Source organism: Micromonospora sp. NPDC047730, assembly GCF_043204765.1.
Lineage (GTDB): Bacteria > Actinomycetota > Actinomycetes > Mycobacteriales > Micromonosporaceae > Micromonospora.
The window spans coordinates 57672-114713 of the sequence record NZ_JBIDCU010000012.1 but is presented as its reverse complement, the minus strand read 5'-3'; the positions used below and the strand labels follow the sequence as shown (position 1 = coordinate 114713).

54 protein-coding genes and 2 pseudogenes (2 of these 56 running past the window's edge) are annotated in these 57042 nt (G+C 74.6%); 42 read left to right on the top strand and 14 right to left on the bottom strand.

Annotated features, from left to right (window positions below; all coding sequences use genetic code 11):
- The 4 genes from ACGF5G_RS25100 to ACGF5G_RS25085 all read left to right on the top strand — a co-directional run.
- Window positions 1–130: the 3' end of a phosphate acyltransferase PlsX gene (locus ACGF5G_RS25100; protein WP_393266785.1), read on the top strand. 866 nt of this gene lie to the left of the window's left edge; 130 of the gene's 996 nt are visible here — the last part of the coding sequence; its start codon lies off the left edge, out of view; the stop codon is at window positions 128–130.
- Window positions 127–966 carry a ribonuclease III gene (rnc, locus tag ACGF5G_RS25095; protein WP_393266782.1) on the top strand — a complete coding sequence of 280 codons (840 nt, stop codon included), beginning with the start codon at window positions 127–129 and terminating at the stop codon, window positions 964–966. Before ACGF5G_RS25100 ends, rnc begins: the two co-directional genes overlap by 4 nt.
- Window positions 959–1816: a bifunctional DNA-formamidopyrimidine glycosylase/DNA-(apurinic or apyrimidinic site) lyase gene (gene mutM / locus ACGF5G_RS25090; protein ID WP_393266779.1), complete on the top strand. Its 858-nt coding sequence runs from the start codon at window positions 959–961 to the stop codon at window positions 1814–1816. The genes rnc and mutM overlap by 8 nt, the downstream gene beginning before the upstream one ends.
- 220 nt (window positions 1817–2036) lie before the next feature.
- Complete coding sequence (locus ACGF5G_RS25085; RefSeq protein ID WP_393266777.1) at window positions 2037–4253, top strand: MMPL family transporter; 2217 nt, start codon at window positions 2037–2039, stop codon at window positions 4251–4253.
- A 168-nt stretch (window positions 4254–4421) separates the two neighbouring features.
- Here ACGF5G_RS25085 and ACGF5G_RS25080 read toward each other — a convergent pair whose 3' ends face one another.
- Window positions 4422–5264: an endo alpha-1,4 polygalactosaminidase gene (locus ACGF5G_RS25080; RefSeq protein WP_393266774.1), complete on the bottom strand. Its 843-nt coding sequence runs from the start codon at window positions 5262–5264 to the stop codon at window positions 4422–4424.
- Window positions 5265–5372: 108 nt separating this feature from the next.
- Window positions 5373–6683, bottom strand: a complete 1311-nt coding sequence (locus tag ACGF5G_RS25075) for a CAP domain-containing protein (protein WP_393266771.1) — start codon at window positions 6681–6683, stop codon at window positions 5373–5375.
- A gap of 374 nt (window positions 6684–7057) precedes the next feature.
- Here ACGF5G_RS25075 and ACGF5G_RS25070 point away from each other — a divergent pair, with 374 nt between their 5' ends.
- From ACGF5G_RS25070 to ACGF5G_RS25060, 3 genes are all read left to right on the top strand, one after another.
- Window positions 7058–7252 (top strand): hypothetical protein, encoded by a 195-nt coding sequence (locus tag ACGF5G_RS25070; protein WP_091096806.1) that lies wholly within the window; start codon window positions 7058–7060, stop codon window positions 7250–7252.
- 312 nt (window positions 7253–7564) lie between these two features.
- Window positions 7565–11179, top strand: coding sequence for a chromosome segregation protein SMC (gene smc, locus ACGF5G_RS25065; protein ID WP_393266768.1), 3615 nt, complete (start codon window positions 7565–7567; stop codon window positions 11177–11179).
- Complete coding sequence (locus tag ACGF5G_RS25060) at window positions 11179–11802, top strand: HAD family hydrolase (protein WP_393266765.1); 624 nt, start codon at window positions 11179–11181, stop codon at window positions 11800–11802. The genes smc and ACGF5G_RS25060 overlap by 1 nt, the downstream gene beginning before the upstream one ends.
- A gap of 117 nt (window positions 11803–11919) precedes the next feature.
- Here ACGF5G_RS25060 and ACGF5G_RS25055 read toward each other — a convergent pair whose 3' ends face one another.
- The 4 genes from ACGF5G_RS25055 to ACGF5G_RS25040 form a co-directional block, all read right to left on the bottom strand.
- Window positions 11920–12441, bottom strand: a complete 522-nt coding sequence (locus ACGF5G_RS25055; RefSeq protein WP_363703019.1) for a DinB family protein — start codon at window positions 12439–12441, stop codon at window positions 11920–11922.
- A 164-nt stretch (window positions 12442–12605) separates the two neighbouring features.
- Complete coding sequence (locus ACGF5G_RS25050; RefSeq protein ID WP_393266762.1) at window positions 12606–13100, bottom strand: universal stress protein; 495 nt, start codon at window positions 13098–13100, stop codon at window positions 12606–12608.
- A gap of 66 nt (window positions 13101–13166) precedes the next feature.
- Window positions 13167–13607 (bottom strand): MarR family transcriptional regulator, encoded by a 441-nt coding sequence (locus tag ACGF5G_RS25045; protein WP_363703017.1) that lies wholly within the window; start codon window positions 13605–13607, stop codon window positions 13167–13169.
- Window positions 13608–13632: 25 nt separating this feature from the next.
- Entirely contained in the window at window positions 13633–15345 is a 1713-nt protein-coding gene (locus tag ACGF5G_RS25040) for an alkaline phosphatase D family protein (RefSeq protein ID WP_393266759.1), read from the bottom strand.
- A 151-nt stretch (window positions 15346–15496) separates the two neighbouring features.
- Here ACGF5G_RS25040 and ftsY point away from each other — a divergent pair, with 151 nt between their 5' ends.
- From ftsY to ACGF5G_RS24980, 12 genes are all read left to right on the top strand, one after another.
- On the top strand, window positions 15497–16684 hold the full coding sequence (gene ftsY, locus ACGF5G_RS25035) for a signal recognition particle-docking protein FtsY (RefSeq protein WP_393266756.1): 1188 nt from the start codon (window positions 15497–15499) through the stop codon (window positions 16682–16684).
- 7 nt (window positions 16685–16691) lie between these two features.
- Window positions 16692–17555, top strand: a complete 864-nt coding sequence (locus tag ACGF5G_RS25030; protein ID WP_357453396.1) for an aminoglycoside phosphotransferase family protein — start codon at window positions 16692–16694, stop codon at window positions 17553–17555.
- Window positions 17556–17750: 195 nt separating this feature from the next.
- Complete coding sequence (locus ACGF5G_RS25025; protein ID WP_393266753.1) at window positions 17751–19160, top strand: ammonium transporter; 1410 nt, start codon at window positions 17751–17753, stop codon at window positions 19158–19160.
- A gap of 25 nt (window positions 19161–19185) precedes the next feature.
- Window positions 19186–19524 (top strand): P-II family nitrogen regulator, encoded by a 339-nt coding sequence (locus ACGF5G_RS25020; RefSeq protein WP_357453746.1) that lies wholly within the window; start codon window positions 19186–19188, stop codon window positions 19522–19524.
- Between the two features lie 109 nt (window positions 19525–19633).
- Window positions 19634–21907, top strand: coding sequence for a [protein-PII] uridylyltransferase (locus ACGF5G_RS25015; RefSeq protein ID WP_393267018.1), 2274 nt, complete (start codon window positions 19634–19636; stop codon window positions 21905–21907).
- 81 nt (window positions 21908–21988) lie between these two features.
- Window positions 21989–22891 carry an ABC transporter ATP-binding protein gene (locus ACGF5G_RS25010; RefSeq protein WP_393266750.1) on the top strand — a complete coding sequence of 301 codons (903 nt, stop codon included), beginning with the start codon at window positions 21989–21991 and terminating at the stop codon, window positions 22889–22891.
- The gene (locus ACGF5G_RS25005) at window positions 22881–23702 is read left to right on the top strand and encodes an ABC transporter permease (RefSeq protein ID WP_393266748.1); all 822 of its coding nucleotides are present in this window, start codon (window positions 22881–22883) and stop codon (window positions 23700–23702) included. The genes ACGF5G_RS25010 and ACGF5G_RS25005 overlap by 11 nt, the downstream gene beginning before the upstream one ends.
- Window positions 23703–23722: 20 nt before the next feature.
- Complete coding sequence (locus ACGF5G_RS25000) at window positions 23723–24847, top strand: sensor histidine kinase (RefSeq protein ID WP_393266746.1); 1125 nt, start codon at window positions 23723–23725, stop codon at window positions 24845–24847.
- Complete coding sequence (locus tag ACGF5G_RS24995; RefSeq protein WP_393266744.1) at window positions 24844–25500, top strand: response regulator; 657 nt, start codon at window positions 24844–24846, stop codon at window positions 25498–25500. The genes ACGF5G_RS25000 and ACGF5G_RS24995 overlap by 4 nt, the downstream gene beginning before the upstream one ends.
- 126 nt (window positions 25501–25626) lie before the next feature.
- Entirely contained in the window at window positions 25627–27186 is a 1560-nt protein-coding gene (ffh, locus tag ACGF5G_RS24990; RefSeq protein ID WP_357695258.1) for a signal recognition particle protein, read from the top strand.
- Between the two features lie 67 nt (window positions 27187–27253).
- Window positions 27254–27832: a Uma2 family endonuclease gene (locus ACGF5G_RS24985; RefSeq protein ID WP_357695256.1), complete on the top strand. Its 579-nt coding sequence runs from the start codon at window positions 27254–27256 to the stop codon at window positions 27830–27832.
- A 228-nt stretch (window positions 27833–28060) separates the two neighbouring features.
- A complete protein-coding gene (locus tag ACGF5G_RS24980) occupies window positions 28061–29140 on the top strand; it encodes an amidohydrolase family protein (protein WP_393266741.1) in 1080 nt (359 codons plus the stop codon).
- Window positions 29141–29191: 51 nt separating this feature from the next.
- On the opposite strand, the gene ACGF5G_RS24975 is transcribed toward ACGF5G_RS24980, so the two are convergent.
- Window positions 29192–29788 (bottom strand): TetR family transcriptional regulator, encoded by a 597-nt coding sequence (locus ACGF5G_RS24975; protein WP_393266738.1) that lies wholly within the window; start codon window positions 29786–29788, stop codon window positions 29192–29194.
- A 113-nt stretch (window positions 29789–29901) separates the two neighbouring features.
- Here ACGF5G_RS24975 and proS point away from each other — a divergent pair, with 113 nt between their 5' ends.
- The 12 genes and pseudogenes from proS (at window position 29902) to ACGF5G_RS24915 (ending at window position 38206) form a co-directional block, all read left to right on the top strand.
- Complete coding sequence (proS, locus tag ACGF5G_RS24970; RefSeq protein WP_393266736.1) at window positions 29902–31308, top strand: proline--tRNA ligase; 1407 nt, start codon at window positions 29902–29904, stop codon at window positions 31306–31308.
- 112 nt (window positions 31309–31420) lie between these two features.
- Window positions 31421–32068 carry a DUF402 domain-containing protein gene (locus ACGF5G_RS24965; protein WP_393266733.1) on the top strand — a complete coding sequence of 216 codons (648 nt, stop codon included), beginning with the start codon at window positions 31421–31423 and terminating at the stop codon, window positions 32066–32068.
- Window positions 32069–32316: 248 nt separating this feature from the next.
- The gene (rpsP, locus tag ACGF5G_RS24960) at window positions 32317–32784 is read left to right on the top strand and encodes a 30S ribosomal protein S16 (protein WP_393266730.1); all 468 of its coding nucleotides are present in this window, start codon (window positions 32317–32319) and stop codon (window positions 32782–32784) included.
- Window positions 32759–33019, top strand: coding sequence for an RNA-binding protein (locus ACGF5G_RS24955; RefSeq protein WP_172862164.1), 261 nt, complete (start codon window positions 32759–32761; stop codon window positions 33017–33019). Before rpsP ends, ACGF5G_RS24955 begins: the two co-directional genes overlap by 26 nt.
- A 2-nt stretch (window positions 33020–33021) precedes the next feature.
- Window positions 33022–33576, top strand: a complete 555-nt coding sequence (rimM, locus tag ACGF5G_RS24950; protein WP_393267015.1) for a ribosome maturation factor RimM — start codon at window positions 33022–33024, stop codon at window positions 33574–33576.
- 20 nt (window positions 33577–33596) lie between these two features.
- Window positions 33597–34370 carry a tRNA (guanosine(37)-N1)-methyltransferase TrmD gene (trmD, locus tag ACGF5G_RS24945; protein WP_357453369.1) on the top strand — a complete coding sequence of 258 codons (774 nt, stop codon included), beginning with the start codon at window positions 33597–33599 and terminating at the stop codon, window positions 34368–34370.
- 141 nt (window positions 34371–34511) lie between these two features.
- Window positions 34512–34868 carry a 50S ribosomal protein L19 gene (rplS, locus tag ACGF5G_RS24940; protein WP_089001547.1) on the top strand — a complete coding sequence of 119 codons (357 nt, stop codon included), beginning with the start codon at window positions 34512–34514 and terminating at the stop codon, window positions 34866–34868.
- A 185-nt stretch (window positions 34869–35053) separates the two neighbouring features.
- Window positions 35054–35928 (top strand): annotated as a pseudogene (gene lepB / locus ACGF5G_RS24935) (signal peptidase I).
- Window positions 35929–35937: 9 nt separating this feature from the next.
- Window positions 35938–36558 (top strand): signal peptidase I, encoded by a 621-nt coding sequence (gene lepB, locus ACGF5G_RS24930; protein WP_357453366.1) that lies wholly within the window; start codon window positions 35938–35940, stop codon window positions 36556–36558.
- A gap of 48 nt (window positions 36559–36606) precedes the next feature.
- A complete protein-coding gene (locus tag ACGF5G_RS24925; RefSeq protein ID WP_393266728.1) occupies window positions 36607–37080 on the top strand; it encodes an NUDIX hydrolase in 474 nt (157 codons plus the stop codon).
- On the top strand, window positions 37074–37886 hold the full coding sequence (locus ACGF5G_RS24920; RefSeq protein ID WP_393266725.1) for a ribonuclease HII: 813 nt from the start codon (window positions 37074–37076) through the stop codon (window positions 37884–37886). The genes ACGF5G_RS24925 and ACGF5G_RS24920 overlap by 7 nt, the downstream gene beginning before the upstream one ends.
- Entirely contained in the window at window positions 37883–38206 is a 324-nt protein-coding gene (locus ACGF5G_RS24915) for a DUF2469 domain-containing protein (RefSeq protein ID WP_007075222.1), read from the top strand. The genes ACGF5G_RS24920 and ACGF5G_RS24915 overlap by 4 nt, the downstream gene beginning before the upstream one ends.
- Window positions 38207–38324: 118 nt before the next feature.
- On the opposite strand, the gene ACGF5G_RS24910 is transcribed toward ACGF5G_RS24915, so the two are convergent.
- Window positions 38325–38513: a hypothetical protein gene (locus ACGF5G_RS24910; protein WP_393266723.1), complete on the bottom strand. Its 189-nt coding sequence runs from the start codon at window positions 38511–38513 to the stop codon at window positions 38325–38327.
- A 211-nt stretch (window positions 38514–38724) separates the two neighbouring features.
- Between ACGF5G_RS24910 and ACGF5G_RS24905 the strand changes: the two are divergent.
- A pseudogene (locus ACGF5G_RS24905) lies at window positions 38725–39297 on the top strand (murein hydrolase activator EnvC family protein); the annotation flags it as partial.
- 126 nt (window positions 39298–39423) lie between these two features.
- Here ACGF5G_RS24905 and ACGF5G_RS24900 read toward each other — a convergent pair.
- Window positions 39424–40605, bottom strand: coding sequence for an aminotransferase class V-fold PLP-dependent enzyme (locus tag ACGF5G_RS24900; protein WP_393266720.1), 1182 nt, complete (start codon window positions 40603–40605; stop codon window positions 39424–39426).
- Window positions 40606–40697: 92 nt separating this feature from the next.
- Between ACGF5G_RS24900 and ACGF5G_RS24895 the strand changes: the two genes are divergently transcribed.
- Window positions 40698–41288 (top strand): GNAT family N-acetyltransferase, encoded by a 591-nt coding sequence (locus tag ACGF5G_RS24895; protein ID WP_393266717.1) that lies wholly within the window; start codon window positions 40698–40700, stop codon window positions 41286–41288.
- Window positions 41289–41430: 142 nt separating this feature from the next.
- Here ACGF5G_RS24895 and ACGF5G_RS24890 read toward each other — a convergent pair whose 3' ends face one another.
- Complete coding sequence (locus ACGF5G_RS24890) at window positions 41431–42585, bottom strand: tyrosine recombinase XerC (protein WP_393267013.1); 1155 nt, start codon at window positions 42583–42585, stop codon at window positions 41431–41433.
- A gap of 446 nt (window positions 42586–43031) precedes the next feature.
- Here ACGF5G_RS24890 and ACGF5G_RS24885 point away from each other — a divergent pair, with 446 nt between their 5' ends.
- Complete coding sequence (locus tag ACGF5G_RS24885) at window positions 43032–43391, top strand: hypothetical protein (protein WP_393266714.1); 360 nt, start codon at window positions 43032–43034, stop codon at window positions 43389–43391.
- Window positions 43392–43408: 17 nt separating this feature from the next.
- Here ACGF5G_RS24885 and ACGF5G_RS24880 read toward each other — a convergent pair whose 3' ends face one another.
- The 3 genes from ACGF5G_RS24880 to ACGF5G_RS24870 are packed head-to-tail and all read right to left on the bottom strand — an operon-like array spanning window position 43409 to window position 46584.
- Complete coding sequence (locus tag ACGF5G_RS24880) at window positions 43409–44656, bottom strand: DNA-processing protein DprA (RefSeq protein WP_393266711.1); 1248 nt, start codon at window positions 44654–44656, stop codon at window positions 43409–43411.
- Window positions 44653–46173, bottom strand: a complete 1521-nt coding sequence (locus tag ACGF5G_RS24875) for a YifB family Mg chelatase-like AAA ATPase (protein ID WP_393266709.1) — start codon at window positions 46171–46173, stop codon at window positions 44653–44655. Before ACGF5G_RS24875 ends, ACGF5G_RS24880 begins: the two co-directional genes overlap by 4 nt.
- Window positions 46174–46224: 51 nt before the next feature.
- Window positions 46225–46584: a YraN family protein gene (locus tag ACGF5G_RS24870; RefSeq protein WP_350704888.1), complete on the bottom strand. Its 360-nt coding sequence runs from the start codon at window positions 46582–46584 to the stop codon at window positions 46225–46227.
- Window positions 46585–47459: 875 nt separating this feature from the next.
- Here ACGF5G_RS24870 and ACGF5G_RS24865 point away from each other — a divergent pair.
- The 8 genes from ACGF5G_RS24865 (at window position 47460) to ACGF5G_RS24830 (ending at window position 56801) form a co-directional block, all read left to right on the top strand.
- A complete protein-coding gene (locus ACGF5G_RS24865) occupies window positions 47460–48761 on the top strand; it encodes a hypothetical protein (RefSeq protein ID WP_393266706.1) in 1302 nt (433 codons plus the stop codon).
- A 397-nt stretch (window positions 48762–49158) separates the two neighbouring features.
- On the top strand, window positions 49159–50004 hold the full coding sequence (rpsB, locus tag ACGF5G_RS24860) for a 30S ribosomal protein S2 (protein ID WP_350704894.1): 846 nt from the start codon (window positions 49159–49161) through the stop codon (window positions 50002–50004).
- Window positions 50005–50139: 135 nt separating this feature from the next.
- Complete coding sequence (gene tsf, locus ACGF5G_RS24855; protein WP_357695217.1) at window positions 50140–50967, top strand: translation elongation factor Ts; 828 nt, start codon at window positions 50140–50142, stop codon at window positions 50965–50967.
- Window positions 50968–51130: 163 nt separating this feature from the next.
- Window positions 51131–51898: a UMP kinase gene (gene pyrH / locus ACGF5G_RS24850; protein WP_357453337.1), complete on the top strand. Its 768-nt coding sequence runs from the start codon at window positions 51131–51133 to the stop codon at window positions 51896–51898.
- 78 nt (window positions 51899–51976) lie between these two features.
- Window positions 51977–52534, top strand: a complete 558-nt coding sequence (frr, locus tag ACGF5G_RS24845; RefSeq protein WP_091096739.1) for a ribosome recycling factor — start codon at window positions 51977–51979, stop codon at window positions 52532–52534.
- Between the two features lie 307 nt (window positions 52535–52841).
- Entirely contained in the window at window positions 52842–54053 is a 1212-nt protein-coding gene (locus ACGF5G_RS24840) for a phosphatidate cytidylyltransferase (RefSeq protein WP_393266703.1), read from the top strand.
- Window positions 54054–54157: 104 nt separating this feature from the next.
- Window positions 54158–55306, top strand: coding sequence for a 23S rRNA (adenine(2503)-C(2))-methyltransferase RlmN (gene rlmN / locus ACGF5G_RS24835; RefSeq protein WP_357453331.1), 1149 nt, complete (start codon window positions 54158–54160; stop codon window positions 55304–55306).
- A 31-nt stretch (window positions 55307–55337) separates the two neighbouring features.
- Window positions 55338–56801, top strand: a complete 1464-nt coding sequence (locus ACGF5G_RS24830) for a DivIVA domain-containing protein (RefSeq protein WP_393266700.1) — start codon at window positions 55338–55340, stop codon at window positions 56799–56801.
- A gap of 100 nt (window positions 56802–56901) precedes the next feature.
- Here ACGF5G_RS24830 and ACGF5G_RS24825 read toward each other — a convergent pair whose 3' ends face one another.
- Window positions 56902–57042 carry the 3' portion of a DUF2631 domain-containing protein gene (locus tag ACGF5G_RS24825; protein ID WP_393266697.1) on the bottom strand. Its footprint extends 81 nt past the window's final position, so 141 of the gene's 222 nt are visible here — the last part of the coding sequence; its start codon lies off the right edge, out of view — the gene reads right to left on this strand; its stop codon occupies window positions 56902–56904.

Sequence of the window (57042 nt, the reverse complement as noted above, 5' to 3'; positions counted from 1 at the left end):
CGCCCTGGCCGCCCACCTCTGGCGGCGGCGCGCCGCCGACCAGGTCCGCGCGCTGCTCGACGGCACCGAGGCGGGCGACCGCGAGGAATGCACCGACCGCACCACCGACACCGAGGTACCCACATCATGAGCAACGACAAGCGGCGGCGGGCGTCCGTCGGTCACCTGGAAGCCGCGTTCGGCGTCAGCCTGGATCCGGAGCTGCTGGAGCGCGCGCTGACCCACCGCTCGTACGCGTACGAGAACGGCGGCCTGCCCACCAACGAGCGGCTGGAGTTCCTCGGCGACTCGGTGCTCGGCGTGGTGATCACCACCGCGCTGTTCCACAACCACCCCGACCTGCCCGAGGGGCAGCTGGCCAAACTGCGGGCCAGCGTGGTCAACATGCGCGCCCTCGCCGACGTGGCGCGCGGCCTGGGCCCGGACGGGCTCGGCGCCTACCTGCTGCTCGGCAAGGGGGAGGAGACCACCGGCGGCCGGGACAAGGCGAGCATCCTCGCCGACACCCTGGAGGCGCTGCTCGGCGCGATCTACCTCCAGTACGGTCTGGACACCGCGGCGATCGTCATCCACCGGCTGTTCGACCCGCTGATGGCCGAGTCGGCCGGGCGGGGCGCCGCCCTGGACTGGAAGACCAGCCTCCAGGAGCTGACCGCGGCGCTGGGGCTCGGTGTGCCCGAGTACCGCATCGAGGGCACCGGGCCGGACCACCTCAAGACCTTCACCGCCTGGGTGGTGGTCGCCGGCAACCGCTACGGCGGGGCCGACGGGCGGAGCAAGAAGGAGGCCGAGCAGCGGGCCGCTGAGGCGGCCTGGCGCACGCTCACCGAGCAGGCCGAGCAGGCCGAGCAGGCCGAGCGGGCCGAGCAGGAGCGGGCCGAGCGGGAGCGGGCCGAGCAGGAGCGGGCCGAGGCGGCCGCCGAGGCGGCGGGCGCCGAGGTCGAGGCGGGCCTGGGCCGTGCCTGAGCTGCCGGAGGTCGAGACGGTCCGGCAGGGGCTGGCCCGGTGGGTCACCGACCGGCGGATCGCCTCCGTCGAGGTGCACCACCCCCGCGCGGTGCGCCGGCACGCCCCCGGCGGCGGGCACTTCGCCGACGTGCTGGCCGGCCGGACGGTGCGCGACGTGCGCCGGCGGGGCAAGTACCTGTGGCTGCCGCTGGACAGCGGGGACGCCGTCGTCGGGCACCTGGGCATGTCGGGCCAGCTGCTGGTGCAGCCGGCCGACGCGCCCGACGAGACGCACCTGCGCGTCCGGTTCCGCTTCGCCGACGACGGGCCGGAGCTGCGCTTCGTCGACCAGCGCACGTTCGGCGGGCTGTCGGTCTCCGCGGGCGGCGCGGAGCTGCCGGCGGAGATCGCGCACATCGCCCGTGACCCGATGGACCCGGAGTTCTCCGACGCGTCGTTCGCCGCCGCGCTGCGCCGGCGGCGTACGGAGGTCAAGCGCGCCCTGCTGGACCAGACGCTGATCTCCGGGGTGGGCAACATCTACGCCGACGAGGCGCTGTGGCGGGCGAGGCTGCACGGCGCCCGCCCCACCGACGCGCTGACCGGCCCGGCCGCGCTGCGGCTGCTGGGCCACGTCCGGGACGTCCTGGCCGAGGCGATCAAGTCCGGCGGCACCAGCTTCGACGCCCTCTACGTCAACGTCAACGGGGAGAGCGGCTACTTCGACCGGTCGCTGAACGTCTACGGCCGGGAGGGCCTGCCGTGCCACCGCTGCGGCGCGCCCGTGCGTCGGGAGGCGTTCATGAACCGTTCGTCGTACAGTTGCCCGCGCTGTCAGCCCCGCCCCCGGGGGGCCCTTCGGGGATGACCCCGAGGCGTTTCCGGGTCGCCGTCGGCGCGTCGGCCCCGGCCGGTCGGGGATCGCCCTCCCGACACGCCGGTTTCGGCCCGACTCGCCCGGCCGGACCGTCGTTCAGTCCGCGTACAGGTTCCGGGGAAGGGCCGGGGCCGTTCCCTGATGTCCCGGGCCCGTTCCGTCCATAGCGTCAACCCCGTTGACAGGGGTTGACGTGACAGGGGGACCCGGAATGGGGGCAAGACCGGTGACGGTGCGGCTGGCGCGGTGGAGCGCGGAGCATCCGTGGCGGGCCATCGCGCTGTGGGTCGTGTTCGTGGCGGTGTGCTTCGTCGGCGGGAACGCCGCGGGACTCAAGGAGGCGACCGGCGCCGACCAGGCCGTCGGCGAGTCGGGCCGGGCGGGGCTGATCGTGGACGCCGGCGACTTCGCCGACCCGGCGGTGGAGAACGTCCTGATCACGGCGCGCGGCGGCACGCTGGACCCCGTCGCCGCGAAGGCCGCCGCCGCCGACGCGGCGACCGAACTGCGTTCGGTGACCGGAGTCGCCTCGGTGGGGGAGCCGGTGACGGCGCGGGACGGCTCCGCGCTGCTGGTGCCGATCACGATGTCGGGTGACGCGGAGACCGCGTCCGACCGGGTGCAGCCGCTGCGGGACGCCACCGCCCGGGTGCAGGAGGGGCACCCGCAGCTGCGCGTCGAGCAGGTCGGCGGCCCGTCGATCAGCAAGGCGCTGAACGACACGCTCGGCGAGGACTTCAAGCGGGCCGAACTGCTGAGCCTGCCGGTGACCCTGGCCATCCTGATCATCGCGTTCGGGGCGCTGATCGCCGCCGGCGTGCCGGTGCTGCTGGCGCTCTCCTCGGTCGCCGCGGCGATGGGGCTCTCCACCCTCGCCTCGCACCTGGTGCCGGCGACCGACACGACGGCCAGCGTCATCCTGCTGATCGGCATGGCGGTCGGGGTCGACTACTCGCTGTTCTACGTGCGGCGCGAGCGGGAGGAGCGGGCGAAGGGGCGCTCCGGCCTCGACGCGGTGGAGATCGCCGCGGAGACCTCCGGTCACGCCGTCGTGGTCTCCGGCTTCGCCGTGATGATCTCGATGGGCGGGCTGCTGCTCGCCAACGACGCCATCTTCTCCTCCCTCGCGGTGGGCTCGATGCTGGTGGTCGCGGTCGCGGTGATCGGCTCGCTGACTGTGCTGCCGGCGCTGCTGGCCAAGCTCGGCCGCTGGGTCGACCGGCCCCGGGTGCCGCTGCTGTGGCGGCTCACCGCCCCGCGTACCGGGCGGCACGGCGAGGCGAAGCCGAGGTTCTGGCCGGCCGTGCTGAAGCCCGCGCTGCGGGCGCCGGTGGCCACCCTGGTGATCTCGGTCGGGCTGCTGCTCGCCCTGGCCACGCCCGCGCTCGGCATGAAGATGAAGTTTCCCGGCATGGAGGACCTGCCGCGCAGCACGCCGGCCATGCAGGCGTACGACCGGCTCACCGCGGCGTTCCCGAGCAGCGGCACCAGCCACACGGTCGCGGTGCGGGCGCCGGCGGCCGAGGCGGACCGGGTCGCGGCGGCGCTGACCGCGCTGGCCGGCGCGGCGTCGGCCGACCCGCTCTTCGCGCCGACCGAGGCGGACGGCCCGAAGATCGAGGTGTCGGCGGACCGGCGGGTGTCGGTGCTGGAGGTCGCCACCCCGCACGCCAGCCGCACCGACGAGGCGGCCCGCTCCCTGGAGCGGCTGCGCGACGACCTCGTCCCGGCCGCGCTCGGCGCGGTGCCCGGCGTGGAGTACGCGGTCGGCGGGGACATCGCCGACAGCGAGGACTACTCGCAGCACATCCGCGACAAGCTGCCGGTCGTCATCGGCTTCGTGCTGGTACTGACCTTCGTGGTGATGGTGCTGACGTTCCGCTCGGTGGTGATCGCGCTCAGCTCGATCCTGCTCAACCTGCTCTCCGCCGGTGCCGCGTACGGGCTGCTGGTGCTGGTCTTCCAGGGCGACTGGGCCGAGGGCCTGCTCGGCTTCACCTCGATGGGTGCGATCGTCACCTGGCTGCCGCTGTTCCTCTTCGTGGTGCTGTTCGGGCTCTCGATGGACTACCACGTCTTCGTGGTCAGCCGGATCCGCGAGGGCGTCCGGGCCGGCATGTCGAACCGGGACGCGGTGGCGTACGGCATCACCTCGTCGGCTGGCGTGGTGACCAGCGCGGCGATCGTGATGGTCGGGGTCTTCTCGATCTTCGCCACGCTGAGCACGATCGACATGAAGCAGCTCGGCATCGGCCTGGCGGCGGCGATCCTGCTGGACGCCACGATCATCCGCGCGGTGGTGCTGCCGGCGCTGATGACCATGCTCGGCGACGCGAACTGGTGGGCCCCGAAGTTCCTGCGGGGGCGCCCCGCGAAGGCCCCCACGGACCCGCCGGCTCCGACCCCGGAGCTGGTCGGCGCCCGCTGACCCACGCCACACCAGGGGCCGGACCGCACCCGCGGTCCGGCCCCTGCCGTCCGTCCGTCGGTACGCGCGGCGGGTCCTGCCGTCGGGCCGACCTCCGTGCGGGGCGACCGGCCGGGCACGTGGTGTGTGCGGGGCGGCCGGCATGGCCCGGGTGCGTGACGGTCGGCGTCAGAACACCGGGCAGGAGGCCCGCCAGGCACCCAACTCCCGGTCCTTGCGGATCGAGGAGAAGCCGTAGCCCACCGTGGTGACGCAGAAGTCCGTGGTCGAGCCGGTGTACTCGGCGTGGAACACCGGCTTGCCCGCCTCGACGAAGGGCAACAGCTTGGCGCACAGGCCCAGCCGCACGCATTCCTCGTTGACGGCGAAGTCGAAGTCCGGCGCCAGGGCGGCCACCTGGGGCACGTCGTTGACCAGGCCGGGGGAGAGATCCAGGGACCGGGCCAACTCGGCGAGCCGGCGGTTGAACAGCAACTGGTCGTCGAAGCCGAGCGGGAAGCCGGCGCGGTGGGCGTACCCGTCGGCGTCGGCGAGCGCGACCGCGCCGAAGCCCTTGCCCCGGCACAGCCGGAGCCGGTCCGCCAGCACCGGCCGCAGCGAGTCCCACTGCCGTACGTCGAGCCAGCGGCTCTGCGGGCGACGGGCCGCGGCGCCCCACACGGTGGCCGGGAAGCGGCTCGCGTCCGGATCCGTGGGCAGGACCGAGCCGACGTGCACCTGGCAGACCAGCCGGCGGTCGCGGGACCGCAGCTCGGCGGTCTGCGCGGCGGTGGTGGCGACCGGGTCGAGCAGGAAGACGTCGGCGTCGACGGTCGGGTCGAGTACGCCGCTGAGCTGCCACTGCCACCGCCACCGGCCGGCCGACTCCGCCGGCCAGGTGGTCGGGGCGCCGGGCGGGGGGAGCGCGACCCGGCAACCGCCGACCGTGGCCAGCAGCGCGAGGACGACGCAGGCGGACAGGACGCGGCGCGGGCCCCGCCCGACGGCGCGCGTACGCGGCCGGATCCGCATCGGCAAGCTCCCGGGTGCCGGGGCGGCGGGAGTGCCGCCCGGAGCGGGTACGCCGGTCCGGCGTACCTCACCCGGTCAAACGAGCGCGGACCCGGCCACGACTCGCGTTCAGCGCGGCGCGGCGAAGACCTGCGTCCAGTACGGCCCGTTGCTGCTCGCCACGCCGACGCCGATCTCGGTGAAGGCGCAGTTCAGGATGTTGGCCCGGTGACCGGAGCTGTTCATCCAGGCGTCCATCACCGCGGCCGGCGTCTTCTGGTTCCAGGCGACGTTCTCGCCGTACGTGCGCCAGGCGTAGCCGACCCGGTCCAGCCGGTCTCCGGCGTCGCTGCCGTCGCTGCCGGTGTGCGACATGTTCCGGTGGTCCGCCTGGTCCTGGCTGTGCCGCTGGGCGGCGGTCATCAGCTTGTCGTCGATGCTCAGTGCCCCGCAGCCGGCCTTGGCGCGCTCGGCGTTGACCAGGTTCACCACCTCGCGGGCCTGGGCGCTGACCCCGCTGCTCACGGGGGCCTTCGTGCCGCCGCCGGACGGCGCGCTGCTCCGCTCGGTGCGCCGCGAGGGCGCGGTGGAGCGCGAGGGCACCGGCGTGGGCCTGGTGGCCTTCGTGGGCGACGGGGCGGGCCTGGCGGTGGTCGGCGCGGTGCTCGGGGTGGAAGCGGTCAGCGCGTCGCCGGGCGTCCCCGGCAACGCCGGGGCGGCGGCGATCGTGTCGTCGACGGCGGTCGGGTCGGTCTCCGGGCCGTCGCCGCCCAGCGCGACCGCGCCGACGCCGAGGCTCACCACCAGCGTGGCGGCCGCGGCGGCGCCACCGATCAGCACGGGGCGGGGGAAGCGGCGGTGGCGGCGGTGCCGGCCCTCGGCGGGTGTCGTCCCGGCGTCGGTGTCCTGGTGCGTCCCGAGGTCGATCGGGGCGGTCGGGGCGTCGACCGGCCAGCCGCCGGCCGCCCGCTCGCCGGGCGGGGGCGCGTCCGTCCCGTACGGCCCGCCGTCCCGCAGGTCGGCGTCGGCGTGCCAGCGGACGCCCGGCTCGCCCTGCCAGGCGGCAACCGGCTCGGCCTGCCAGGTGGCGGCCGGCGCGGCGGGCCCGGCCGGCCACGTCCCGGTCGGCTCGTCCCGCCAGCGCTCGGTGGGCTCGTCCCGCCAGCGCCCGGTGGGCTCGGCGGCGTCGGCGGGTCCAGCCTGCCAGCGCGCGGCGGGCTCGGCCTGCCGGTGTGCGGCCGGCTCGGCGGGCTCGGCCTGCCAGCGGGCGGTCGGCTGGTCGCGGTGCCACTCGTCGGCGGGTCGGTCCGGGTCGTCCCCGAACAGGTAGGCCGACCTCGGCTCCGGACGGTCGGTCAGCCAGGCCGGCTCCTCGCTGCGCGGCTGCTCGGGGTGCCGGGCGGCGCCGTCCGGGTCGTTCGGGTCGGTCCAGCGGTACACGCCTCTGCCTCCAAGGGGTTTCGGGTGCGGGCGGAGTGACGCTACGTGGGGGGCCTGAGCAGCGGCAACGTGGCTAAGGAAGAGTTAAGGGGGAGTCGGACGGCCGGGTAGGGACTTCCCGGGATCCGGGGCGTAGAGTCAAGGTGTCCGGACAGAGAGTGTCCGCGCCTTGTGGCAGCCCCCCGGCAAGTGGACAGGTCGACGTGGAAATGATCTACGGCCTGCGGGAACTTGACGAAGGAGGGGGTATCGGCTCAATATATAGGTGTCGCCAGTCGCGCCCGGTCATGCCCAGAATCGCCTGGAATGACAGCCGCGTACACATTGGGCGCGCGTTGGCCGGCCTTTCCGGCAGCGCATATCAAGGAGTCATCATGGCCAAGGCCCTGTACGGCCACGTAGGTGCGGCGCCCGATCGGCGTCTGCTCGACGAGGTCACCCGACTGCGTGCCACGGTTCGGGCACTGGAGTTCGAGATCACGCGGTTGCGTGCCGAGAACGATCGGCTCGCGGCGGCTGCGGCGGAGGCGGACGATCTGCTCCGTCTGGCCGAGCCCGCGCTGACCTGAGCTCCGGGATCGAAAAACTGAATCGCACCACGCAAAAAAGCGCGCCGACACTTCTGTGCCGGCGCGCAGCTCTGTCCGCGCCCCTTTTCGCCGGCACCAATTCGCGATCTTGTGTGGATCTGTCGGGGACCGGCGAAAATGGTCCTCCCGACGTCGCCCGGCGTACCCCGGCTGGCCCGCCGCACGGCGCGGCCGGGCGCCCGGCAGGCGGGTCGCGTGCCGGGCGGCCGTCGGTCCCGGGTTAGTCTGCGGGTTCACCCAGGTCCGCGCAGCCGGCGACGGTACGGCGGCCACCGGACGAGGATCGAGAAGGTGTATCTCAAGAGCCTGACGGTGAAGGGCTTCAAGTCCTTCGCCTCCGCGACGACGCTGAAGCTGGAGCCCGGGATCACCTGCGTGGTCGGCCCGAACGGCTCCGGCAAGTCCAACGTCGTCGACGCCATCGCCTGGGTGCTCGGCGAGCAGGGCGCCAAGGCGCTGCGCGGCGGCAAGATGGAGGACGTCATCTTCGCCGGCACCGCCGGCCGGGCCCCGCTGGGCCGGGCCGAGGTGACCCTGACGATCGACAACACCGACGGCGCGCTGCCGATCGAGTACACCGAGGTGTCGATCACCCGCCGGATGTTCCGCTCCGGCGAGAGCGAGTACGAGATCAACGGCGACTCCTGCCGGCTGCTCGACATCCAGGAGCTGCTGTCGGACTCCGGCATCGGCCGGGAGATGCACATCATCGTCGGGCAGGGCCGGCTCGACGGCATGCTGCACGCCAAGCCGGAGGACCGGCGGGCGTTCATCGAGGAGGCTGCCGGCGTCCTCAAGCACCGCAAGCGCAAGGAGAAGGCGCTGCGGAAGCTCGACGCGATGCAGACCAACCTCAACCGGCTCACCGACCTCACCGCCGAGCTGCGCCGCCAGCTCAAGCCGCTGGGCCGGCAGGCCGAGGTGGCCCGGCGCGCCGCCGCCATCCAGGCGAACCTGCGCGACGCCCGGCTGCGGCTGCTCGCCGACGACCTGGCCACCCTGCGCGCCACCCTGGACCGGGAGATCGCCGACGAGACCGCGGTGCGCGAGCGGCGGGAGCAGGTCGAGGCCGAGCACACCGAGGTGCAGTCCCGCCTCGCCGAGCTGGAGGCCGCCCTCGCCGAGGACGCGCCGCTGCTGGCCGCCGCGCAGGACACCTGGTACAAGCTCTCCGCCCTCTCCGAGCGGTTCCGCTCCATCGAGCAGCTCGCCCGGGAACGGCTGCGGCACCTCAGCGCCACGCCGGACGACGAACGCCCCGGCCGCGACCCGGACCAGTTGGAGGCCGAGGCCGAGCGGGTCCGCGAGCAGGAGGAGGAGCTGCGCGCCGCGCTCACCGACGACCAGATCCGGCTCGCCGAGGCGGTGGAGCACCGCCAGGAGCTGGAACGGCAGCTCGCCGCCGCCGAACGCGAGCTGGTCGCCGCCGCGAAGGCGATCGCCGACCGGCGGGAGGGGCTGGCCCGGCTGACCGGTCAGGTCAACTCCGCCCGGGCCCGGACCACCAGCGCGGGCGAGGAGATCGAACGGCTCGCCGCCGCGCACGCCGACGCGCTCGGCCGCGCGGAGCAGGCGCAGGCCGAGCTCGACGCGGTGGCGGAGCAGTCCACCGAGGCGGACCGGGACAACGCCGACCTCGACGCCCGGCACGCCGAGGCGGCCGCCGCCCTGGAGCGGGCGCAGGCCACCGTGCGGTCGCTGACCGACGCCGAGCGGTCGGCGGAGAAGGACGCCGCCACCTGGAAGGCCCGGGAGGAGGCGCTCGCCCTGGGCCTGCGCCGCAAGGACGGGGCGGGGGCGCTGCTGGCCCGCGCCGACGAGGTCCCGGGCCTGCTGGGCAGCCTGGCCGGGCTGCTCACCGTCGCCCCCGGGCAGGAGGCCGCGCTCGCCGCCGCGCTCGGCGGGCTCGCCGACGCGGTCGCGGTCAGCGGCGTCGACGAGGCCGTCGAGGCCATGCGGCTGCTGAAGATCTCCGACGCCGGCCGGGCCGGCCTGCTGGTCGGCAGCCCCGCCGGCCCCGGCATGGACGCCCACCCCGACGCGCTGCGGCCGAAGCTGCCCGACGGCGCCCGCTGGGCGCCCGACCTGGTGGAGTGCGCCCCGCAGCTTCGACCGGCGGTGCACCGGGCGCTGCGCGACGTGGTGCTGGTCGACGACCTCGCCGCCGCGGCCGAGGTGGTCGCCGGCAATCCCGAGTTGCGCGCGGTCACCCCGGACGGCGACGTGGTGGGCGCGTACGCGGCGGCCGGCGGGTCGGCCAAAGCGCCCAGCTTCATCGAGGTGCAGGCGGCGGTCGAGGAGGCCCGGTCGAACCGGCTCGCGGCCGAGCGGACCGGCGCGGAGCTGCGCGAACAGCTCGTCGACGCCCGCGCCGAGGTGGCCGCCGCGAAGGAGACCGTGCAGCACGCCGCCGCCGCCAAGCGGGAGGCGGAGAGCCACCGCAACGCCGCCGCCCGGCGGCTGGCCGAGCTGGGCGGGGCCGCCCGCTCCGCGAAGGCCGAGACCGACCGGCTCGGCGAGTCCCGGGCCCGCGCCGAGGCGGCCCGGGAGCGGGACCTGCTCACCCTGGCCGAGCTGGAGGAACGGCTGCGGCTGGCCGAGGAGACCCCGGTCGACGCGGAACCCTCCACCGAGGACCGCGACCAGCTCGCCGCGATGGTGCCGCAGGCGCGACAGAACGAGATGGAGGTCCGGCTGGCGGTGCGTACGGCCGAGGAGCGGGTCTCCTCGATCGCCGGTCGCGCCGACTCGCTGCGCCGGCAGGCCACCGCCGAGCGGGCCGCGCGGGAACGCGCGGCGGCGCGGCGGGCGGCGCGGACGCGCGGCGCGGGGATCGCCCGGGCCGTGGCGGGCGGCGCCCGCGAGGCCCTCACCCGGCTGGCCACCTCCATCGCCGCGGCGGAGGAGCACCGCGACGCCGTGGCGCGCGAGCGCGCCTCCCGCGAGGCCGAGCTGCAGGAGGTACGCGGCGCGGCCAAGCGGCTCGGCGCGGAGCTGGAGCGGCTGACCAGCCAGGTGCACCGGGACGAGGTGGCCCGCGCCGAGCAGCGGCTGCGCATCGAGCAGCTGGAGGCGAAGGCCGCGGAGGACTTCGGGCTGGACGTGGAGACCCTGGTCGCCGAGTACGGCCCGCACCAGCCCGTCCCGCCCACCCAGGCCGACGTGGCGGCGGCCGAGCGGGACGGCCTGCCGGTGCCCGAGCCGGCGCGCTACGAGCGTCCGGTGCAGGAGAAGCGGGCCGCCAAGGCGGAACGGGAACTGACCCTCCTCGGCAAGGTCAACCCGCTCGCGCTGGAGGAGTTCGCCGCGCTGGAGGAGCGCTACAAGTTCCTCTCGGAGCAACTGGAGGACCTCAAGGCCACCCGCCGCGACCTGCTCACCGTGGTCAAGGACGTCGACGACCGGATCCTGGAGGTCTTCGCCAGCGCGTTCGAGGACACGGCCCGGGAGTTCCAGCAGGTCTTCACCGTGCTCTTCCCCGGCGGCGAGGGCCGGCTCGTGCTCACCGACCCGGAGGACCTGCTCACCACCGGCGTCGAGGTGGAGGCCCGCCCGCCGGGTAAGAAGATCAAGCGGTTGTCGCTGCTCTCCGGCGGCGAGCGGTCGCTGACCGCGGTGGCGATGCTGGTGGCGATCTTCCGCGCCCGGCCCAGCCCGTTCTACATCATGGACGAGGTGGAGGCGGCGCTCGACGACGTCAACCTGGGCCGGCTGATCACGCTGCTGGCCCAGTTGCGGGAGAAGAGCCAGCTCATCGTCATCACGCACCAGAAGCGGACGATGGAGGTCGCCGACGCCCTGTACGGCGTGACCATGCGCAACGGGGTGACCCAGGTGATCAGCCAACGGCTCAACCGGGCCGACGGGGACGACGAGCGGCGCGGCCGCGGCGAGGAGAACGAGTAGTGGGTCGGGAACGCGCCACGGCGCTCCTGGTGGACTTCGACGGCGTCCTGCGACGCTGGGACCCGGCGGTGGCCGCCGGCGTGGAGCGGGAGTACGGCCTCTCCGAGGGCGTACTCACCGAGATCGCCATGCAGTGGGGGCGGCTCCAGCCGGTGCTGACCGGCCAGGTCAGCCACGCCGACTGGATGACCAGCGTCGCCGACGCGCTGGCCGGGCCGGCCGGCGGGCCGGAGCGCGCCCGGGCCGCGGTCGAGCAGTGGCAGCGCTACCGGGGCGAGGTGGACACCGAGGTGCTCGACTTCGTCCGCGGGGTGCGCGCCGGCGGCCTCCCGGTCGGCCTCGCCACCAACGCCACCGACCTGCTCGACGACGACCTGGCCGCGCTCGGCCTGGTCGGCGAGTTCGACGCGGTGGTCAACTCGTACCGGCTCGGGGTGAACAAGCCGGCCAAGGAGTACTTCCAGGCCGCCTGCCGGGCGGTGGCCACCCCGCCGGACCGGGTGCTCTTCGTCGACGACGAGGACTGGTCGGTGCGCGGTGCCCGGGCCGCCGGGCTGTCGGCGCTCCGCTGGACCGGCCGCCCCGAGGACCTGCGCTACCTGCGGGCGGCGCTGGCGTACTGAGGCCTGCCCCGGCTGGCCCGCTCGGCCGTGGTGCGGGGGCTGCCGGGCCGGCGGCGTGGGGCTCCCCGGTGCCGGTGGGCGGCGCCGGCGGGCCTGGCGCGGCGCCGCCCGGGGCGGTCAGTCGCCGGTGACGCCGTCGATGCGTTCGCGGATCAGGTCGGCGTGGCCGTTGTGCCGGGCGTACTCCTCGATCATGTGCACGTAGACCCAGCGCAGGTTGAACGTCCGGCGCTTCGGGCCGACCTCGGTGAAGGTGTCGTCGAGCGAGCGGCCCGCCGCGGCGGCCCGGGCCAGCTCCACCTCCCGGTGGAACGTGGCGAGGTCGGCCTCCGCGTCGGCGGTGCTGACGTCGTGGTCGGCGTCCGGGTTGTCGGGGGTGAAGTAGGGGTAGTCGACGCGCTCGCCGGCGAAGTTCTCCCGGAACCACCAGGCCTCCACCTCGGCCAGGTGCCGGACCAGCCCGAGCAGGGTCAGCCCGGAGGGCTCGACGCTCGGCGTCCGCAACTGCTCGGCGGTCAGCCCGGCGCACTTGAGCAGCAGCGTCTGCCGGTGGTAGTCCAGCCAGCCTTCCAGGATGGTGCGTTCGTCGCCGACGTACGGCTCGGGGGTCCGGGTGATCTCCGGTGCTCTCCAGGTCATGCCGGCCATCCTCGCCGGCCCGACCGACAACCCGCGACCGCATATCCGCCGTGACCCGTCCCGGCGTCAGGACGTGTCCGGGCTCCGCGGCGCGCCGCCGCACCGCGACGTGTCCGGGCTCCGCCGCGCCGCGACGTGTCCGGGCTCCGCCGCGCCGCGACGTGTCAGGGCACCACGACGACCGGCCAGCGGCCGGCCCGGACGAGGCGGGTGGCGACCGAGCCGACCAGCCGGTGCCCGGCCTGCTCGGAGCAGCCGACGACCACCAGGTCCGCCCGGAACTCGTCGGCCGCCGCGCGCAGTTCGGCGTACGCGTCCCCGCGCCGGCGCAGGAAGGTGACCGGCAGGCCGAGTTCCTCGGCGCCGCGCCGGCACTCCCGGCGCAGCTCGGCCGTCAGCTCGTCGTGGCAGCGCTGCACCTCCCCGGCGTCCAGGCCCGGCACGAGCGTGGTCAGCCCGGGTGCGGGGCTGACGTGGACCACCACCAGGGCAGAGCCCTGCCGGCGGGCCAGCCCGGCCGCGTACCAGCCGGCGCGCTCCGAGGTGCGGGTGCCGTCCACGCCGACCAGCACGACCCTCGGCCCGTCCGTGCCGCGCTCGTAGGGCCCGGGCCGGGTGCGCGGGCCGTACTCCTCCCGTTCCGGCGCGTCCGTGCTCATGCCAGCTCCGTCCTCTCCGGTTGCCCTAGGCAACAACTGGGCCGGGCGCAGCCCTATTCCGGCGGCCTAGAAGTACTCCTCGTTGAAGCGGCGCAGCAGCCGGGCGAAGTCCCCGACGTCCGCCGCCGACCAGGTGCCCAGGGTCTGCCGGAAGCGTTCGAGCCGGCCGCCCTGCGCCGCGTCGAACCGGCGCTGCCCCTCCTCGGTCAGGCTGAGCCGCGCGGCGCGCCGGTCGGCCGGGTCCGGGTCGCGCCGGACCAGGCCCAGGCCCTCCAGCCCGTGGATCTGCCGGCTCAGCGTCCCCTTGCCGACGCCGAGCCGGGCGGCCAGGTCGGTGAGCCGGACCGAGCCGCACCGGCGCAGCCACAGCAGCAGCCCGTACGCGTCGGGCTCCAGGCCGGGGTGCACCTCCCGGGCGAGTTCCGAGGAGACGGCCCGCCCCCGGCGCAGCAGGGCGGTCAGCTCGTGCTCCACCGCCCGCATCGCCTCCGGCAGGTGCTCGTCCACGGTGGTCAGGGTACGGCGGGCGGTCTCAGGCGCCTGGAGCCAGCCGCTGCCGCATCACCTCGCGCAGGTGGCCGTCGCTGGTGGTGCCCTCGATGGTCACCTCGGCCGCCCGCCCGGTGTGCACCAGCGTGGCGACCGCGTTGCCGAAGTAGGGGCCGGCCAGCCGCTTCCAGCGGAACGGCGGGCGGCGTACCCCGGCCGAGCGGGCGAGCGCCCGGGCGGCTCCGGCCGGCCCGGACGACCAGCCCAGCCGCATCAGCGGGCGCATCCCGGCGGGCACCTGGTTGTGGATGGGCGAGCAGGTGAGCTGGTGCACCGGGGTGACCACGCTCCGGTCGTCGAACCGGGCCCGCGCCACGTACGAGTGGTGCACGTCACCGGAGAGCACGCTGATCGACGCCGGCGGCGCGTACGCCGGGCCGGCCCCGACCCGGTCGCCGGGCTCGCCGGGGGTGCCGCTGCCGATCCGGGCGAACAGCGCGCCGAGCGCGTCGAACGAGCGGCGGAACGCGGCCCAGTGCTCCAGGTCCAGCCCCCGGCGCAGCCTCTCCGACAGGCGCCCGAGCCAGCGCCGCCGCGAGTCGGCGAGCTTCTCGTTCCACGCCTCCACGTGGTGGATGCCCGGCGGCAGCAGCCAGGGCAGCGAGGCGCCCACCACGAGGTGGTCGTAGACGCCGTGGGCCCGGTCGAGGAACCACGACCACTCGCCCGGGGGCAGCATCGCCCGCCGGCCGGGCTCCAGCACCCGGCTGCACCGGTTGTCCAGCATCACCAGCCGGGTCCGGCCCAGGTCCAGCGCGTAGCTCCACTGGTACTGCACGGCCCGCCACCGCTCGGTGTCGTGGGCGAGGTCGGCCTCGGTGTCGACCCGCTGGCCGAACTCGCGCAGCACGCCGGTGGCGTCCTCCGCCGCGCTGACCTTCGCGAAGACCGGGTCGGCGGCGATCTCGTCGGGGGAGAGGTTGCCCAGGTGCTGGTAGACCCAGTAGGAGGCGAGGCCGCTGGTGATCCGCTCCGCCCACCAGGGCTGGTCGCGCATGTCCGCCCGCCAGGCGGCCGAGGTGTTCCAGTCGTCGATGATCTCGTGGTCGTCGAAGATCATCACGCTCGGCACGGTGGAGAGCAGCCAGCGGATCTCCGGGTCACGCCAGGACTCCAGGTAGAGCTTGGTGTACTCGTCGAAGCTGACCACCTGGTCGCTGGGCGCGCCCCTGGGCCGCCGGCGGCGCCGCTTCAGCAGCCGCCGCACCGTGGGGGAGGTCACGTCCGCGTAGACCTGGTCACCGAGGAGCACCAGCAGATCGGGCAGGCCGGCCGGGTCGGGGTCGGCCATCAGCCGCCGGGCGTACGCGTCGAGCGCGTCCGGGGGCAGCCGGCGGGTGGTGGCGTGCTGGGTGGTCTCCCGGCACGATCCGAAGATCAACCGGACCGGCTGGTCGAGGTCGTCGGCCGCCCGGGTGCGGATGACGCTGGGCGGGAACCCGCTCCTCGGCACCGGCCAGGCGACCTCGTCGTCGATCAGCACCTCGTAGCTGGTGGCGCTGTCGGGCGTGAGCCCCTCCACCACGACGAGCGCGTAGTGGTGGTCGTACGCGGAGAAGGTGGGCGCGGTGCCGCGGGCGCCGTCGGCCGTGCGGACGGTGACCACGGCGGGCGCGCTGGTCTCGACCCAGACGGTGGCCCGCGTGTCGACCACCCGCCGCAGCAACGGGCCGATGAGCAGGTGTGCCGCGGGCATGGTCGACCTCCAGGTAAGCGGACTTCACTTTTACTACCCGGCCGGCGGTCGCACCACTGCTGGCTGTGACCGAGCCTACCGCCGGCTCCCGGACGGGCCCGCCGGGAGCGGTGGCTGGGACAGCATCGCCGGCATCTGACAGGATTCCGGCATGACCGAATACCTCCTCATCGCACTCGCCCTGCTCGGCGTGCTGATCCTTGGCGGCATCGGGCTGGTCGTGCCGCGGCTGCGCCGGCGCCCGGAGCCGCCGCTGCCCGAGACGGAGGTCGAGACCCGGGCCGAGGAGGGTCTCGCCGGCCCGCCGGTGGCGGCGCCGGAGGCCGAAATCTCCACCGGGATCCTGGTGGAACCGCCGGTCGTGGAAGCCCCGGCCCCGGTGCTGGAGGTGCCCGAGCCGACCGCCGGGCGGCTGGTCCGGCTGCGCTCCCGGCTGTCCCGCTCGCAGAACGTTTTCGGCAAGAGCCTGCTCGGCCTGCTCAGCCGCGACCACCTGGACGAGGACACCTGGGAGGAGATCGAGGACAGCCTGATCACCGCCGACGTCGGCATCGACGCCACCCGGGAGATCGTCGACCGGCTGCGCGAGCGCACCCGGGTGCTCGGCACCCGGTCCGGCACCGAGCTGCGCGCCCTGCTCGCCGCCGAGCTGGTCAACGCCCTCGACCCGACGTTGGACCGTTCGCTGCACACCGCGCCCAAGGACGGCGTGCCGGCCGTGCTGCTGGTGGTCGGCGTCAACGGCGCCGGCAAGACCACCACCTGCGGCAAGGTCGCCCGGGTGCTCGTCGCCGACGGCCGGAGCGTGATCCTCGGCGCGGCCGACACCTTCCGTGCCGCCGCCGCCGACCAGCTGGAGACCTGGGCCGGCCGCGTCGGGGCCGAGACCGTGCGTGGTCCGGAGGGGGCCGACCCGGCCAGCGTCGCCTTCGACGCGGTCAAGCGCGGCATCGATACCGGCGTGGACACGGTGCTGATCGACACGGCCGGCCGGCTGCAGAACAAGGTCGGCCTGATGGACGAGCTGGGCAAGGTCAAGCGGGTGGTGGAGAAGCACGGCCCGATCGACGAGACGATCCTGATCCTGGACGCCACCACCGGGCAGAACGGGCTGGAGCAGGCCCGGGTCTTCACCGAGGTGGTCAACGTGACCGGCGTGGTGCTCACCAAGCTCGACGGCACCGCCAAGGGCGGCATCGTGATCGCCGTGCAGCGCAAGCTGGGCATCCCGGTGAAGCTGGTCGGGCTCGGCGAGGGCAAGGACGACCTCGCCCCGTTCGACCCCGCGCAGTTCGTCGACGCGCTGCTCGGTACCGAGCCGCTCGCCCGGGACGCGTAACCTCGCAGTGACGAGCAACGATCGCGCCTACGCCGGATGGCGCGACCCCAGCCACCCGTCGCAGCGCCTCGGGAGACCGTACGTGACTTCGCAGGAGATCCCGCTGCACGGCGGGAACGTCAGCACCGTGGTGCGGGTCGGCGACACGGTCCGGCGCAACGCCGGGCCGTGGACGCCCTCGGTGCACGCCCTGCTGCGCCACCTGGAGTACGTCGGGTTCACCGGCGCCCCCCGCGCGCTCGGCATGGACGAGCGCAACCGGGAGGTCCTGTCGTACCTGGAGGGGGAGTGCGGGGAATACCCGCTGGCCCCGCACTGGGTCACCGACGAGGCCCTGGTGACCGTCGCCACCATGCTGCGGATGTTCCACGACGCCCAGTACGGCTTCGTGCCGCCGCCGGGGGCGGTGTGGCGCTCGTTCGGCCCGCCGCCGCCGGACACCGAGGTGATCTGCCACCACGACGCCGCCCCGCACAACGTCATCTGGCGGCCCGACGGCACCCTCGGGCTGATCGACTTCGACCTCGCCTCGCCCGGCGCCCGGATCTACGACGTGGCGTACGCGGCCTGGACGTGGGTGCCGATCTTCTCCGACCGCGACTCGATCACGCTCGGCTGGAAGCATCCCGACCGGCCGCGCCGGCTGCGCCTCTTCGCGGACGCGTACGGGCTGATCCCGCGGGACCGGCACCGGCTGATCCGGACCATCCGCAAGAGGATCGTGGACCACGTCGAGGGCATCCGCCGGATGGCCGCCGCCGGTGAGCCGGCCTTCGTCCGGATCGTGCACAAGGGGCACCTGCGCCGGCCGATGCGGGACCTGCGGCTGCTCGACTACGAGCGCAACGCCCTCGAGTACGCGCTGCGCTGACCGGTCCGTGCCGCCGGGGGCCGTTCCTGCCGGCGGTGAGGTTGTCTTCACACGTCCGAAACAAGGCGTCACCGTCCGGAAATCGACGGGTGACGCTGGGGGAAACAGGGAGCGAGCAGGCTTCCGCGCATCCGGCGTACGGGCGACGCTGCCCCGGAAGCCGGGAAGGAGGGACTTCACCTTTAGGAGGCCGGCGTGCCCGACGCACCCACGATCGATTCCGGCAACACCGTCTGGTTGCTGGTGTCGACGGCGCTCGTGCTGCTCATGACGCCCGGACTGGCGCTGTTCTACGGCGGCCTGAACCGGGCCAAGGGTGTACTGAACATGATGATGATGAGCTTCTCCGCGATCGGGCTCATCTCCGTTTTGTGGTGGTTCTACGGTTTCAGCATCGCGTTCGGCAGCGATGTCAACGGCTTCTGGGGCGACCCGGGCGCCTACCTCGGCACCAAGACCTTCCTCGCCGAGACCGACCTCTGGGGCGCGACGGCGGAGAACCCGAGCGGCATCGGCGTCCCGCTCTACGTGTTCATGGCCTTCCAGATGGTCTTCGCCGTGATCACCGTCGCGCTGATCAGCGGCGCGATCTCCGACCGGGCGAAGTTCGCCGGCTGGCTGCTGTTCGCGTTCGGCTGGGCGACGCTGGTCTACTTCCCGGTCGCGCACTGGGTGTGGGGCGGCGGCATCATCGGCGGCGACATCCACGCGCTCGACTTCGCCGGCGGCACCGCCGTGCACATCAACGCCGGCGCGGCGGCCCTGGCCCTGGCCCTGGTGCTCGGCAGGCGGCTCGGCTGGCCCCGGGAGGGCATGAAGCCGCACAACATCCCGCTCGTCGCGCTCGGCGCCGGGCTGCTCTGGTTCGGCTGGTTCGGTTTCAACGCCGGTTCCGAGCTCACCGTCGACTCGGTCGCCGGCCTGGCCTTCATCAACACCCAGCTCGCCACCGCCGCCGCGGTGCTCGGCTGGATCGCCGTCGAGTGGATCAAGGACAGGAAGCCGACCCTGGTCGGTGCCTCGTCCGGCGCCGTCGCCGGCCTGGTCGCCATCACCCCGGCCTGCGGCTTCGTCGCACCCTGGGCGGCGGTGCTGCTCGGCGTCGTCGCCGGGGCGGTCTGCGCGCTGGCGATCAGCCTCAAGTACAAGCTCGGCTACGACGACTCGCTCGACGTGGTCGGCGTGCACTTCGTCGGCGGCTGGATCGGGTCGCTCTGGCTCGGCCTGTTCGCCACCAACTCGGTCAACGGCGCGATCACCGACGTGATCGGCGCCTCGGACGGCCTGTTCTACGGTGGTGGGGTGACCCAGCTCGGCCGGCAGGCCCTGGCCGGCCTGATCGTCACCGTCTGGTCCTTCGCGGTGGCCTGGGTGCTCGCCGTCGCGATCGAGAAGACCATCGGCTTCCGGCTCCGCGCCGAGGACGAGGTCGGCGGCATCGACATCGCCGAACACGCCGAGAGCGGCTACGACCTGTCGCCGGCCGCGGGCGGCGGCGGCAGCGCCTTCGCCATGGCCGGGCTGACCGGCGCCAAGCAGACGGCGGCACCGGCCGCGCCCGCCGCGTCCCCCGCCGAGCCGGTCGACGAGAAGATCGCCGGTTAACGTTCCTGTGATGGAGGGGTTGGACATGAAGCTGGTGACCGCGGTCATCAAGCCGTACCAACTGGACGCGGTGAAGGAGGCCCTGCACGCCCTCGGCGTGGCCGGCCTGACCGTCAGCGAGGTCCAGGGCTACGGCCGGCAGAAGGGGCACACCGAGGTCTACCGGGGTGCCGAGTACACGGTCGAGTTCCTGCCCAAGATCCGGGTGGAGGTGCTCACCGACGAGATCGACCTGGAGAAGATCGTCGACGCCGTCGTCGCCGCCGCCCGGACCGGCAAGATCGGCGACGGGAAGGTCTGGGTGACCTCGGTCGACGAGGTCGTCCGGGTCCGCACCGGCGAGCGCGGCCTCGACGCGCTCTGACCGGGCCACGACCGACATGACCTCGTCGACCGGGAGGAACGCGTCGGGCCACGCCGGCAACGGCGGCCCGGCCCTCCCGGTCGACGGGTTCGTCGGCCCGAACGGGGGCGTGGGGGAGGCGGCCCGGGCCGCGCGCGCCGACGCCCACGACCGGTGGCTGCGCGCGCTGCTGCCGGACCGGCCCGGCGTGGCGCTCGTCGCCGTCGGCGGGCTGGGACGGCGGCAGTGCGCCCCGCACGGCGACCTCGACCTCGTGCTGCTGCACGCCGGGGTGCCCGGCGTGGACGAGCTCGCCGCGGCGGTCTGGTATCCCGTCTGGGACGCCGGGCTGCGGCTCGACCACTCCGTCCGCACCGTCGCCGAGGCGCTGTCGGTCGCCCAGGACGACGTGAAGGTCGCCCTCGGGCTGCTCGACGCGCGGCTGGTCGCCGGGGACGCCGCCCTCGCCGACACGCTCGTCCGGTCCGCCGTCGACCACTGGCGGCGCACCGCCGTACGGCAGCTCCCCGGGTTGCGGGAGGTCACCGCCGCCCGCTGGGAGGCCCACGGCGAGCTGGCCTTCCTGCTGGAAGGCGACCTGAAGGAGGCCGCCGGCGGGCTGCGCGACGTGGGCATCCTGCGGGCGATCGCCACCGCCGGGATCACCGACGCGCTGCGCCCCGCCGTCCGCGCCGCGCACCGGCGGCTGCTGGACACCCGGGACGCGTTGCACGTGCGGGTCGGCCGCCGGGTCGACCGGCTGGTCGCCCAGGAACGCGACGGCGTCGCCGCGCTGCTCGGGCTGCGCCAGCCCGCGCCCGGCGGGCCCGACGCCGGGCTGCGCCAACCCGCGCCCGACGCGCCCCACGCCGGGCTGCGGGCCGGAGCGGTCGCCGAGGACGGCGACGCGCTACTGCGCCGGGTGGCCGGGGACGCCCGGACCGTCAGCCACGCCCTCGACGACGCCTTCCGCGCCGCCGACCGGCTCCGCTCGGGCCGCCGCCGGGGGGTCGACGGGCGCCCGGTGCGCCGGCCGGTGGCCCGGGACGTCGTGGAGCACGACGGCGAGCTGGTGCTGGCCCGCACCGCGATCGGCGCGCGACCCGACCCGAGCCTGTCGCTGCGGGTCGCCGCCGCCGCGGCCACCACCCGGCTGCCGATCGCCCGGGCCACCTGCGAGTGGCTGGCCGGGTACTGTCCGCCGCTGCCGGCGCCGTGGCCGGCCGAGGCCCGGGCCGCGCTCGTCACCCTGCTCGGCGCCGGTCCCGGCCTGGTGCCGGCCTGGGAGACCTGCGACCGGTACGGGCTGATCGAGGGCTGGCTGCCCGAGTGGACCCGGCTGCGCAGCCTCCCGCAGCACAACCCGGTGCACCGGTTCACCCTCGACCGGCACCTCGTGCAGACCGCGTACGAGGCGAGCCGGCACACCCGCGAGGTGGACCGTCCCGACCTGCTGCTGCTCGGCGCACTCCTGCACGACGTCGGCAAGGGGCTGCCGGGGGACCACAGCACGGTCGGGGCTCCGCTGGCCGAGGCGGTGGCCGCCCGGATCGGCCTGCCCGAGCCCGAGGTGGCGCTGATCGGCACGCTGGTCCGGCTGCACCTGCTCCTGCCCGACGTCGCCACCCGGCGGGACCTCGCCGACCCGGTCACCATCTCCGGGGTGGCCGAGCGGGTCGGCGACACCACCACCCTGGACCTGCTGCACGCCCTGGTCCGCGCCGACGCCGCGGCCACCGGGCCGGCCGCCTGGTCGGACTGGAAGGGCCGGCTGGTCGCCGAGCTGGTCGCCCGGGTCCGCACGGCGCTGGACACCGGCGCCCTGCCCGCCCCGCCCGTCCCGGACCCGGCGCTGCTGGCGGGGCCCCTGCCGGTCGTACACCTGACCGGGGACCGGGTGGCGGTGGCCGCGGCGGACCGGCGCGGCCTGCTCGCGACGGTGGCCGGGTGCCTGGCCCTGCACCGGCTGGAGGTGATCTCCGCCGACGCCGCCACGGTCGACGGCCGGGCCCTGGTCGAGTGCCGGGTGCAGCCCCGCTACGGCCTGGCCCCCGACCCGATCGCCCTCGGCGCCGACCTGCGCCGCGCGGTGAACGGCGACGTCTCGGTCACCCAGCGGCTGCGCGGCCGGGCCCTGGCGGCGCGGGCCGAGGGGGCCGCGCCGCGGGTGGTCTGGCACCGGGAGGCGGCCACCGACGCCGTGTTGCTGGAGCTGCGCGCCGCCGACGCGGCGGGCCTGCTCTACCGGGTCGCCTGCGCCCTCGACGAGGCCGGCGCCCAGGTGCGGGCCGCCCGGATCTCCACCCTCGGCGGCGACGTGGTGGACGCGTTCTACCTCGTCGGCGGCTGGCCCTCCGAGGCGGAACGGGAGCGCGTCGAGGCCGCGGTGCTGGCCGCCGTCTGAGGGCGGCTACGTCCCCCGACGTACGCCGACAGCCGCCGTCCTGGCGACGTGCCGAGAGCGGCGCGGCGGCACGCTCGGGGCATGAACCTGCCAGTGCAGACCGAAGGGCTCACCAAACGGTACGGCGGCCTGACCGCCGTGCAGGACCTCCAACTCACCGTCCAGGCCGGCGAGGTGTACGGCTTCCTCGGCCCCAACGGCGCCGGCAAGACCACCACCCTGCGCATGCTGCTCGGGCTGGTCCGGCCCACCGCCGGCACGGTCCGGCTGCTCGGCCGGCCGCCCACCGCCGGCCGGCTGACCGGGGTAGGGGCGCTGATCGAGGGGCCGGCCTTCTACCCGTACCTCTCCGGCCGGGACAACCTGCGGGTGCTGGCCCGCTACGCCGGGGTCGGCGCCGACCGGGTCGCGCTCGTGCTCGACCTGGTCGACCTGGCCGACCGGGCCGGCGACCGCTACGCCGGCTACTCGTTGGGAATGAAGCAGCGGCTCGGCGTGGCCGCCGCGCTGCTGAAGGACCCCCGCCTGCTGATCCTGGACGAGCCGACCAACGGCCTCGACCCGGCCGGCATGGCGGACATGCGCACCCTCATCCGCCGGCTCGGCGCGGCCGGCTGCACGGTGCTGGTCTCCAGCCACCTGCTCGGCGAGGTGGAGCAGGTCTGCGACCGGGTCGGGGTGATCGCCCGGGGCCGGCTGGTCGCCGAGGGCAGTGTCGCCGAGCTGCGCGGAGCGGCCGGGCTGCGGCTGCTCGCCGACCCGCTAGACGAGGCGGCCGAACGGGCGCGGGAACTGGTCGGCGTCGAGCGGGTCCGGGTGGTCGACGGCGGGCTGGAGCTGGCCGTTCCGCCGGACCGGGCCGCCTGGCTCAACGCCGAACTGGTCGGGGCCGGGCTCGCCGTGCGCGAGCTGCGCCCCCGGGAACGGGACCTGGAACAGGTCTTCTTCGACCTCGTGGAGAAGGGAACAGCCGATGTCGCGTAGCTTCCGTGCCGAGACGGTCAAGCTGGTCCGGCGGCCGGCCACCTGGCTGCTGCTGGCCATCACGCTGGTGCTCTCGCTGATCTTCACCTACGTCTTCCCGTACGCCGGCCTCGCCGGCGGCACCGACGGGCCGAACACCGACCGGGCGCTGCCCGCGCTGCTCCCCGACCACCTGGTCGGGAACTCCCTCGGCGGCCTGCCGGTCTTCCTCGGCGCGATCCTGTTGATCCTCGGCGTGCTCACCGTGGGCGGCGAGTACGGCTGGGGCACCTGGAAGACCGTGCTCACCCAGGGCCCGACCCGGCTGGAGGTGTACGCCGGCAAGCTGCTCGCCCTGGCCGCCGCCGCGCTGGCCGTGGTGCTCGCCGTGTTCGCGGTCGGCGCGGTGACCAGCCTGCTCATCGCCTCCGCCGAGGCGCAGCCGGTGACCTGGCCGCCGGTCGGCGACCTGCTCACCGGGATCGGGGCGGGGTGGCTCATCGCGACGATGTGGGCCATGCTCGGTGCCGTGCTCGCCGTCGCGCTGCGCGCCGTGGCGCTGCCGGTCGGGCTGGGCCTGGTGTGGATGCTCGCGGTGCAGAACCTGCTCGCCGCGATCGCCGCGCCGCTGGTCGACTGGGTGGCGAAGGCGCAGGAGGGGCTGCCCGGGCCGAACGCCGGGTCGCTGGCCGCCGCGCTCGGCGCGCCGGGGGACACCCCGGGGGTCGCGGCCACCGTCGGCGGCGGGCAGGCGGCCGTGGTGGTGGCCGCGTACCTGGTCGGGTTCGCGGCGGTCGGCGCGGTGCTGCTGCGCCGCCGGGACATCGGCTGAGGCGGGGCGGGGGAGGGGACGTGGAGCGCGAGCGTGGCGACTGGAGCCGCCGGCTCCTGGACGGCCTCATCGCCCTGGCCCTGCTGGTGATCGGGCTGGCCGGCACCGCGCCGGCCGGCCTCAACCAGGGCGTGGGCACCGGCCGGGCCACCTACCCGCTGGTCGCCGTGGCCGCGCTCGCGGTGGCCGTGCGCCGGCGCTGGCCGCTGGTCACCCTGGCGGTGGCCACCGCGGCGAGCACCGCCTACCTGGTGCTCGGCTACCCGTACGGCCCGATCCTGTTGTCGTTCCTCGTCGCGGTCTACACCACGGCCGCGTACCGGCCGGTGCGGGTCGCGGCGGTGGCCAACGGCGTGGCGCTGCTCGTGCTGCTCACGCACGTCTTCGTCGGGGTGCGCCCGCCCGGCCTGGTCGGGCTGATGCCGGCCGCCGCCTGGGTGGTGGTGCCCTTCGCCGTGGGGGTCACCGTGCGGCTCGGCCGGGACAACGCGGCGCGGAGCCGCACCGACGAGGCGCGCCGGCTGGCCGACGCCGAGCGGCTGCGGGTGGCCCGGGAGGTGCACGACGTGGTCGGGCACGGGCTCGCCGCCATCCACCTCCAGGCCGAGATCGCCCTGCACCTGCTGGCCCGCAAGCCCGAGCAGGCCGAGGCGGCGCTCACCGCGATCAGCCGGACCAGCAAGGAGGCGCTCGACGAGTTGCGGGTGACGCTGACCGTGGTCCGCCGCGACGAGGCCGCCGACGAGCGCGCCCCGGCACCCGGGCTGGCCCAGCTCCCGCAGCTGCGCGAGCGGCTGGCCGGCGCCGGGCTCCCGGTCACCGTCGAGGTGGCCGGGGCGCCGCGCCCGCTCCCGGTCGCGGTGGACCTGGCCGCGTACCGGGTGGTGCAGGAGGCGCTGACCAACGTGCTGCGGCACGCCGGCCCGGCCACCGCCACGGTCTCGCTCCGGTACGCGCCCACCGAGGTGGCCGTGGAGGTCACCGACACCGGCCGCGGGCCGGCCGCCTCGACGGACCGGCCCGGCTACGGGCTGGCCGGCATGCGCGAGCGGGTCACCGCGCTGGGCGGGTCGTTCACCGCCGGCCCCGCCTCCGCCGGAGGCTTCCGGGTGTCCGCCACACTGCCCGTGGAGGAGGTCACATGATCCGGGTGCTGCTCGCCGACGACCAGGACCTGGTCCGGATCGGGCTGCGTGCCCTGGTGGAGAGCGAGGACGACCTCACCGTGGTCGGTGAGGCCGCCGACGGGCTCGCCGCCGTCGAGGCGGCCCGCCGGGAACGCCCCGACGTGGTGCTGATGGACGTCCGGATGCCCGGCGTCGACGGCATCGAGGCGACCCGCCGGATCGTCGCCGACCCCGCGCTCGCCGGCACCCGGGTGGTCGTGCTGACCACCTTCGAACTGGACGAGTACGTCTTCGACGCGCTCCGGCACGGGGCCAGCGGCTTCCTGACCAAGGACACCCGCCCGGCCGAGCTGCTGCGGGCGATCCGGCTGGTCGCCGACGGGGAGGCGCTGCTCTCCCCGTCGGTGACCCGGCGGGTGGTCCGGGAGTTCGCCACCCGGCCGGCCCGGGTGCCCCGCCCGCACCCCCGACTCGGCACCCTCACCGACCGGGAACGCGAGGTGGTGGGGCTGGTCGGCGAGGGGCTGAGCAACGTCGAGATCGCCGAGCGGCTGGTGGTCAGTCCGGCGACCGCCCGGACCCATGTCAGCCGGGCCATGGTCAAGCTGGGCGCCCGGGACCGCGCCCAGCTGGTGGTCTTCGCCTACCAGTCCGGCCTGGTCGCCTCGTGACCGTCCGGGGCGGCGGGGCGGGCCTGGGCCGGAGGCGCGGGTGCGGGCGGCGGGCTACCCTAGCGGTGGGCTGGACACCTGCCCGGCCGCCCTGTGCCCGCCGAAAACGACAAACGGGATGTTCGCGTGTTTGACACCTTGAGTGACCGCCTGTCCGGGATCTTCACCAAGCTCCGCGGCAAGGGTCGGCTCACCGACGCCGACATCGACGCCACCGCGCGCGAGATCCGCCTCGCGCTGCTGGAGGCGGACGTCGCGCTGCCGGTGGTCAAGGGCTTCATCGCGAACGTCAAGGAGCGGGCGCGCGGCGCCGAGGTCTCGCAGGCGCTCAACCCCGCCCAGCAGATCATCAAGATCGTCAACGACGAGCTGGTCAACGTGCTCGGTGGCGAGGGGCGGCGGCTCCAGTTCGCCAAGCAGCCGCCGACCGTGATCATGCTGGCCGGTCTCCAGGGTTCCGGCAAGACCACCCTCGCCGGCAAGCTGGCCCGCTGGCTGAAGGCCCAGGGGCACCAGCCGCTGCTCGTCGCCGCCGACCTCCAGCGCCCCAACGCCGTCGGGCAGCTCCAGGTGCTCGGTGGCCGCGCCGGCGTCGAGGTGTACGCCCCCGAGCCCGGCAACGGCGTCGGCGACCCGGTGCAGGTCGCCCGCGCCTCGATCGAGCACGCGAAGCGGGCGGCCCGGGACATCGTCATCGTCGACACCGCCGGCCGGCTGGGCATCGACGCCGAGATGATGCAGCAGGCCGCCGACATCCGCGACGCCGTCGACCCCGAAGAGGTCATCTTCGTCATCGACGCCATGGTCGGTCAGGACGCCGTGCGCACCGCCGAGGCGTTCCGCGACGGGGTCGGCATCACCGGCGTGGTCCTCTCCAAGCTCGACGGCGACGCCCGCGGCGGCGCCGCGCTGTCGGTCCGGGAGGTCACCGGGCAGCCGATCCTGTTCGCCTCCACCGGCGAGAAGCTGGAGGACTTCGACGTCTTCCACCCCGACCGGATGGCCAGCCGGATCCTGGGCATGGGCGACGTCCTCACTCTGATCGAGCAGGCCGAGCAGGCCTTCGACGCCGATCAGAAGGAGAAGATGACCGCCAAGCTGATGGGCGGCGAGCAGTTCACCCTGGAGGACTTCCTCGACCAGCTCATCGCGGTCCGCCGGATGGGTCCGATCGCCAACGTGCTGGCCATGATGCCGGGCATGGGGCAGATGAAGGACCAGCTCGCGGAGCTGGACGACAAGCACTTCGACCGGGTCACCGCGATCATCCGGTCGATGACGCCGGGCGAGCGCACCAACCCGAAGATCATCAACGGCTCCCGCCGGGCCCGCATCGCCAACGGCTCCGGCGTCACCGTGATGGACGTCAACCAGCTGCTCAACCGCTTCGCCGACGCGCAGAAGATGATGAAGCAGATGGGCGGCATGATGGGCCTGCCCGGCGGCGGCCGGCGCAAGGCGACCAAGTCGCCGAAGAACAAGCGCAAGGGCACCAAGGGCGGCGGTCGGCCGCGCGCCGGGGCGGGCGCCGGCCTGCCGGGCGGCTTCCCGGGCGGCATGCCGCAGCTCCCGCCGGGGATGGACCCGAACGACCTGGCCGCCGGCCAGGGCCTGCCCCCGGGCTTCAAGCTTCCGAAGATCGACTTCAACAAGCTCGGCAAGGGCGGCGACGGCCGGCCCCGCTGAGGCGTGTCGTTGGCGGCGGGTGACGTCATCCTTGCCTAGGGTGATGTCGCCCCTGGAAGGAGGAGTCATGACCGTGGCACCCATCCTGCCCGAGCGGTCGGAGTGGACGGTTGACGACCTCGGTGACCTGCCGAAGGACCTTCCGTACGAGTTGGTCAACGGAAGGTTGATCGTGCCGTCCCCCACCGCCGTGCACCAGGACCTGTGCGTCGAGCTGCTGCTCGCACTCCGGGTCAACTGCCCCGCCGACTACCTGGTCAGCATCGACCTGTCGATGCGGATCGACCGCCGCAACGAGCCCCGCCCCGACGTGGTCGCGATCCGCCGCGAACACGCCGACCGGTCGCCCGTCCCCGTCGAGGACGCCCTGCTGGCCGTCGAGGTCCTCTCGCCGACCTCCACGTTCCGCGACCTCTACGACAAGGCGAAGGTCTACGCGCACGCCGGGGTGCGGACGTACTGGGTGGTCGACCCGCTGCACGAGCGGATGACCCTGACGGAATACACGCTCGGCCCCACCGGCGAGTACGAGGTGGTGACCCACACCGAGGACCTCTTCGTCACCGAGCGACCCTGGAAGGTCTCCGTCGACCTGCCCGCGCTGACGACGCGGCGGGCCGGGCTGCTCGCGCGCGACGGCGACTGACCGCACCATCCACACGGGCGGGGCCCGGCCGTGACCGGCCGGGCCCCGCTTCCGTGCCACCGGCCAGGACACCAGGCCCGGCCGGGCCTCACGGCGGGGCGAGAGCGGCCGATGCCCGGGTCACCCCGGCGGCCTGTCGCCCGCTGGGGACGGCCCGGCCGGGACCGGCCCACGCCGACCGGGAAGAATGGCCGCAGACCGCTCTTTCGCCCACCGACCGGAGGACGCATGGCCTGGCACGTACGCGGCGTGCTGCTGCCCGACGACGAGGTCCGGGACCTCTGGTTGGTCGGCGACCGGGTCACCTTCGAACCGGTGCCCGGCGCGGAGACGATCGTCGACGGCGGCTTCGTGCTGCCCGGCCTGATCGATGCGCACTGCCACATCGGCATCGCCCGGGGCGGGGCGCCGATCACCTCCCTCGACCAGGCCCGCGAGCTGGCCCGCACCGACGTCGACGCCGGGGTGCTCGCCATCCGCGACGCCGGCTCGCCGTACCCGTACCCGGAACTCGACGACGAGCCGGAGCTGCCGCGCCTGGCCCGCGCCGGCCGGCACGTCGCGCCGCCGAAGCGCTACCTGCGCGACATCGGGGTGGAGGTCGGCGCGGCGGAGGTCGCCGACACGGTCGCCGCGCAGGCGGCCGCCGGCAACGGCTGGGTCAAGCTGGTCGGCGACTGGATCGACCGGGGCGTGGGGGACCTGGCGCCGTCCTGGGACGCCGACACGATGGCCGCGGCCGTCGCGGCCGCGCACGCCGCCGGGGTACGCGCCGCGGTGCACACCTTCAGCGAGTCGGCCGTGGAGATCATGGTGCGGGCCGGGGTGGACTCGGTCGAGCACGGCACGGGCCTGAGCCTCGACCTGGTCGACCTGATGGCCCGGCAGGGCACCGCCCTGGTCCCCACGATGATCAACATCCGCACCTTCGGCGGGATCGCCGAGCAGGCCCGGCCCAAGTTCCCCGGGTACGCCGACCACATGCTCGCCCTGCGCGACCGCTTCCCCGAGGTGGTCCGGGCCGCGTACGAGGCGGGGGTGCCGATCTACGTGGGCACGGACGCGGGCGGCGGCATCGACCACGGCCTGGCTGCCGAGGAGATGCTGCTGTTGCACGAGCAGGCCGGCATGTCGGCGGTGGACGTCCTCGCCGCCGCGTCCTGGCGGGGCCGCGAGTGGCTGGGCTTCCCCGGCCTGGTCGAGGGCGGCCTGGCGGACCTCGTCGTCTATCCCGAGGACCCGCGCGCCGACCTGCGCGCCGTGCGTAGCCCCGCCCGCATCGTGCTGCGCGGTCGCGTCGTCCGCTGACCTGCCGTGCCCGCCCGCCGGCGAGCCGGCGCGTGGGCGCTCCCGCTCCGGTCAGCCGGTGTGGGCGCCCTGGGTGACCGCGTGCAGGAGCAGGTACACGGCCAGGTCGGCGAGGGCGGCGGCGGTCTGTGCGACCGGGGCGCCGGGCAGGACGATGTGGCTGATCACCAACCGGATGACCGAGTCCGTGGCGAAGGCGACCGCGGCCCGGTCGGCGCCCGGCAGCACGCCGTCGGCCCACTCCAGGAGCGCCTCGGTGGCCTCGGTCAGGACCAGGTCCGACCGGGTGGTCAGGTAGGGCAGCAGCTCGTCGGAGCCGCCCCCGGTGCTGGTCAGGACGGCCTTGATCAACGGGTCGCCGGCCGCCTGCGTGAGGGTGTGCGAGATGGTGGCGTGCGCGGCCGCCCGGACGTCGTCGCCGTGTGCGCGCAGGAGGGCGCGCACGTCGCCGACGAACCGGTCGACCTCCCGCCGGGCGAGCGCCTCGGCCAGCCCCGCCTTGCTGCCGAACTCGTTGTAGACCGTCTGCCGGCTGACCCCGGCCGCCCGTGCGACGGCACCCATCCGGACGGCGTCCCAACCGCTCGCGACCGTCAGCGCCCGGGCGGCGTCGACGATCGCGTCCCTGGACCGGCTGCCGTTGTTCACGCTGCCATGGTGGCGTACGCCCCCGGCCCGCCGCACCCGGCCGTCCCGGCAGCTGACGACGACACCGCGCCCGATCGCGCCGTCCGGATGGCCGACGCATAGGATGTGCGGTCATGGCACGCGTGCTCACTCCCCGTGCGGAGGACTTTCCCCGCTGGTACCAGGACCTGATCGCCAAGGCGAAGCTGGCCGACAACGGCCCGGTCCGGGGGACCATGGTCATCCGGCCGGCCGGCTACGCCATCTGGGAGCGGATGCAGGCCGAGATGGACGCCCGGATCAAGGCGGCGGGCGCGGAGAACGCGTACTTCCCGCTCTTCATCCCCGAGAGCTACCTCAAGCGCGAGGCCGAGCACGTCGAGGGCTTCTCGCCGGAGCTCGCGGTGGTCACCCACGGCGGCGGCAAGCAGCTCGCCGAGCCGGTCGTGGTGCGCCCCACCAGCGAGACCGTCATCGGCGAGTTCATGGCCAAGTGGATCGACTCCTACCGGGACCTGCCGCTGCTGCTCAACCAGTGGGCCAACGTGGTCCGCTGGGAGCTGCGCCCCCGGGTCTTCCTGCGCACCAGCGAGTTCCTGTGGCAGGAGGGGCACACGGCCCACGCCACCCGCTCCGACGCGCGGGCCTACGCCCGCAGGATCCTGCACGAGGCGTACGAGGACCTGATGGTCAACGTGCTCGCCATCCCGGTGGTCGTCGGCCTGAAGACGGCCCGCGAGCGCTTCGCCGGCGCGACCGCCACCTACACCTGCGAAGGCATGATGGGTGACGGCAAGGCCCTCCAGCTCGGCACCAGCCACGAGCTGGGGCAGAACTTCGCCAAGGCGTTCGACATCAGCTACTCGTCGGCCGAGGGCGGTCGGGAGCACGCCTGGACGACCTCCTGGGGCACCTCGACCCGGATGCTCGGCGGCCTGATCATGTGCCACGGCGACGACAACGGCCTGCGGGTGCCGCCGAAGCTGGCGCCGGTGCAGGCGTACGTCATGGTGGTCAAGGACGGCGAGGGCGTCGGAGAGGCGGCGACCAAGTTGCGCGACGCGCTGCGCGACGCCGGCGTCCGGGTCGCGCTCGACGACCGCACCGACACCCCGTTCGGCCGCCGGGCCGTCGACGCCGAGCTTCGCGGCTATCCGGTACGCGTCGAGGTCGGCCCCCGCGACCTGGCCGCCGGCAACGCCGTCGTGGTCCGGCGCACCGACGGCTCGAAGTCCCCGACGGCCGTGGCCGACGTGGTCACCACCGTGCTGGCCGCCCTCGACGCCGACCAGCAGGCGCTGCACGACCAGGCCCTGGCGCACCGCCAGTCCCGCACCGTCGAGGTGTCGACGCTGGCCGAGGCGATCGAGGCGGCCGCCACCGGCTGGGCCCGGGTGCCGTGGTCGGCGGTCGGCGTCCAGGGCGAGGCGGAGGCCAACGGGCAGGGCGTCACCGTGCGCTGCCTGGTGCGCGCCGACGGCTCCGTGCCCGACTCCGAGGACGAGCCGGACCTCGTCGCCATCCTGGCCCGCGCCTACTGAGCGCGGTGTAAGGAAGGGCCCCTTCCTAACGCCTGAGGTAGAGGAAGGGGCCCTTCCTTACACCCGGAGCGGGTGGGCGGGCTCGCGGGGCGGGCAGCGGTAGGGTCGGGGCGTGAGATTCGAACCGGGGCGGCTGATCGTGCACCGCAACGTGCGGCGGGGCCGGATCGGCTGGGTGCGTACCGCCCGGGTGGTCAGCGACGACGACCGGGGCCTGGTGCTCTGGGTGGCCCGGAACTCCCCGGTGGCGAGCGAGGTCACCGAGGCCGGGCTGGGCATGCGGGCGGTGCCGTTCGCCGAGTGGGTCTCCTCGTCCTACCGCCTGGCCGCCGGCCGGTGGAACGGCCCGCCCGTGCTGAAGTACCTGCCCGCCGGGGCGAGCCACTCGGTGTGGTGGTTCCGCGACGCGCACGACCGCTTCGCCGCCTGGTACGTCAACCTGGAGGAGCCCGGGGTGCGCTGGGACGACGGCGTGCTCGCCGGGGTCGACATGGTGGACCAGGACCTCGACGTGGTCGTCCGGCCGGACCTGGGCTGGGAGTGGAAGGACGAGGACGAGTTCGTCGAGCGGCTCGCCTTCCCCGCGCACTACTGGGTCGCCGACCCCGACGCCGTCCGGGCCGAGGGCAAGCGGGTGATCGCGCTGGCCGAGGCGGGGGAGTTCCCGTTCGACGGCACCTGGTGCGACTTCGTCCCGCCGCCGGAGTGGACCACCCCGGACGAGCTTCCGCCCGGCTGGGACCGCGCCCCCGTGCGCTGACCCGGCAGGTGTGTTTTCGGTCACTTCCGTCGCTGCGCGGGTGACCCCGGGCGGTCCGGTGTGAGAGATCCGGGCCCGATCTGGCAGAATGGCTGGCTGGTATCCGGCGTGTGTCCGGCGCCCTCTAACCCGGGCACCGCGCCAGTCCACCGAGCAGTCTCCGGCCCAAACCCCACTGTGCCGGTCGGCGCTCACCCGTGCACCGCCCTCGTCAGGGCTGGTGAGATCGCAACAGGAGCGAAACAACTGTGGCCGTAAAGATCCGGCTCCTGCGGATGGGCAAGATCCGCAACCCGCAGTACCGCATCGTCGTCGCCGACTCGCGCACCAAGCGCGACGGCCGGGCGATCGAGTTCGTCGGGGTCTACCAGCCGAAGGAAGACCCTTCGGTGATCGAGGTCAAGTCGGAGCGGGTCCAGTACTGGCTGTCCGTCGGCGCCCAGCCGAGCGAGGCGGTGCAGCGGCTGCTGGAGCTGACCGGTGACTGGCAGAAGTTCAAGGGCCTGCCGGCCCCGCCGCCGCTGAAGGTCGCCGCGGAGCGGGTCGACCGCACCGCCGCGTACGAGGCCGAGGCGAAGGCCGCCGCCGGGCTGGCCGAGACCCCGGCCAAGCCGGCCAAGAAGGCCGCCAAGGCCGAGGCCCCGGCCGAGGCGCCGAAGACCGAGGCTCCGGCCGAGGCCCCGGCTGCCGCTGCCGACGCCGGTGAGCAGGCCTGACATGCCTCTGCGTCCGGCGTTGGAGCACCTGGTCAAGGGCATCGTCGACCACCCCGATGACGTGCGCGTCCGGATGGTCGACTCCCGTCGGGGCAAGCGGCTGGAAGTCCGCGTGCACCCGGAGGACCTCGGCACGGTGATCGGGCGGTCCGGCCGGACCGCCAAGGCGCTGCGCCAGGTGATCGGCTCCATCGGCGGGCGCGGCGTACGCGTCGACATCGTCGACTCGTACTGATGCTGCTCATCGTCGGCAGGATCGGCAAGCCGCACGGGATCCGCGGTGAGGTCACCGTGGAGGTGCGGACCGACGAGCCCGAAGCGCGCTTCGCTCCCGGTTCGGTACTACGTACCGTGCCGGGAGCGGCGCCGCCGCAGCAGGCCGCGCCCGAGCACGGGGAGCCGTTCCGGGTCCCCGCCGAGCTGACCGTGGAATCCGCCCGCTCGCACCAGGGGCGGCTGCTGGTGGCGTTCGAGGGCGTGCTGGACCGGGACGTCGCCGAGGCGCTGCGCGGCACCCTCGTCGCGGTCGACAGCGCCGACGTCGCCCCGCCGGAGGACCCGGAGGAGTTCCACGATCACCAGCTCGTCGGGCTGGCCGTGGTCACCCCGGGCGGCGAGCGGCTGGGCGAGGTGGACCGGATCGACCACGCCCCCGCCTCCGACCTGCTGGTGCTGCGCCGCCCCGAGGGCCGTACCGCGCTCATCCCGTTCGTCAAGGCGATCGTCCCCGAGGTTGACCTCGCCGGCGGTCGCGTCGTCGTCGACCCGCCGGCCGGTCTGCTCGACCTGTAGAGCCGCTGGAGCACCCCCGCATGCGCGTCGACATCGTGTCGATCTTCCCGGAGTACTTCGCCCCGCTGGACCTGTCGCTGATCGGCAGGGCGCGGGCGAACGGCACGCTGCGGCTGGCCGTACACGACCTGCGGAGCTGGACCCACGACGTGCACCGCACGGTCGACGACACGCCGTACGGCGGCGGGCCCGGCATGGTGATGCGGCCGGAGCCGTGGGGCGAGGCGCTCGACGCCCTGGCCCCGGCGGAGGTGGCCCCGCCCCGGCTGGTGGTGCCCGCGCCGACGGGTGCCCCCTTCACCCAGGCGATGGCGCACGAGCTGGCGGCCGAGCCGCACCTGCTCTTCGCCTGCGGCCGGTACGAGGGCATCGACCAGCGGGTGCTCGACCACGCCGCCACCCGGATGCCGGTGACCGAGGTCTCCCTCGGCGACTACGTCCTCTTCGGCGGGGAGGTGGCCGTCCTGGTGATCCTGGAGGCGGTCACCCGGCTGCTGCCCGGGGTGCTCGGCAACGCGGGCTCGCTGGACGAGGAGTCGCACGCCCACGGGCTGCTGGAGGCCCCCATGTACACCAAGCCGGCGACCTGGCGCGGGCTGGAGGTGCCGGAGGTGCTCCGCTCCGGCGACCACGGGCGGATCGCCCGCTGGCGGCGGGACCAGGCGCTGACCCGCACCGCCCGGCGCCGCCCGGACATGCTCGCCGCGCTCGACCCGGAGCGCCTGGACAAACGGGACATCGCCGCGCTGGACGGGGCCGGATTTCAGGTGCCCCCGGGGGATGTGGCAAAGTAGGGGGGTTGCCGCAACCGGCCGCGCCGCGGACGGCTGCGAGGATCCTCGACCGAGGTCGGGCCACCGACCACACCCGGGGATCAGAATCACCCACCCGCGCGCCGATTGACGGTGCGCCGTGAGCCTCACGAGGACGCAGCGATGAACATCCTGGACGCCCTTGACGCCCAGTCGAAGCGGACCGACCTCCCCGACTTCCGTGCCGGTGACACCGTCAAGGTGCACGCCCGGGTCGTCGAGGGCAACCGGTCCCGTGTCCAGATCTTCCAGGGCGTCGTCATCCGCCGCCAGGGTGACGGTCTGCGCGAGACCTTCTCGGTCCGCAAGATCAGCTTCGGTGTCGGTGTCGAGCGCACCTACCCGATCAACAGCCCGGCCATCGACCGGATCGAGGTCGTGACCCGCGGTGACGTGCGTCGCGCCAAGCTCTACTACCTGCGCGAGCTGCGGGGCAAGAAGGCCAAGATCAAGGAGAAGCGCGAGAAGCAGCCGAGCTGACCTCACGCTCGCCACGCCGCCCGAGCTGCGCGTGTGTCGTACCGACCGGCCCGCACTACCCTGGTCGTACGGGCGCAGCCGGGCGACGTCCCGCCACGAGGGCGGGAGCGACGTCCACTACCGCCCGGGGGGCCTCGACGAGGCTCCCGGGCGGTAGTTGTCACATCTGCTGACCGGGGAGTGGCGTGGTGCAGACGCTGGACGAGGACGGCGCCGTCGACCCGTGGCGCCGCCGGGCGCGACGTCCCCGCCGCCAGATGCCGCTCTGGCAGGAGCTGCCGCTGCTGCTGGTCGTCGCGTTCTGCCTCGCGGTGCTGATCCGCACCTTCCTGCTCCAGGCGTTCTTCATCCCCTCCGGCTCGATGGAAGACACGCTCCTCGTCGGCGACCGGGTCCTGGTCAACAAGGTCGTCTACGACGTACGCGACCCGGTGCGGGGCGAGGTGGTCGTCTTCCGGGGCACCGACCGGTGGGCCCCGCAGGCCGACAAGCAGCCGGAGCCCGGGTTCGTGGGCAAGGTCGGCCGGACGGTCGGCGACCTGATCGGCGTCAGCCGCCCCGGCGAGAAGGACTTCATCAAGCGGGTCATCGCGCTGCCCGGTGACCGCGTCAAGTGCTGCGACGCCCAGGGCCGGGTGCTGGTCAACGGCACGCCGCTCGACGAGTCGTCGTACGTCATCCGGGACTCGCCGCTCGACATCCCGCCGAACCCCCGCGAGTGCCGGTCCCGGCGCTTCGAGGAGGTCGTGGTCCCGCCCGGGCAGATCTTCGTGATGGGCGACCACCGGCTGGTCTCCCAGGACGCCCGCTGCCAGGGGCCGGTGCCGATCGACAACGTGGTGGGCCGCGCCTTCGCGGTGGTCTGGCCCTCGTCACGGTGGAGCACGCTGTCGGTGCCGGCCACCTTCGACGACGTCGCCGATCCGCCCGCCGCCGCCACCGGGGCCCCGCCCCCGGTGCGTCCCACCCCGGGCGGTGGGGTGGTGCTCCTCGTCCCGTTCGTGGCCGCGCTGGCCGTTCTCGCGCGTTCCGGACGGTGGCGCCCAGCCGGGCAACGTAGGCTCCATCCGTGATTGACGAGCAGACCGACAAGCCCCGCAGTTCCTTCTGGAAGGAGCTGCCCATCCTCCTGGGCGTGGCGATCCTGGTCGCGGTGCTGGTGCGAGCCTTCGTGCTGCAGACCTTCTTCATCCCCTCCCCGTCCATGGAGAACACCCTCCAGATCGACGATCGGGTGCTGGTCAACAAGCTGGTCTACGACTTCCGGTCGCCGCGCCGGGGCGAGGTGATCGTCTTCAAGGCTCCCCTGGAGTGGAGCAGCAACCCCGACGGCGAGGACTTCATCAAGCGGGTCATCGGAGTCGGCGGCGACCACGTGGTCTGCTGCGACCCGCAGGAGCGGCTGGTGATCAACGGCAAGCCGCTGGACGAGCCGTACATCTACCCGGGGGACAAGACCGCCGAGGAGTTCGACATCACCGTCCCGGAGGGACGGCTCTGGGTGATGGGCGACCACCGCGAGGCGTCGGGCGACTCGCTGGAGCACTGGCAGCAGTCCGGGCAGGACATCACGACGGCCACCATCCCCGAGGACGAGGTCGTCGGGCGGGCGTTCACCGTCTTCTGGCCGGTCAACCGGGCCACCTGGCTGAGTGTCCCGAAGGGGTTCGAGGGCATTCCCGAGCCGTAGGGGCCGCCGGGCGTGGGCGTTGTCGGCGGCGTCTGGCAGGCTGGTGCGGTGACCGACTACACCCCGCGGCGTGCGGCCCGCGTCCTGCTCGTCGACGCGGCGGGTCGGGTGCTGCTCTTCAGCGGCTCCGACCCGGCCCGTCCCGAGCACGGCCGCTGGTGGTTCACCCCCGGTGGCGGTCTGGACCCCGGCGAGACGTACGCCGAGGGCGCCGCGCGGGAGTTGGCCGAGGAGACGGGGCTGCGGCTGCCGGCCTCGGCGTTCGGCGCGCCGGTGCACCGCGACGTCACGGAGTTCCCGTTCGACGGCGTGTGGTACCGGCAGGAGCAGGAGTTCTTCCTGATGCGGGTGGCGGATCACGAGGTCGACACCGCCGGCTTCAGCGAGATCGAGCGGGCCAGCGTCGCCGCCCACCGGTGGTGGCCGCTGGCCGAGCTGGCCGCCACCGACGAGCGCTACTACCCGCCGGACCTGCCGGCGGTGCTGAGCCGGGCGCTGGCCGACGGAGGTGTGCCGTGCTGACGCCGCCGCGCACGGTGGTACGCCGCGAGGGCGGGCTCTACGCGCTGGAACGGGCGTTGCAGCGGCGCGGCTTCCGGCACGTGGCCGGGGCCGACGAGGCAGGCCGCGGCGCCTGCGCCGGCCCGCTGGTCGCCGCCGCCGCGATCCTGCCCGAGGGGCGCCGGGGCGAGATCGACGGGCTGGCCGACTCGAAGCTGCTCACCCCGGCCAGCCGGGAGCGGGTCTACGACGAGGTCGTCGCCCGCGCCCTGGCGTACTCCGTGGTGGTCATCCCGGCCGAGGAGGTCGACGAGCGGGGCCTGCACGTGTGCAACCTGGCCGCGATGCGCCGCGCCCTCGCCTCGCTGGACACCCGCCCGGAATACGTGCTGACCGACGGCTTCGGGGTGGACGGCCTCGACGTGCCGGGGCTGGCGGTGTGGAAGGGCGACCGGGTGGCCGCCTGCGTGGCGGCGGCCAGCGTGCTCGCCAAGGTGACCCGGGACCGGATCATGGTCGAGTTGGACGGGACGTTCCCCGGCTACGGGTTCGCCGAGCACAAGGGTTACATCACGCCGGAGCACAGCGCGGCGCTGCGGGAGCGGGGGCCGTGTCGGGAGCACCGGTTCTCGTACGTCAACGTGGCGGTGGTGTCCGGTCGGGACGGCGCCCCACCCAGGGCGCGTCGCCCGGTGGGCGCAAGGCCGGACGAGCCGATGGAGCGCTCCGGGCCGGCAGGGGGTACCGTCGGCGTGGCGTTGGGCGAGCAGCCTCGGCCTCCGGCGTCGGTGGGGGAAGATGTGGTCATGGAAGGCGGAGTGCGATGAGCGCGGAAGATCTCGAAAAGTACGAGACCGAGATGGAGCTGCAGCTCTACCGGGAGTACCGCGACATTGTCCGCCAGTTCTCCTACGTGGTGGAGACCGAGCGCCGGTTCTACCTGGCCAACCAGGTGGACCTGCACGTCCGCAACTCCGACGGCGAGGTTTACTTCGAGGTCGAGATGCACGACGCCTGGGTGTGGGACATGTACCGTCCCGCCCGGTTCGTGAAGAACGTCCGGGTGATGACCTTCAAGGATGTCAACGTCGAGGAGCTGGAGAAGCCCGACATCTCCCTCCCCGCCGACTCCGGCTTCGGCGGCTGACCCACCGCCCACGCCCCGCTCGGAGGCCGCGACCACCGGGCGCCCGGCCCGTCGGCGCCCCCACCCGCCACGCGGCCCTCGAACTCGCCCCCGACCTGATCGTCCAGTGTGGCCGGTCTCAGTCGACGAACGCGAACATCGTCACCCTGGCCGGGAGTGGACGGGGCTCGCCCAGGAACCGGTGCACGCCCACGCCCACGCCGTCCGCCGGGCTGCTCACCGCCCCCGGCACGAAGCCCTCCTGGGCGAACCACCCACAGATGGTCGGCACGAGGTCGGGGCTGCGCCGGTGCCGGGTCCAGAACACCGTGCCGCCGGTCGCGCAGAGCGCCTAGGCGTCGGCCCCGCCGGTCGGGGGACGCCTCGTGGGCGGTGGTGAGGGGCGAGGAACGCGCCGGTCGAGCCGGCCCATAGCAGATCACGTCAGGCTCCGGTGGCTGTCCACAGGAGACGCCTTGTCCACAGGGGCGGGTGGCCGGGGTGGCGGGGCGGGACGCTCGCCGAGCAGGCTGCGCCCCATGCGACCAGCAACCCGTACCGGCGTCGCCGCGCTCTGCGCCGCCCTGCTGTCCCTCGGGCCGGCCGCCGTGCCCGCCACGGGGCCGGGTCCGGCGCCGGTCGGGGCGGCGGCCGTGGCACCCGACCTTCCGCCGTCGCCCGAGGCCCCGACACCCGGGGCCGCGCGGTTCCGGTGGCCGCTCGACGGCGCGCCCCGCCCGGTCCGCCGGTTCGACCCGCCGCCGCAGCCGTGGCTGCCCGGCCACCGGGGCGTCGACCTGGCCGCCGCGCCGGGCGCCACCGTGCGGTCCGCCGGTGCCGGCACGGTCCTCTTCGCCGGCCTGGTCGCCGGCCGCCCGGTCGTCAGCGTCGGGCACGCCGACGGACTACGCACCACCTACGAGCCGGTGTCACCGACGGTCCGCCCCGGCGCCCGGCTCGCCGCCGGCGCGCCGCTGGGCGCGCTGCTCCCCGGCCACCCCGGCTGCCCCGCCCCGGCCTGCCTGCACTGGGGGTTGCGGCGCGGCACGGATTACCTCGACCCGCTGGCGCTGCTCGGCCTCGGCCCGGTGCGACTGCTGCCGCTCGACGGCGCCGGCACCGACCCGCCGCCGGGCGGCCGGCATGCCAGCGTGCGGGTGGGCCAGGGCAGGCGGTGTCGAGCAGGCGTGGGTGTGCCGGGCGGCCGGGAGAGGCAATGGCGGGCGGGCGGCGGTGGCTCAACGCTGGGCGAGCAGCGGGGGAAGCCGCACCGAGAGGCGCTCGTACTCGTCGGCGGTGTTGTAGACCTGCGCGCACAGCCGCAGCCAGCCCCGCCCGTTCCAGGCCATGACGGCCACCTCCGTGGCGAGCCGCTCGGCGATGCGTGCCCGCAACGCCCGCGCCGCGTCGAACGTGGCGCCCAGGCCCGCCGGCAGCGGGACGATCCGCATGGCGACCCCGGGCCCGCCGGGGTTCGGCAGGTCGGCGGGGGCCACCCCCAGCGCGTCCCCGACCACCCGCTGGCCGTACGCCACCAGCGCGGCGTTGTGCGCCCGTACCCGGTCGACGCCGAGGCTGCGCAGCGTGAACAGGCCCACCGGTGCGGCCAGCCAGCCGGTGTAGTCCTGCGTCGCCGCCCACTCGACCCGACCGGGGAACCCCGACTCCTGCTCCCACGAGACGACCAGCGGCTCGATGCGCTCCCGCCACGGCGGCGCGACCACCAGCACGGCGCTGCCGCGCGGCGCGTACGCCCACTTGTGCAGGTTGCCCACCCAGAAGTCGGCGCCGATGCCACCGACCGGGGTCGGCAGCATGCCCGGGGCGTGCGCGGCGTCGACCAGGACCGGTATCCCGTGCTCCCGGGCCACCCCGACGACGGCGGCGACCGGGAAGAGCCGGGCGGTGGCCGAGGTGAGCTGGTCCACCACGAGCAGCCGGGTCCGGCCGGGGCGCAGCCCCGCGCGGACGATCTCGACGACCTCCTCGTCGGTGGCGGCCAGCGGCACCCGCAGCGCCCGGGTGACCGCCCCCGTACGGCGGCACTCGCGGGCGATGGAGAGGCCGACCGCGCCGTAGCCGTGGTCGGTCGTGAGCACCTCGTCGCCGGGGCGCAGGCCGAGCGACTGGAGCACCACCGCCACGCCGGTGGTGGCATTCGGCACCAGGGCGGTGCCGTCCGGGTCGGCGCCCAGGAATCCGGCCAGATGACGGCGGGTGTGCGTGATCCGGTCTACCAGCCCCTGGGTGAAGAAGCGCAGCGGGTTGGCTTCCATCTCGTCGCGCAGCCGCTGTTGGGCCCGCTGCACCGGGACCGGGACCGCGCCGAACGAGCCGTGGTTGAGGTGGCTGACCGCCGGGTCCAGCGAGAAGAGCAGGCGGGCTGCCGCGATCGGCTCTGGCGGCTGCGGGACGCTCACCTGGTGATCGTAGCGGCCGGTGGATCTCCGGTCGGCGTTCCGCCGGGTGCCCGTGCCGGTCGACCCCGCTCGATCCCGCAGAATTGCGGATCGTGGACACCCACGTGGAACTGCGCTGGCCGACCGCCGCCGACCGACAGCTCCGCGCCGACGTGCACCGGGTGCTGCACGCGGTGGCCGAGCACGGTGGCGCGATCGGGTACGCGGTCCCGCCCGGCCGCGCCGAGACCGACGCCTGGCTGGACGCGGTGCTGAGCCTGGTCGGGGCCGGCGACGCCGCGCTGGTCCTCGCCGTGCTCGACTCCCGGGTCGTGGGCACCGGGCTGTGGCGGCGCGGCCCGAAGCCGATCTTCGCCCACTACGCCGACCTGGAGAAGATCACCGCGCACCCGGCCGCTCGCGGCCGAGGCATCGGCAGGCTGGTCACCGGGGCGCTCATCGACGACGCCCGCAAGGCCGGGATCGAGACCCTCGCGCTGGGCGTACGCGGCAACAACCACGGAGCCATCGAGCTCTACGAGCGGCTCGGGTTCCGTGAATGGGGCCGGCTGCCGAACGTCATCGAGGTGGGCGACGAGCGCTACGACGACGTGCGGATGTGTCTGGACCTGGGCCGGCCGCCGCACGTGCTGCTCCGCGGCTCTGCCCTGGACGGCCCGGGCTCGTCGCCGCGCCGGTCCTGAGAACCGACGTCGGCGACCGCCAGCTCGGCTCGCGTCCGTGGTGCTCTGCCTGTAGCTGCCAGGCGACCACACCGGCCAGCATTTCGGCGGCCGGGCCATCGCCGCGACGGTCGGGCATGGCCGTCCGGCTCCCTCCCACCGGTTAGGCGCGGGGGTGGGCCTGGCGGTAGGCCGCGCGGAGCCGCTCCACCGACACGTGGGTGTAGATCTGCGTGCTCGCGAGGGACGAGTGCCCCAGCAGCTCCTGCACCGCCCGCAGGTCGGCACCGCCCTCAAGCAGGTGGGTCGCCGCCGAGTGCCGCAGCCCGTGCGGGCTGACCGGGGGCAGCCCGGCAGCCTGGGCGTACCCGCTGACGATCCGTCGGGCCATCGTCGGGTTGAGCCGCCCGCCGCGGGCACCGATCAGCAGCGCCTCCCGGGAGTGCGGTCCGGCCAGTGCGGGGCGGCCGTGCCGCAGCCACTCGTCGAGCGCCCGCTGCGCCGGCACCCCGTACGGGACCGCGCGCTCCCGGCCGCCCTTGCCGAACACCCGCACGACCCGCCGCGCGTGGTCGACGTCGGCGATGTCGAGGCCGCACGCCTCGCTGATCCGTACGCCCGTGCCGTAGAGCAGCTCCAGCAGCGCCCTGTCCCGCAGCACCACGGCCTCGGCAGTACCGTCCGCCGTGGCCCCGTCCACCGTGGCCCCGCTCGCGGCGCTGGCCTCGGCGGTGCCGTCCGCCGCGCGCGCCGCCGCAGCTCCGTCCGCCGCGTGCGCCGCCGCAGCTCCGTCCGCCGCGTGCGCCGCCGCAGCTTCGTCCGGCGTGTGCGTCTCCGTCGGCCCGGAAGCACTGCCCGGAGCGGTCAGGCGTTCGCCCGGCGCCAGGACCCGGGGCCGTGAGCCGGCGACGGTGCCCGGCGGCGTCGGCGCGCCCGGGGCGGACCGGCCGGGCGCCTCGACCAGCGCGGCGGCCTGGTCGGCACGGAGAACGGACGGCAGGTCCCGGTGGGCGCGGGGGCTGGCCAGCGCACCCGCCACGTCGGTGGGGAGCAGCCCGGACCGGTGCGCCCAGGCGCTGAACGCCCGCGCCGAGGCCGACCGGCGGGCGAGCGACGTCCGCGCGGCGCCCATCGTCCGCTGCTTCGCCAGCCAGCTGCGCAGCACCGTCAGGTCCAGTTCCACCAGTTCGGCGCAGCCCATCCGGCGCGCGTGGTCCAGCAGCGACACCACGTCGCCGACGTACGCCCGGACCGTGTGCGCGGACCGGTTGCGCACCCCGGCCAGGTGCCCGGCGAATTCGTCCACCGCCTCGCGCATCGCCGGCGGGAGCGCCTCGTGCGTCGCCCGGGTGCCGGCCGGCTCCCGGCTCACCGCGACGCCCCGCTTCGCCGCCAGCCCCGGTGAACAGTTCCGCTCCCCGTGGCCGGCCGCCGGCACCGTGGGCGGCGCGGCCGGCAGGGCGCGACCCTCGTGCAGGCCGGCGGTGGCGGATCCTCTGGCACAGCGTCAGCCTACGGTCGACGGGACCCGACGACCACGCGCCCGGTCCACCCGCCCCGGCGGGGCGCCGGGCCGCAGGGCGGGCGCGATCGGCCGGACCGACCGGGGCGGCCCCGATGCGACGCCGGGGCGAAAGCCGGCGCGGCCCCGACGGGAGCCGCTGCTGTCCCAGCCGTCCGGGCGGGGTGATGGATTACCGCGGCCGGTGCGCGCAGACTTGTCGTACCAACGGGTGAGCGCAGGTCGTCGCCACGCGACGGACGATGCTCGACGAAGGGGGGCCGGCCATGGGGGTCGACGTCGTCCTCTACCGGGTGGTCGGGGCGGGCTCGGGCCGGCGTCGCCTCGTGCCGGCCGAGGTGCTGCCCGATCCCGACGACGTGCTGCTGGATCTCGTCGAGCGGGTCCGCGGCACCGGGCGTACCCCGATGTTGGAGCGGATCGACCCCGTCGGTCAGCTGGTGGTCCCCGCCGACCAGGCCCCGCAGCTCCTCGCCGAGCTGGGTCGCCTCGCCGAGGTGGCCCGGACGACGCCCGAGGTGACGCACGTGCGCCGCCTGGACCTGTTGGCGCGGCACTGCCGACCGGACCGCGACATGGAGATCCGCTTCGAGGGGGACTGACCGGGCTGGCGGCCCGTTCAGCGTCGGGCCTCCTCGCCCGTCCGCCCGCCTGCGTGCGGCGGCTGGTCGTGACCGCGCCGCCCCTGGCCGGCCCGACCCGCGCCGGCCGGCGGCGCGAGGGCGTACCCGTCCGCGCGCTGGACCACCAGGGCCAGCTCCTCCAGCATCGACAGTTTGCGCAGGGCGGTGCGGACGGCGACGCCGGCCCGGGCGGCGAGGACGTCCACCCCCACGGCGCCCCGGCGGGGCAGCGCCTCGACGATCGACCGGGCGTCGTCGTCGAGCTGGTCGACCGGCCGCTGTGGGCCGCGCGGCACCGGCGCCAGCTCGCCGATCCGCCCGACCTCCTCCAGCACCTGGGCGACCCCGGTGACCAGCCGGGCCTTCGGGTAGTCGCGCAGCAGCTCGTGCGTGCCCACCGACATCGCCGACGTGACCGGGCCCGGCACCACCATCCCCGGTTTCGTCAGGGCGAGTGCCCGGTGCGTGGTCTGGGTGGCGCCGCTGCGCGCCGCCGCCTCCACCAGCACGGTGCCGAGGGTCCCCGCCGCGATCACCCGATTGCGGATGAGGAACCGGGGACGCAGCGGGTCGGCCCCCGGGATCCACTCGCTGACCAGCAGCCCGGTGTCGGCGATCCGGTCGAACAGCGCCGCGTTGCCCATCGGGTAGGGACGGTCCACGCCGCAGGCGAGCACGGCCACCGTGATGCCCCCGGCGTTGAGCGCGCCCCGGTGGGCCGCCGCGTCGATGCCGAAGGCGCCACCGGAGACGACGGTCCAGTCCCGGTCGGCGAGCCCGTAGCCGAGTTCGGTGGCGACGTGCGTGCCGTACCCGGTGGCGGCCCGGGCGCCGACGACCGCGACGGAGCGGTCGAGCGCCTCCGCGAGCGGCCACGAGCCGCGTACCCAGAAGCAGAGCGGCGGCGCGGTCTCGGTGTCCACCCGGCGGTACGCGCCCGGCAGCCGCAGCCCGCGCAACTGGTCGATCCGATCGGGCCACTCGTCGTCGCCGGGGACCACGATCCGGGCCCCGAGGCGGTCCCCGTGGGCCAGCGCCTCGGCCGCGACCGCCCGGGCGTCCCCGGCAGCGGTGCGCGCCGCCACCGTCGCCCGCAACGTCTCGTCCGGCGCGCCCCCGTCGAGCAGCAGGTCGAGTGTGGCCGCCGGGCCGAGCCGGTCGACCAGTCGGTGCACCGACCGGGTGCCCGGCTCGGCGAGCCAGGTCAGCGCCACCCGGGCCAGCGTCTCCTCGTCGGTGCTCACGTGCCGTCCCCCGTTCGCAGTTGAATGGCCTCCCGGACGTCCTCCCGGTCGGGCCGGTCCCGGCCGTCGAGGTCCGCGATCGTCCAGGCCAGGCGGATGATCCGGTCGAAGCCCCGGGCGGAGAGCGCCCCAGAGTCCAGTCGCGCCCGCAGCTCGGCGGTGTCGGGCCCGGGCAGTCGCCAGGGCGGTCGACGCAGGTACGGCCCGGGTATCTCCGCGTTGAGCCGGCGGCCGAGGACCGCCCAGCGTGCGGCTGTGGCCTCCCGGGCGGCTGCCACCCGCCGGGCGACGATGGCCGACGACTCGCTGTCCATGGTGGCCTCCATCAGCTCCGCCGCCCGGACGGGTGGCAGCTTCACCTGCACGTCGATCCGGTCCAGCAGGGGACCGGACAGCCGGCTGAGATAGCGCCGGCGGGCCTGCGGCGGGCACTCGCAGTACGCGTCCCCGGCCGGCTTCGCGCACGGGCACGGGTTGGCCGCCAGCACGAGTTGCGTACGGGCCGGGTATTCGGCGCCGCCGCGGCTGCGGGCCAGCCGGACCCGGCCGTTCTCCAGCGGCTGGCGCAGCGCCTCCAGCGCGCCCCGGCTGAACTCGGGCGCCTCGTCGAGGAAGAGCACCCCACGGTGGGCGAGCGAGATCGCGCCGGGACGCGCCAGCCCCGAACCGCCGCCGACCAGGGACGGCACCGTCGCCGTGTGGTGCGGCGCCTGGAACGGCGGGCGGCGCAGCAACCGGCCGCCCGGCGGGAGCAGCCCGGCGATCGAGTGCAGGGCGGTGACCTCCAGCGCGGCCTCGTCGTCCAGTTCGGGCAGGATCGACGGGAGGCGCTCGGCGAGCATGGTCTTGCCGGCGCCCGGTGGCCCGAGCAGCGCCAGGTGGTGCCCGCCCGCCGCGGCCACCTCCAGCGCCCGCCGGCCCAACCCCTGCCCGGCGACCTCGGCCAGGTCGGGCCCGTCGCCGGCCGGTGCCGGGCCGCCCGCCTCCGGCTCGATCAGGGGCGTGCCGTCACGGACGAAGCTGACCAGCCGGTGCAGCGTGTCGACCGCCCGGACCCGGACCCCGGGGACGACCGCCGCCTCGGCGGCGTTGCCGGCCGGGACGATCACCCGCTCGACGCCGGCCCGGGCGGCCGCGGCGACCATCGGCAGTACGCCGCGCACCGGTCGGACGGTGCCGTCGAGGCCCAACTCGCCGAGGACCGCCACGCGCTCCAGCGGCAGCAGCGGCAGCTCGCCCGAGCCGCCCAGCAGGGCCACCGCGATCGCCAGGTCGAACGCCGAGCCGAACTTGGGCAGGTCGGCGGGCAGCAGGTTGAGCGTGATCCGGCGGTTGGGCCACCGCTGCCCGGAGTTGACCACCGCCGCGCGGACCCGGTCGCGGGCCTCGTGCAGGGCGGTGTCCGGCAGCCCCGAGATGACGACGGCCGGCAGACCGGCCGCCAGGTCGGCCTCGACCTCCACCAGGTGCCCGGTGACGCCGACCAGGCCCACGCAGAGCACCTTCGCGTAGCTCACGCCGCCACCCGCCCCAGGCCATCGGAGATCCGGCCGCTGTGCCCGGCCATCTCAGAACGCGCCCTTGAGGTGCTCGACCCGGGCGGCGCCGGCGCCGGTGAGGCGTACCGAGATCACGTCGAAGCGCACCTCGTCCGCGGTGGTGCCGGTGTCGGCCAGCCACCGGGCGGCGAGCCCGCGCAACCGGCGGGCCTTGGCCGGTACGACGGCCTCGGCCGGCGGGCCGAACTCGTCCGAGCGGCGGGTCTTCACCTCGCAGAAGGCGAGCACCGGCCCGTCCCAGGCGATGATGTCGATCTCCCCGGCCGGGCAGCGCCAATTCCGGGCGACGGGGCGCAGCCCCGCCCCGATCAGGTGCCGGACGGCGCACCGCTCGCCGTACGCGCCGACCGCCTGGTTCCGCTTCGTCATGCCGGCACGGTGCCCGGCCCGGGCGGGGTTCCGCCGCCCCCCGTCGCCGACCTGTGGACAGGCGGACGGGTTGTGGACGAGCGGACGATCATGCCCGTGCTGTGCTATGTGGACGGCCGCGGGCGCGGCCGGTCCGAGGAGTTCGTGCTGCTGCCGGCGGGCCCGCCTCACCGCCTCACCGCCTCGCCGCCTCGCCGCCTCGCCGCCTCGGCGGCGCGACGGTACCGAGGCGGTCGGCGTAAGACCCTCGGATACCCGGCCGTCCGCTAGCGTGCGACGGATGAGCGTCGACTGGCGGAGCGACCGGGTCCGCGCGGCCCTGCGTGGCGAGAATCCCACCGTCCTCCGCCGGCTCTCCGCCGGGTTCGCCGTGATCGGCGACAACCAGCACCTCCCGGGATACTGCGTGCTGATCACGGACGACCCGTCGGTCGACCGGCTGACCGACCTGCCCAGGGAGCGGCGACTGGCGTTCCTGGCGGACATGGACCTGCTCGGCGAGGCGGTGGCCCGGGTCTGCGCCCGGCGGGACCCGGGGTTCCGGCGGATCAACTACGAGATCCTCGGCAACCTCGACGCCTTCCTGCACGCGCACGTGCGCCCCGGTACGACTGGGAGCCGGCCGAGCTGCGGCAGGGAGCGGTCTACCGCTATCCGACGCAGGTGTGGCGCGATCCGGCGTACGCCCTCGGGCCCGCACACGGCGAGCTGCGCGCGCAGCTCGTCGCGGAGCTGGACCGGCTCGCGGATTCCCGCCCCTGACCGCCGTCGCACTGCCCCCTGGACCGCCGTCCTGCGGAGCCCGGCCGCTCGGCTGCGGCGGGTGCCCGAGGGGCGAATGGCGCCCATGGAGCCCGTCGCATACGGTGCCGGACGTGGACGGACGACGGAGCTTTGCCGAAGATCAGGAGTCGCGCTGGTATCCCGCAGACCGCGACCGTGGCTACGGGGAGCCGGACTGGCGCGGACCGGCCGAGACCCGGCACCGGGACGACGAGCTGAGCACCCCCGAGCAGCGCCGCGCCGCAGAGGACGGCCGCCACGGCGAGGCCGCGACCGGCCGGCGCGGTGAGCCGGGCCGCTTCGGTACGACGACCGAGCCCGCCTCCGGACGCTTCGGCGCCGTCGATGCTGACCGGGCGCACTTCGGCGGCCCGGAGGACTCGGGTCGCTTCGCAGCGGCCGACCTGGATTCCGGTCGCTTCGGGGCGGTCGAGCCGGACTCGGGCCGCTTCGGGGCGGTCGAGCCGGACTCGGGCCGCTTCGCGGTGGTCGAGCCGGATTCCGGTCGCTTCGGGGCGGTCGAGCCGGACTCGGGCAGGTTCGCGGTGGTCGAGCCGGATTCCGGCCGGTTCGCGGCGGTCGAGCCGGCGTCCGGGCGGTTCGGCGGCGCCGAGAGTGACTTGGGACGACTCGTCGCGGTGCCGCCGCTCGGGGACGACCGGGCGGAGACCGAGGGATTCCGGGCGAGCCGCGTCCGACGCGCCGAGCCGGACCCGGAGTTCTCCGGTGAGCTGCCGGCCGACCGGCCGGGTCGGCGTGCGGCGCGGGAGGCGAGGGAGTCGCGGGACGCGGTCTCGACGTCGGGCGTCGACGCGCTGGCCGGTGCCGGTCCGGTCGAGCGGGCCGACGAGCCGACCCGCCCGGCCCCGCTGGGCGGCTATCCGATCGTCGAGCCCCATCGGGGGGTCGAGTCCGCGAACCCGCCGGAGTCGCCGGTCGTCGCGCCCCAGCCGGCGGTCGGGACGCCGAACCCGCTGGAGCTGCCGACCGGGCCGATGCCGCCGATCGGCCCCCGTGGCGACATGCCGCCTGGGGAGGTGCCGGTCTATCCGCCGGTGGTCGGCCCGCACCCGGCCCCGCCAGCGGGCGACGGGGTCTACCGGACCCGCCGGCCCGCGCTGGCCGCGCTCTTCACCCTGCTGGTCGCGGTGTTCGAGGTCCCCGCGCTGCGGGTGCTGCTCGGCGGCGTGACCGGCGACCCGGTCTCGGCCGCCGACGTCGTGGCGGGCACCTTCCTGGTCTGCGGCCTGCCGATCTTCGCGATCGGCCTGTACGGGCTGCGTACCGGCGGGTTGTCGCTGGCGGAGGGGAGCCGGGGCTGGCTGCGCCCGCCGACGGCCTACCTGACCGTGGGTCTGGTGCTGTTCGTCGCCGCCGCCCTCGCGGTCGGCTGACGCCGGCCCGAGCCGGCGATTGTCCGGCGGACCGCCACCCCTCGAGCTGACGCCGTCCCGGCCGCGGACCGTCCGGCGGGCCGCTGCCCCCGGTCTGCCGCCGGACCGAGCTGCGGTCGCCCGGCGAGCGCCGGCGATGAGGGTGCGGTCGGTGCCGGAAATGGGCGTTCTGACCCCTTCCCGCCACCCGCAGCGGCGGCGGCGGGGAAGGGGCGTACACTGGTCGACTGGCGACCGCCTCGTGCGGTCGACCTCGCGCGCCCTCTCCACGAGTCGTCGTGGGGCGACGGCCTCCCTGGTCCCGATCTTGGTCGGGCCCGTCATGGCCGGCGACCGGGCGCCAGGACGCCCGGCCGCCGGCCGGGCGGGACAACCAGGGACGCAAGGAGTACCCACCATGGCCGTCGTGACCATGCGCCAGCTGCTGGAGAGCGGTGTCCACTTCGGGCACCAGACCCGACGCTGGAACCCGAAGATGAAGCGCTTCATCTTCACCGAGCGCAACGGTATCTACATCATCGACCTGCGCCAGACCCTCGACTACATCGAGAAGGCCTACGACTTCGTGCGTGGGACCGTCGCCGAGGGTGGCAGCATCCTCTTCGTCGGCACCAAGAAGCAGGCCCAGGAGGCCATCGCCGAGCAGGCGACCCGGGTCGGCCAGCCGTACGTCAACCACCGCTGGCTCGGCGGCATGCTGACCAACTTCCAGACGGTGTACAAGCGGCTGCAGCGGATGAAGGAGCTGGAGGCCCTGGGTGACCTGAGCGGCACGGCCGCCGGTTACACCAAGAAGGAGACCCTGCAGCTCTCCCGCGAGAAGGACAAGCTGACCCGCACCCTCGGCGGTCTGCGGGACATGCAGAAGCTTCCGGCCGCGATCTGGGTGGTCGACACCAAGAAGGAGCACATCGCCGTCGACGAGGCCCGCAAGCTGGGCATCCCGGTGATCGCGGTGCTCGACACCAACTGCGACCCGGACGAGGTCGACTTCCCGATCCCGGGTAACGACGACGCGATCCGCTCGGCGGAACTGCTGACCAAGGTCGTGGCCGCCGCCGTCGCCGACGGCCTGATCGCCCGCTCCGGCCGTCGTCGGGGCACCGACGAGAAGCCGGAGCCGGGTGTGGCCTCCGACGAGCCGCTGGCCGAGTGGGAGCGCGAGCTGCTCGAGGAGCCGAAGAAGGCCGACGAGCAGCAGGGGCAGCCGGCCGAGCAGCCGGCGACCGCCGCCGCGGAGTGACCGCGCCGCCGCTTCCCCGCCGTCCGTTTTTTCGGACGGCGGGGAGCGGCCGGTACGCCGGGCACGTCGCGCCCGGATCCGGGTAACCGACACCAGGACCAACCCACCCGCAGTCTCAACACCGAAGAGAGAGCCATGTCCAACTTCACCGCCGCGGACGTCAAGAAGCTCCGCGACCTCACCGGCGCCGGCATGATGGACTGCAAGAAGGCGCTGACCGAGGCCGAGGGCGACTTCGACAAGGCCGTCGAGATCCTGCGCGTCAAGGGCGCCAAGGACGTCGGCAAGCGGGCCGGCCGCACGGCCGCCAACGGTCTGATCGCCCACTCCGGCCAGGCGCTGCTCGAGCTCAACTGCGAGACCGACTTCGTCGCCAAGACCGACGCCTTCATCGAGCTGGCCCAGCGGCTGGTCGAGCACGGCGAGCGCAGCGGCGTCGGCACCGCCGAGGAGCTGCTCGCCACCGAGCTGGACGGCAAGACCGTCGCCGACCTGGTCCAGGAGCAGTCCGCCAAGATCGGCGAGAAGCTGGTCCTCAACCGGTTCGCCAAGCTCGACGGCACCACCGCCGTCTACCTGCACCGCAAGAGCCAGGACCTGCCCCCGGCGGTCGGCGTGCTCGTGCAGTACGCGGGCAAGACCGACGAGGCCGGCGACGCCGACGCGCGTGCCGTCGCCATGCAGATCGCCGCGATGCGGCCGAAGTACCTCACCCGTGACGAGGTGCCGGCCGACGTCGTCGAGTCCGAGCGGCGCATCGCCGAGCAGACCGCCCGCGAGGAGAACAAGCCCGAGGCGGCCCTGCCGAAGATCGTCGAGGGTCGGGTGAACGCCTTCTTCAAGGACTACGTCCTGGTCGAGCAGGCGTCGGTCGCCGACAACAAGAAGACGGTGAAGCAGATGCTGGCCGAGGCCGGCATCGAGGTCACCCGTTTCGTGCGGTTCGAGGTCGGCCAGGCCTGAGCCGCCCCGGGGCGCGTCGCGCGCCCGCGGGAAGGGTAAACGTCGACGAGGAGGCCGCCGGTGTACGTGACAGGCACCGCGGCCTCCTTGTCACATAGGGTCGGCTACGGCAGTTTCGCGGTACGCGGCGTACGGGACGTGCGCATGGGGAAGGGCGGGGCGGATGACGCAGGTTGTGAGTAACCGGAGTCTGGCGGCGGACGATCCGACGGCGCCGCCCCCCGGCCGGGCCCGACGGGTGGTGCTGAAGCTCTCCGGCGAGGTGTTCGGCGGGGGCGCGGTCGGCGTGGACCCGGACGTGGTGCAGGCCGTCGCCCGGCAGATCGCCACCGTGGTGCGCCGCGGTGTGCAGGTCTCGGTGGTGGTCGGCGGCGGCAACTTCTTCCGGGGCGCCGAGCTGCAGAAGCGCGGCATGGACCGGGCCCGGGCCGACTACATGGGCATGCTCGGCACCGTGATGAACTGCCTCGCGCTGCAGGACTTCCTGGAGAAGGAGGGCGTCGAGACGCGCGTGCAGAGCGCGATCACGATGGCCCAGGTCGCCGAGCCCTACATCCCGCTGCGCGCCATCCGGCACCTGGAGAAGGGGCGCGTGGTGATCTTCGGCGCGGGCGCCGGCATGCCGTACTTCTCCACCGACACGGTGGCCGCCCAGCGCGCCCTGGAGATCCGCGCCGACGTGGTGCTGATGAGCAAGAACGGCGTGGACGGCGTCTACACCGCCGACCCGCGGGTCGACCCGACCGCCAGCAAGTTCGACTCGATCACCTTCTCCGAGGTGCTGCGCCGCAACCTGCGGGTCGCGGACGCCGCCGCGTTCAGCCTGTGCATGGAGAACGGCCTGCCGATGCTGGTCTTCGGCGCGCAGGGCGACGACACCATCATCCGGGCCGTGGGTGGCGAAAAGATCGGCACCCTGATCACCGCCTGAGCGGGTCTCGCGACCGCGTTCAGCGGTTCCTCCGACACGACAAGCCACGACGAGCACAAGAAGGAGGCGAGGAGACCGGTGATCGACGACACCCTCCTCGAGGCCGAGGAGAAGATGGAGCGTGCGATCGAGCACGCCAAGGAGGAGTTCGGCGCGATCCGCACCGGTCGCGCCAACGCCGCCATGTTCTCCAAGATCATCATTGACTACTACGGCAGCCCCACCCCGCTGCCCCAGATGGCGTCCATCGGCGTGCCCGAGCCGCGCATGGTGATCATCAAGCCGTACGACAACTCGCAGATCAACGCCATGGAGAAGGCGATCCGCGACTCCGACCTCGGCGCGAACCCGAACAACGAGGGCAACCAGCTCCGCATCCTGCTCCCGCAGATGACCGAGGAGCGCCGCCGCGACATGATCAAGGTCGCCCGGCACAAGGGTGAGGAGGCCAAGGTGGCCATCCGCAACATCCGTCGCAAGGGCAAGGAGGAGCTGGACCGGCTCGTCAAGGACGGCGAGGTCGGCGAGGACGACGGCCGGCGCGCGGAGAAGGAGCTCGACGACCTGACCCAGCGCTACGTCGCCGCCGTCGACGAGCTGGTGAAGCACAAGGAGAACGAGCTCCTCGAGGTCTGAGGCCGTACGCCGGTCACCACCGGCGACGACGACACCGTGGCACCGGCGCCGCCGCCCGCACCCGGGTGGCGGGGTCCGGTGCCATCGTCGTTGCGCCCGCCGCCCGGTGGCGGGCGCGGGACACGGTCCGGCGTGGGGACACGACGGGTGCAGTAGGCTCGGCACGATTCCCGGCCACCCTGCGGTGAACGGTGGGGATCGGCCGGCCGTCGGGCGGGTCAACCGGACGGAACAGTCGCGCGGGTAGGGGAATGGTTGTGGTTGTGCGTCATGCGGTGGATCTCGTGCCGGGCCCGTTAGGTGCGTGATGTCCCACCTCGACCCCTACGGCAGCGCCGAGCCCCGCGGCTGGGACCGCCCCGACCGCCCCGCCCCTGCCATGCCCTGGCCGGAGCCCGAGATGGAGCCCGGCCAGTGGCACCGCCGGCCCGGCGTCGCCCCTGACGTGTACGCCGAGCCGCACACCCGCGCCCGCCCGCAGGTCGACGCCCACTCCGAGCCGGGGAGTGCGGACCGTGCCCCGTACGACCCCCCGGCTGGGACGAACGGTCACCACCCGGACGACTCCGAGTGCCCGACGACCCAACTGGAACCGGTGCGGGACGCCGAGCCGGAGCCGGAGCCCGCGCGGGCCCCGGGCCGGCGGCAGCCCGGCCGACGCCGGGCCAGCGTCGACCGGCCCCCGACGCAGCAGCCCGCATCGAGTCGGGCGGGGCGCAACCTGCCGGCCGCCATCGCGGTCGGCGTGGCCCTCGGCGCCCTGATCGTGGTCCCGCTGTTCTTCTACCGGCCCGCCTTCCTGCTGGTGGTGGCCGGCGCGGTCGCAGTCGGCAGCTGGGAGATGGCCCGGGCGGTGCGCCGCAGCGGTGCCCACCCGCCGCTGGTGCCCCTGATTGCCGGCGGGGTGCTCACCGTCGGGCTGGCCTGGTTCGCCGGTCCTGACGCGCTCAGCCTCGGCCTGCTGGTCACCGTGCTCGGGACGATGGTCTGGCGGCTCGGCGACGGGCCGCGCGGCTTCCAGCGCGACCTGACCGCCGCCACCCTGATCGCCGTGTACGTGCCGTTCCTCGGCGGGTTCGCCGCGCTGCTGGCGGCGGCGCCGGACGACGGCCACCTGCGGGTGCTCGTGACGCTGGTCGCGGTGGTGCTCTCCGACACCGGCGGGTACGCCGCCGGCGTCAGCTTCGGCAAGCATCCGATGGCCCCCTCGGTGAGCCCGAAGAAGTCCTGGGAGGGCTTCGCCGGCTCGGTCACCGCCGCAGCGCTGGGCAGCGCCCTGCTGCTCTGGTTGCTTCTCGACGTGGCCCCGTGGTGGGGCGCGCTCTTCGGGCTGGCGGTCTCCGGTGCGGCCGTCCTCGGTGACCTCGCCGAGTCCATGATCAAGCGGGACCTCGGGGTCAAGGACATGAGCAACCTGCTCCCCGGGCACGGCGGCCTGATGGATCGGCTCGACTCGATCCTCTTCGCGCTGCCGACCGCGTACCTGCTGCTGGCGGTCTTCGTCCCGGTGCTGGAGTGAGGCGTGAATCACCGGCCGTCGCGGGCCCCGGCCGGGCGGCGGGGGGCGATTCGGCACCTCCGGACAGGTGCGTCGGCCGTCCGGCGTGACAGACTGGACCCGCCATGACGAGCCTGCCCCTGATCCCCGCAGACCCCGACGCCCCCGGGCGCCGGCCCGCGATGCCTCCCCGTCACCTCGCCGACCTCGACCTCGCCGGCCGCCGCGCGCTGGTCGCCGAGCTGGGGGAGCCGGCGTTCCGCGCCAAGCAGGTCTCCACCCACTACTTCGGTCGCCTGGTACGCGATCCCGCGCAGATGACCGACCTCCCGGCCGCCGCCCGGGACAGGCTCGCCGACCAGCTCCTGCCGCGCCTGCTCACCCCGGTCCGCGAGCTGGCCTGCGACGACGGCGCGACCCGCAAGGCGCTCTGGCGCCTGCACGACGGCTCGTTGGTGGAGAGCGTGCTGATGGGCTACCCGGACCGGGTCACCGTCTGCATCTCCAGCCAGGCCGGCTGCGGCATGGCCTGCCCGTTCTGCGCCACCGGCCAGGCCGGGCTGACCCGCAACCTGTCCACCGCCGAGATCGTCGACCAGGCGGTCTACCTGGCCGGCGTGGCCGCCTCCGGCGCGGTGGCGGGCTCGCCGCCCCGCCTGTCGCACGTCGTCTTCATGGGTATGGGCGAGCCGCTGGCCAACTACTCCCGGGTGATCGCGGCGATCCGCCGGCTCGTCGCACCGGCGCCGGAGGGGCTGGGGCTGTCGCAGCGTCACATCACCGTCTCCACGGTCGGCCTCGTGCCGGCCATCCGCCGACTGGCCAGCGAAGACCTCTCGGTGACCCTTGCGTTGTCGCTACACGCCCCCGATGATGAGCTGCGCGACGAACTCGTGCCGGTCAACCAGCGCTGGAAGGTGTCCGAGGTGCTGGACGCAGCGTGGGACTACGCGGCAACGACGGGGCGCCGCGTGTCGATCGAGTACGCGATGATCAAGGACGTGAACGACCAGCCGTGGAGAGCCGATCTGCTCGGGCGGCTGCTGGCCGGGAAGCTGGCCCACGTGAACCTCATCCCGCTCAATCCGACTCCGGGCAGCCGGTGGGACGCCAGCCCGAAGCCGGTCGAGCGGGAGTTCGTCCGGCGGTTGCGTGAGGCCGGGGTGTCGACGACGGTGCGGGACACCCGGGGTCGCGAGATCGACGGAGCGTGTGGGCAGCTCGCCGCCGCCGTCGACAACAGGGACACCGACCGGACCGGGGAGACTGCGTGACCGGGCGTAGCGAACGAGACCAGGAGACATAGTGGCGAGTCAGGGTCAGCGTTTCCGGCGTAAGGCGCTCCGCCGGGGATACAAGGTCGACGAGGTCGACGCCTTCCTGGACCGGGTCGAGGCGACGCTCGACGGTCAGCCGGTCGGCGCCCCCGTGGCCTCCCAGGAGGTCCACGACGTCGTCTTCCGGGTCCGCTTCAACGGCTACGACGAGTGGCAGGTCGACCTGCACCTGGACCGGGTCGAGCGGCAGCTGGCCGAGTTGGAGGAGCGCGGCGGCGTCGGTGGACGCGGCGGCGACCCCCGGGCCGCCGACCGGCTGGGCCCCCCGGATCGGATGGGCCCGCCGGACCAGATGGGCCCGCCGGACCGGTTCGGCCTGCCGGACCAGATGGGGCCGCCGGATCGGATGGGCCCGCCGGACCGGTTCGGCCCGCCGGACCAGATGGGGCCGCCGGATCGGATGGGGCCGCCGGATCGGATGGGCCCGCCGGATCGGTTCGGCCTGCCGGACCAGATGGGGCCGCCGGATCGGATGGGCCCGCCGGACCGGTTCGGCCCGCCGGACCAGATGGGCCCGCCGGACCGGATGGGGCCGCCGATGCGCGACGATCGCGGCATGCCTCCCGGTCCGCAGCCGATGCCGCCCCGGCCGATGCCCGCCCAGGCCGGCCCGTCCGCCGACCGCTACGGCCGCTACGACGAGCCGACCGGCGCCTTCGCCGGGGGCTACGACGGCCCCCGGGGTGGCTACGAGCCGCCCCGCGGCCCGGGCGGCCCCGGCCCGATGGGTCCGGGCGCGCCGATGGGCCACGGCGGCCCGCCCCCGCGCGGCCTGCCCGCCGGTCCCGGTGGCTACGGCGACGGTCCGGGTGGCTACGGTGACGGCCCCGGCGGCTACGGTGACGGTCCGGGTGGCTACGGCCCCGGTGGTTACGGCGACGGCCCCGGTGGCTACGGCGACGGTCCGGGCGGCTACGGCGACGAGCCGCGCTTCGACGGCTTCGAGGCCGGCCGGCACGGGCGCACCGACATGACCGCCGAGATCCGGATGCCCGAGCGGGAGTTGCGCGACCTGCGGGGCCGGGGCCCGGCCGGGCCGCCCCCGCAGCAGGGCTTCGGCGGCCCGCCGCCGGTGGCCGGCCCGCCGGTCGGTGGTCCTCCGGTTGGTGGCCCGCCGGTCGGTGGCCCGCCGGTCGGTGGCCCGCCGCCGGTGGCCGGCCCGCCGATGGCCGGCCCGCCCGGCAGCGACCTCTACCGCGTCGACCAGATCCGCCGCAGCTTCCAGGTGCGCCGGTTCGGCAGCGGGTACGACCCGGACCAGGTCGACCGGTTCTTCGAGACCCTGCTCGGCGGCATGCAGGGGCGCAACCCGATGCCGGTGAACCCGAAGGAACTGGACACGCTGCGCTTCGGGCTGGTGCCCGGCGGCTACTTCGAGGCCGAGGTCGACGCCGCGCTCAAGGACGTGCAGGACATCCTGTTCCGCCGCTGACCCGCGTACGACGAGGGCCCGCTTCCCCGGTCGGGGGCGGGCCCTCGTGCGTGTCGTCTCCGGCGCGCGGACCGGCTCGACGCCGGCTGACGGGGTGCGGTCAGGACCGCAGGCCGTTGCGCCGCAGCACGGTGTCGCCGATGACGATGACCAGCAGCAGGACGGCCAGGCCGATCAGCCAGATGTCCTCGACCCTGCCCTCGTGGTTGCCGCAGAGCATCGCCAGCAGCACCAGCGCGGA

What these genes read in the sequence shown, in the direction of transcription:
- rnc (WP_393266782.1), top strand. Translation starts at nt 127, where the DNA reads ATGAGCAACGACAAGCGGCGGCGGGCGTCCGTCGGTCACCTGGAAGCC.
- ACGF5G_RS25085 (WP_393266777.1), top strand. Translation starts at nt 2,037, where the DNA reads ATGGGGGCAAGACCGGTGACGGTGCGGCTGGCGCGGTGGAGCGCGGAG.
- ACGF5G_RS25080 (WP_393266774.1), bottom strand. Translation starts at nt 5,264, where the DNA reads ATGCGGATCCGGCCGCGTACGCGCGCCGTCGGGCGGGGCCCGCGCCGC.
- ACGF5G_RS25070 (WP_091096806.1), top strand. Translation starts at nt 7,058, where the DNA reads ATGGCCAAGGCCCTGTACGGCCACGTAGGTGCGGCGCCCGATCGGCGT.
- ACGF5G_RS25055 (WP_363703019.1), bottom strand. Translation starts at nt 12,441, where the DNA reads ATGACCTGGAGAGCACCGGAGATCACCCGGACCCCCGAGCCGTACGTC.
- ACGF5G_RS25050 (WP_393266762.1), bottom strand. Translation starts at nt 13,100, where the DNA reads ATGAGCACGGACGCGCCGGAACGGGAGGAGTACGGCCCGCGCACCCGG.
- ACGF5G_RS25040 (WP_393266759.1), bottom strand. Translation starts at nt 15,345, where the DNA reads ATGCCCGCGGCACACCTGCTCATCGGCCCGTTGCTGCGGCGGGTGGTC.
- ftsY (WP_393266756.1), top strand. Translation starts at nt 15,497, where the DNA reads ATGACCGAATACCTCCTCATCGCACTCGCCCTGCTCGGCGTGCTGATC.
- ACGF5G_RS25020 (WP_357453746.1), top strand. Translation starts at nt 19,186, where the DNA reads ATGAAGCTGGTGACCGCGGTCATCAAGCCGTACCAACTGGACGCGGTG.
- ACGF5G_RS25010 (WP_393266750.1), top strand. Translation starts at nt 21,989, where the DNA reads ATGAACCTGCCAGTGCAGACCGAAGGGCTCACCAAACGGTACGGCGGC.
- ACGF5G_RS25005 (WP_393266748.1), top strand. Translation starts at nt 22,881, where the DNA reads ATGTCGCGTAGCTTCCGTGCCGAGACGGTCAAGCTGGTCCGGCGGCCG.
- ACGF5G_RS24995 (WP_393266744.1), top strand. Translation starts at nt 24,844, where the DNA reads ATGATCCGGGTGCTGCTCGCCGACGACCAGGACCTGGTCCGGATCGGG.
- ACGF5G_RS24985 (WP_357695256.1), top strand. Translation starts at nt 27,254, where the DNA reads ATGACCGTGGCACCCATCCTGCCCGAGCGGTCGGAGTGGACGGTTGAC.
- ACGF5G_RS24980 (WP_393266741.1), top strand. Translation starts at nt 28,061, where the DNA reads ATGGCCTGGCACGTACGCGGCGTGCTGCTGCCCGACGACGAGGTCCGG.
- proS (WP_393266736.1), top strand. Translation starts at nt 29,902, where the DNA reads ATGGCACGCGTGCTCACTCCCCGTGCGGAGGACTTTCCCCGCTGGTAC.
- trmD (WP_357453369.1), top strand. Translation starts at nt 33,597, where the DNA reads ATGCGCGTCGACATCGTGTCGATCTTCCCGGAGTACTTCGCCCCGCTG.
- rplS (WP_089001547.1), top strand. Translation starts at nt 34,512, where the DNA reads ATGAACATCCTGGACGCCCTTGACGCCCAGTCGAAGCGGACCGACCTC.
- ACGF5G_RS24915 (WP_007075222.1), top strand. Translation starts at nt 37,883, where the DNA reads ATGAGCGCGGAAGATCTCGAAAAGTACGAGACCGAGATGGAGCTGCAG.
- ACGF5G_RS24890 (WP_393267013.1), bottom strand. Translation starts at nt 42,585, where the DNA reads ATGCGCGAGGCGGTGGACGAATTCGCCGGGCACCTGGCCGGGGTGCGC.
- ACGF5G_RS24885 (WP_393266714.1), top strand. Translation starts at nt 43,032, where the DNA reads ATGCTCGACGAAGGGGGGCCGGCCATGGGGGTCGACGTCGTCCTCTAC.
- ACGF5G_RS24870 (WP_350704888.1), bottom strand. Translation starts at nt 46,584, where the DNA reads ATGACGAAGCGGAACCAGGCGGTCGGCGCGTACGGCGAGCGGTGCGCC.
- rpsB (WP_350704894.1), top strand. Translation starts at nt 49,159, where the DNA reads ATGGCCGTCGTGACCATGCGCCAGCTGCTGGAGAGCGGTGTCCACTTC.
- tsf (WP_357695217.1), top strand. Translation starts at nt 50,140, where the DNA reads ATGTCCAACTTCACCGCCGCGGACGTCAAGAAGCTCCGCGACCTCACC.
- pyrH (WP_357453337.1), top strand. Translation starts at nt 51,131, where the DNA reads ATGACGCAGGTTGTGAGTAACCGGAGTCTGGCGGCGGACGATCCGACG.
- ACGF5G_RS24840 (WP_393266703.1), top strand. Translation starts at nt 52,842, where the DNA reads ATGTCCCACCTCGACCCCTACGGCAGCGCCGAGCCCCGCGGCTGGGAC.
- rlmN (WP_357453331.1), top strand. Translation starts at nt 54,158, where the DNA reads ATGACGAGCCTGCCCCTGATCCCCGCAGACCCCGACGCCCCCGGGCGC.